At 70.4% G+C, this 57,671-nt stretch carries 46 protein-coding genes and 2 pseudogenes (2 of these 48 only partly in view); 18 read left to right on the top strand and 30 right to left on the bottom strand.

Translation table 11 applies throughout. The features are described from left to right. The 9 genes from ACQPWZ_RS19845 to ACQPWZ_RS19805 all read right to left on the bottom strand — a co-directional run. A protein-coding gene (locus ACQPWZ_RS19845) for a DNA polymerase III subunit delta' (protein WP_340474438.1) crosses the window boundary here: on the bottom strand, window positions 1-102 show its start. Its footprint begins 1,104 nt before the window's first position; only the first 102 of its 1,206 coding nucleotides appear in the window; the start codon lies at window positions 100-102; its stop codon lies beyond the left edge, outside the window. A 199-nt stretch (window positions 103-301) separates the two neighbouring features. Further along, complete coding sequence (gene tmk / locus ACQPWZ_RS19840) at window positions 302-3,361, bottom strand: dTMP kinase (protein WP_433572023.1); 3,060 nt, start codon at window positions 3,359-3,361, stop codon at window positions 302-304. Window positions 3,362-3,549: 188 nt separating this feature from the next. After that, window positions 3,550-6,387 carry a type I DNA topoisomerase gene (gene topA / locus ACQPWZ_RS19835; RefSeq protein WP_433572022.1) on the bottom strand — a complete coding sequence of 946 codons (2,838 nt, stop codon included), beginning with the start codon at window positions 6,385-6,387 and terminating at the stop codon, window positions 3,550-3,552. Between the two features lie 212 nt (window positions 6,388-6,599). After that, window positions 6,600-6,797 carry a hypothetical protein gene (locus ACQPWZ_RS19830; protein ID WP_340474435.1) on the bottom strand — a complete coding sequence of 66 codons (198 nt, stop codon included), beginning with the start codon at window positions 6,795-6,797 and terminating at the stop codon, window positions 6,600-6,602. Between the two features lie 312 nt (window positions 6,798-7,109). Next, window positions 7,110-8,642 carry a DUF7059 domain-containing protein gene (locus ACQPWZ_RS19825; RefSeq protein WP_433572021.1) on the bottom strand — a complete coding sequence of 511 codons (1,533 nt, stop codon included), beginning with the start codon at window positions 8,640-8,642 and terminating at the stop codon, window positions 7,110-7,112. A gap of 102 nt (window positions 8,643-8,744) precedes the next feature. Next, the gene (locus tag ACQPWZ_RS19820) at window positions 8,745-9,323 is read right to left on the bottom strand and encodes a small secreted protein (protein ID WP_340474432.1); all 579 of its coding nucleotides are present in this window, start codon (window positions 9,321-9,323) and stop codon (window positions 8,745-8,747) included. Between the two features lie 196 nt (window positions 9,324-9,519). After that, complete coding sequence (locus tag ACQPWZ_RS19815) at window positions 9,520-11,925, bottom strand: sodium-translocating pyrophosphatase (protein WP_340474431.1); 2,406 nt, start codon at window positions 11,923-11,925, stop codon at window positions 9,520-9,522. Between the two features lie 283 nt (window positions 11,926-12,208). Further along, a complete protein-coding gene (locus ACQPWZ_RS19810) occupies window positions 12,209-12,655 on the bottom strand; it encodes an ATP-binding protein (RefSeq protein WP_340474430.1) in 447 nt (148 codons plus the stop codon). A 91-nt stretch (window positions 12,656-12,746) separates the two neighbouring features. Beyond that, window positions 12,747-13,100 carry an STAS domain-containing protein gene (locus tag ACQPWZ_RS19805; protein WP_215097290.1) on the bottom strand — a complete coding sequence of 118 codons (354 nt, stop codon included), beginning with the start codon at window positions 13,098-13,100 and terminating at the stop codon, window positions 12,747-12,749. A gap of 78 nt (window positions 13,101-13,178) precedes the next feature. Between ACQPWZ_RS19805 and ACQPWZ_RS19800 the strand changes: the two genes are divergently transcribed. Next, the gene (locus tag ACQPWZ_RS19800) at window positions 13,179-15,851 is read left to right on the top strand and encodes a DEAD/DEAH box helicase (protein ID WP_433572020.1); all 2,673 of its coding nucleotides are present in this window, start codon (window positions 13,179-13,181) and stop codon (window positions 15,849-15,851) included. 43 nt (window positions 15,852-15,894) lie between these two features. Here the strand turns inward: ACQPWZ_RS19800 and ACQPWZ_RS19795 are convergent. The 7 genes and pseudogenes from ACQPWZ_RS19795 to ssd all read right to left on the bottom strand — a co-directional run. Further along, window positions 15,895-16,113 (bottom strand): annotated as a pseudogene (locus ACQPWZ_RS19795) (Rv3654c family TadE-like protein); the annotation flags it as partial. A gap of 41 nt (window positions 16,114-16,154) precedes the next feature. Next, window positions 16,155-16,868 carry a TadE family type IV pilus minor pilin gene (locus tag ACQPWZ_RS19790; RefSeq protein WP_433572019.1) on the bottom strand — a complete coding sequence of 238 codons (714 nt, stop codon included), beginning with the start codon at window positions 16,866-16,868 and terminating at the stop codon, window positions 16,155-16,157. Beyond that, a complete protein-coding gene (locus ACQPWZ_RS19785; RefSeq protein ID WP_352209747.1) occupies window positions 16,855-17,055 on the bottom strand; it encodes a DUF4244 domain-containing protein in 201 nt (66 codons plus the stop codon). Before ACQPWZ_RS19785 ends, ACQPWZ_RS19790 begins: the two co-directional genes overlap by 14 nt. A gap of 46 nt (window positions 17,056-17,101) precedes the next feature. Further along, the gene (locus ACQPWZ_RS19780; RefSeq protein WP_433572018.1) at window positions 17,102-17,881 is read right to left on the bottom strand and encodes a type II secretion system F family protein; all 780 of its coding nucleotides are present in this window, start codon (window positions 17,879-17,881) and stop codon (window positions 17,102-17,104) included. Then, window positions 17,878-18,708, bottom strand: coding sequence for a type II secretion system F family protein (locus tag ACQPWZ_RS19775; RefSeq protein WP_433573841.1), 831 nt, complete (start codon window positions 18,706-18,708; stop codon window positions 17,878-17,880). The genes ACQPWZ_RS19780 and ACQPWZ_RS19775 overlap by 4 nt, the downstream gene beginning before the upstream one ends. Before the next feature lie 14 nt (window positions 18,709-18,722). After that, window positions 18,723-19,871 carry a TadA family conjugal transfer-associated ATPase gene (locus ACQPWZ_RS19770; protein WP_433572017.1) on the bottom strand — a complete coding sequence of 383 codons (1,149 nt, stop codon included), beginning with the start codon at window positions 19,869-19,871 and terminating at the stop codon, window positions 18,723-18,725. After that, window positions 19,868-20,965: a septum site-determining protein Ssd gene (gene ssd / locus ACQPWZ_RS19765; RefSeq protein WP_313945005.1), complete on the bottom strand. Its 1,098-nt coding sequence runs from the start codon at window positions 20,963-20,965 to the stop codon at window positions 19,868-19,870. Before ssd ends, ACQPWZ_RS19770 begins: the two co-directional genes overlap by 4 nt. Window positions 20,966-21,431: 466 nt before the next feature. Between ssd and ACQPWZ_RS19760 the strand changes: the two genes are divergently transcribed. Beyond that, entirely contained in the window at window positions 21,432-22,352 is a 921-nt protein-coding gene (locus ACQPWZ_RS19760; RefSeq protein WP_433572016.1) for an HAD family hydrolase, read from the top strand. A 366-nt stretch (window positions 22,353-22,718) separates the two neighbouring features. Here the strand turns inward: ACQPWZ_RS19760 and ACQPWZ_RS19755 are convergent, their stop codons facing one another. Then, the gene (locus ACQPWZ_RS19755; RefSeq protein WP_356703713.1) at window positions 22,719-23,549 is read right to left on the bottom strand and encodes an oxidoreductase; all 831 of its coding nucleotides are present in this window, start codon (window positions 23,547-23,549) and stop codon (window positions 22,719-22,721) included. 103 nt (window positions 23,550-23,652) lie between these two features. Between ACQPWZ_RS19755 and ACQPWZ_RS19750 the strand changes: the two genes are divergently transcribed. Next, a complete protein-coding gene (locus ACQPWZ_RS19750; RefSeq protein WP_340474422.1) occupies window positions 23,653-24,648 on the top strand; it encodes an ATP-binding protein in 996 nt (331 codons plus the stop codon). Here the strand turns inward: ACQPWZ_RS19750 and ACQPWZ_RS19745 are convergent. Beyond that, complete coding sequence (locus ACQPWZ_RS19745) at window positions 24,626-25,894, bottom strand: hypothetical protein (RefSeq protein ID WP_433572015.1); 1,269 nt, start codon at window positions 25,892-25,894, stop codon at window positions 24,626-24,628. The genes ACQPWZ_RS19750 and ACQPWZ_RS19745 overlap by 23 nt on opposite strands. Window positions 25,895-26,180: 286 nt before the next feature. Here ACQPWZ_RS19745 and ACQPWZ_RS19740 point away from each other — a divergent pair, with 286 nt between their 5' ends. The 6 genes from ACQPWZ_RS19740 to ACQPWZ_RS19715 all read left to right on the top strand — a co-directional run bounded on the left by ACQPWZ_RS19740 (window position 26,181) and on the right by ACQPWZ_RS19715 (window position 34,250). Beyond that, window positions 26,181-28,616 (top strand): SulP family inorganic anion transporter, encoded by a 2,436-nt coding sequence (locus ACQPWZ_RS19740; protein ID WP_433572014.1) that lies wholly within the window; start codon window positions 26,181-26,183, stop codon window positions 28,614-28,616. A gap of 198 nt (window positions 28,617-28,814) precedes the next feature. Then, on the top strand, window positions 28,815-30,770 hold the full coding sequence (gene acs / locus ACQPWZ_RS19735) for an acetate--CoA ligase (protein ID WP_340474420.1): 1,956 nt from the start codon (window positions 28,815-28,817) through the stop codon (window positions 30,768-30,770). Window positions 30,771-31,029: 259 nt separating this feature from the next. Beyond that, entirely contained in the window at window positions 31,030-32,421 is a 1,392-nt protein-coding gene (gene nhaA / locus ACQPWZ_RS19730) for a Na+/H+ antiporter NhaA (protein ID WP_433572013.1), read from the top strand. Between the two features lie 33 nt (window positions 32,422-32,454). Further along, window positions 32,455-32,886, top strand: a complete 432-nt coding sequence (locus ACQPWZ_RS19725; RefSeq protein WP_340474418.1) for a phage holin family protein — start codon at window positions 32,455-32,457, stop codon at window positions 32,884-32,886. Between the two features lie 118 nt (window positions 32,887-33,004). Then, entirely contained in the window at window positions 33,005-33,934 is a 930-nt protein-coding gene (locus ACQPWZ_RS19720) for an alpha/beta fold hydrolase (protein ID WP_340474417.1), read from the top strand. Window positions 33,935-34,061: 127 nt separating this feature from the next. Then, entirely contained in the window at window positions 34,062-34,250 is a 189-nt protein-coding gene (locus ACQPWZ_RS19715) for a hypothetical protein (RefSeq protein WP_313945014.1), read from the top strand. A 132-nt stretch (window positions 34,251-34,382) separates the two neighbouring features. Here ACQPWZ_RS19715 and ACQPWZ_RS19710 read toward each other — a convergent pair whose 3' ends face one another. The 3 genes from ACQPWZ_RS19710 to nth form a co-directional block, all read right to left on the bottom strand. Then, on the bottom strand, window positions 34,383-35,582 hold the full coding sequence (locus tag ACQPWZ_RS19710; RefSeq protein WP_340474416.1) for a MarP family serine protease: 1,200 nt from the start codon (window positions 35,580-35,582) through the stop codon (window positions 34,383-34,385). A 67-nt stretch (window positions 35,583-35,649) separates the two neighbouring features. Beyond that, on the bottom strand, window positions 35,650-36,387 hold the full coding sequence (locus tag ACQPWZ_RS19705) for an NUDIX hydrolase (RefSeq protein WP_383231846.1): 738 nt from the start codon (window positions 36,385-36,387) through the stop codon (window positions 35,650-35,652). Between the two features lie 82 nt (window positions 36,388-36,469). After that, the gene (gene nth / locus ACQPWZ_RS19700) at window positions 36,470-37,288 is read right to left on the bottom strand and encodes an endonuclease III (protein WP_340474414.1); all 819 of its coding nucleotides are present in this window, start codon (window positions 37,286-37,288) and stop codon (window positions 36,470-36,472) included. Window positions 37,289-37,602: 314 nt separating this feature from the next. Between nth and ACQPWZ_RS19695 the strand changes: the two genes are divergently transcribed. Next, a complete protein-coding gene (locus ACQPWZ_RS19695) occupies window positions 37,603-38,277 on the top strand; it encodes a Crp/Fnr family transcriptional regulator (RefSeq protein ID WP_313945018.1) in 675 nt (224 codons plus the stop codon). A gap of 242 nt (window positions 38,278-38,519) precedes the next feature. Here ACQPWZ_RS19695 and ACQPWZ_RS19690 read toward each other — a convergent pair whose 3' ends face one another. The 6 genes from ACQPWZ_RS19690 to ACQPWZ_RS19665 all read right to left on the bottom strand — a co-directional run bounded on the left by ACQPWZ_RS19690 (window position 38,520) and on the right by ACQPWZ_RS19665 (window position 45,299). After that, window positions 38,520-39,404, bottom strand: a complete 885-nt coding sequence (locus ACQPWZ_RS19690) for a prohibitin family protein (protein WP_383246808.1) — start codon at window positions 39,402-39,404, stop codon at window positions 38,520-38,522. Between the two features lie 119 nt (window positions 39,405-39,523). After that, complete coding sequence (locus tag ACQPWZ_RS19685) at window positions 39,524-40,354, bottom strand: MBL fold metallo-hydrolase (protein WP_340474412.1); 831 nt, start codon at window positions 40,352-40,354, stop codon at window positions 39,524-39,526. Then, complete coding sequence (locus ACQPWZ_RS19680; RefSeq protein WP_433572012.1) at window positions 40,351-41,214, bottom strand: NUDIX hydrolase; 864 nt, start codon at window positions 41,212-41,214, stop codon at window positions 40,351-40,353. Before ACQPWZ_RS19680 ends, ACQPWZ_RS19685 begins: the two co-directional genes overlap by 4 nt. Before the next feature lie 93 nt (window positions 41,215-41,307). After that, complete coding sequence (locus ACQPWZ_RS19675) at window positions 41,308-44,226, bottom strand: PQQ-dependent sugar dehydrogenase (protein WP_433572011.1); 2,919 nt, start codon at window positions 44,224-44,226, stop codon at window positions 41,308-41,310. A gap of 444 nt (window positions 44,227-44,670) precedes the next feature. Then, window positions 44,671-45,141: a RidA family protein gene (locus ACQPWZ_RS19670; RefSeq protein WP_340474409.1), complete on the bottom strand. Its 471-nt coding sequence runs from the start codon at window positions 45,139-45,141 to the stop codon at window positions 44,671-44,673. Continuing rightward, the gene (locus tag ACQPWZ_RS19665) at window positions 45,138-45,299 is read right to left on the bottom strand and encodes a DUF4177 domain-containing protein (RefSeq protein WP_005314434.1); all 162 of its coding nucleotides are present in this window, start codon (window positions 45,297-45,299) and stop codon (window positions 45,138-45,140) included. The genes ACQPWZ_RS19670 and ACQPWZ_RS19665 overlap by 4 nt, the downstream gene beginning before the upstream one ends. A gap of 95 nt (window positions 45,300-45,394) precedes the next feature. Here ACQPWZ_RS19665 and ACQPWZ_RS19660 point away from each other — a divergent pair, with 95 nt between their 5' ends. Both ACQPWZ_RS19660 and ACQPWZ_RS19655 read left to right on the top strand, forming a co-directional pair. After that, window positions 45,395-46,357 carry an ArsA family ATPase gene (locus ACQPWZ_RS19660; RefSeq protein WP_340474408.1) on the top strand — a complete coding sequence of 321 codons (963 nt, stop codon included), beginning with the start codon at window positions 45,395-45,397 and terminating at the stop codon, window positions 46,355-46,357. Continuing rightward, window positions 46,354-47,721, top strand: coding sequence for an ArsA family ATPase (locus tag ACQPWZ_RS19655; RefSeq protein ID WP_433572010.1), 1,368 nt, complete (start codon window positions 46,354-46,356; stop codon window positions 47,719-47,721). Before ACQPWZ_RS19660 ends, ACQPWZ_RS19655 begins: the two co-directional genes overlap by 4 nt. A gap of 117 nt (window positions 47,722-47,838) precedes the next feature. On the opposite strand, the gene ACQPWZ_RS19650 is transcribed toward ACQPWZ_RS19655, so the two are convergent. Beyond that, entirely contained in the window at window positions 47,839-48,183 is a 345-nt protein-coding gene (locus tag ACQPWZ_RS19650) for a WhiB family transcriptional regulator (RefSeq protein WP_327681873.1), read from the bottom strand. Between the two features lie 621 nt (window positions 48,184-48,804). On the opposite strand from ACQPWZ_RS19650, the gene ACQPWZ_RS19645 reads away from it, so the two are divergent. Beyond that, window positions 48,805-51,066 carry a transglycosylase domain-containing protein gene (locus ACQPWZ_RS19645; RefSeq protein ID WP_433572009.1) on the top strand — a complete coding sequence of 754 codons (2,262 nt, stop codon included), beginning with the start codon at window positions 48,805-48,807 and terminating at the stop codon, window positions 51,064-51,066. An 80-nt stretch (window positions 51,067-51,146) separates the two neighbouring features. Here ACQPWZ_RS19645 and ACQPWZ_RS19640 read toward each other — a convergent pair whose 3' ends face one another. Together ACQPWZ_RS19640 and ACQPWZ_RS19635 are read right to left on the bottom strand one after the other, a co-directional pair. Continuing rightward, window positions 51,147-51,611 (bottom strand): GatB/YqeY domain-containing protein, encoded by a 465-nt coding sequence (locus ACQPWZ_RS19640; protein WP_356703704.1) that lies wholly within the window; start codon window positions 51,609-51,611, stop codon window positions 51,147-51,149. A gap of 312 nt (window positions 51,612-51,923) precedes the next feature. After that, window positions 51,924-52,874: an NADP-dependent oxidoreductase gene (locus ACQPWZ_RS19635; protein ID WP_433572008.1), complete on the bottom strand. Its 951-nt coding sequence runs from the start codon at window positions 52,872-52,874 to the stop codon at window positions 51,924-51,926. A 70-nt stretch (window positions 52,875-52,944) separates the two neighbouring features. Between ACQPWZ_RS19635 and ACQPWZ_RS19630 the strand changes: the two are divergent. The 5 genes and pseudogenes from ACQPWZ_RS19630 to ACQPWZ_RS19610 all read left to right on the top strand — a co-directional run. After that, window positions 52,945-53,918, top strand: a pseudogene (locus ACQPWZ_RS19630) (GlxA family transcriptional regulator). 17 nt (window positions 53,919-53,935) lie between these two features. Continuing rightward, the gene (locus ACQPWZ_RS19625; RefSeq protein ID WP_433572007.1) at window positions 53,936-54,337 is read left to right on the top strand and encodes a thiol-disulfide oxidoreductase DCC family protein; all 402 of its coding nucleotides are present in this window, start codon (window positions 53,936-53,938) and stop codon (window positions 54,335-54,337) included. Window positions 54,338-54,416: 79 nt separating this feature from the next. Next, a complete protein-coding gene (locus tag ACQPWZ_RS19620) occupies window positions 54,417-54,959 on the top strand; it encodes a hypothetical protein (RefSeq protein ID WP_433572006.1) in 543 nt (180 codons plus the stop codon). A gap of 254 nt (window positions 54,960-55,213) precedes the next feature. Beyond that, on the top strand, window positions 55,214-56,773 hold the full coding sequence (mptB, locus tag ACQPWZ_RS19615) for a polyprenol phosphomannose-dependent alpha 1,6 mannosyltransferase MptB (protein WP_433572005.1): 1,560 nt from the start codon (window positions 55,214-55,216) through the stop codon (window positions 56,771-56,773). Then, window positions 56,770-57,671, top strand: partial view of a glycosyltransferase 87 family protein gene (locus tag ACQPWZ_RS19610; RefSeq protein WP_433572004.1) — the 5' portion only. 376 nt of this gene lie beyond the right edge of the window; 902 of the gene's 1,278 nt are visible here — the first part of the coding sequence; it begins with the start codon at window positions 56,770-56,772; its stop codon lies off the right edge, out of view. Before mptB ends, ACQPWZ_RS19610 begins: the two co-directional genes overlap by 4 nt.

Raw genomic sequence — 57,671 nt, 5'->3', positions numbered from 1 at the left:
ACCACGGGACTCGGCGCTGACCAGGGTGTCGGCGTCCTGCGCGGCGGCACCGAGCTGCACCTGCACCCGGTCCTGTCCGACCAGTTCGTCCCACACGGTCATGCGCCGTCACCTGCCTTTGTCCTGGGGCTCCCATTGTGGGGCAGGGGTCTGACACTCAGCGCACGCGCTCGATTGCCGAGCGGCAAGAGCGGGGCGCAAGAGGGGGCGCGCAACCGGGCCCGAAGGCACCGCGCTGTCCGGGAGCCGGGCCGTCCGGGAGCCGAGCCCGGCCCCCGGACGGAGATGGCGACAACACGCCTCAGCGGCCGCCGCGCCCCCGGCGCCCGTTGTCGTCCTCGTCGTGCGGACCCAGCAGTTCGTCCGCCAGCGTCGGCAGATCGTCCAGCGGGGTCTCCTCCGCCCAGTCAGAGCGCCGCCGCGGGCGCCCCGTCGCCGGGTCGACCTGCGGGAGCTCACGCGTACGGTCCGAGCCGCCCTCCTGCGCGGGCCCTCGATCCTGCACCGGCTCCTGGTCCCGCACCGGCGGAAGAACGGCCGTCTCGTCCGCCTCCCGCACCTGCGGAATCACCGCGGTCTCCTCCGCGTCCCGCACCGGCCGCAGCACAGCCGTCTCGTCGTTGTCCCGCACCGGCGGAAGGACCGCCGTCTCGTCCGCCGCGGCCGCCGGAGGCTGCGGCACCTCCTGCGTCACCTCTTCCGGCCGCACCACGGGCGTGGGAGCAGTCACCTCGGCGGCAGGCACAGCAGCCGCTGCCGCCGCCTCCGCCAGCCGGCGCGCCTCCTCCGCCCGCAGCAGGGCTTCCTCGGCCTTGCGCTGCTTCTCCAGACGACGCTCGTCGGCCTCGGCCCGCAGCCGGGCCTCCTCCTCCGCCTGCTTGCGCCGGCGCTCTTCCTCCTCGCGGCGGGTCTTCTCCTCTGCCTCGCGGCGTCGGCGTTCCTCCTCCGCGAGGCGTCGCGCCTCCTCGGCCCGCTGCCGGGCCTCCTCCGCCTGCCGTTCGGCCTCGCGCTGCCGCGCCTCCTCCAGCTCGCGGCGCTTGCGCTCCTCCTCCTCGGCACGGAGCTTGGCCAGCTGTTCCTGGCGCTCGCGCTCGAGCCGCTCCTCCTCCGCCTTGCGCGCGGCCTCTTCCTCGGCCTTGCGGCGGGCTTCCTCCTCGGCCGCCTTGCGGGCCTCCTCCTGCGCCTTGATCTCGGCGTCGGACAGGGGCAGCAGCTGGTCGAGGCGGTGGCGTACGACAGTGGTGACGGCCTCCGGCTCCTGGCCGGCGTCCACCACCAGATAGCGGCCCGGGTCGGCGGCGGCGAGCGTCAGGAAGCCCGACCGCACCCGCTGGTGGAACTCCGCCGGCTCGGACTCCAGCCGGTCCGGCGCCTCCGTGAAGCGTTCCCGCGCGGCCTCCGGCGAGACGTCGAGCAGCACCGTCAGATGCGGTACGAGCCCGTCCGTGGCCCAGCGCGAGATCCGTGCGATCTCGGTGGGCGACAGATCGCGACCGGCGCCCTGGTAGGCGACGGAGGAGTCGATGTAGCGGTCGGAGATGACGATGGCGCCACGTTCCAGCGCGGGCCGGACGACCGATCCGACGTGTTCGGCGCGGTCCGCGGCGTACAGCAGTGCCTCGGCGCGGTTCGACAGACCGGCGGACGAGACGTCGAGCAGGATGGACCGCAGCCGCTTGCCGACCGGCGTCGCCCCCGGCTCGCGAGTGACGACGACCTCGTGGCCCTTGGCGCGGATCCACTGGGCGAGGGCCTCGACCTGGGTGGACTTCCCGGCTCCGTCACCGCCCTCTATCGCGAGGAAGAACCCGGTGCCGGCGGGTGCCACGGCCGGGTCGGCGCCGCCGCGCAGCGCGTCACGCAGATCGCGGCGCAGCGGAACGCCGGAGCGGTCGTCGGTCTTCGCGAGGACGATCGCGGCGACGGGCAGCAGGAGCGCGCCCACCAGCATCAGGGTGAATCCGGCACCGCCGTGGGCGAAGACGAAGTCTCCGCTCGCCAGCCGGTGCGGCCCGATGGCCGCGGCGAGCAGGGGGGCCGCGACCGCGCCGACGGCGATGGCGACCCGGACGACGGCCTGGAGGTGCTCGGTGATCCGGGCCCTTCGGAAGTCCTCCGCCTCCTGGTCGATGAGCGTGTGGCCGATGTTCGCGGCGACTCCGGCCGAGAAGCCCGCGAGCAGCGCGAGCAGCAGCACGGTCGCCGTGTCCGGCACGAGCCCCATCGCGAGCAGTGCCACTCCGGTGACCGTGAGGGCCAGGACGAGGAGGCGCCGGCGCGAGAGCGACGGCAGGACCGACGCGGCACCCCGGATGCCGAGCCCCGTGCCGCCGGTCAGCACGAGGACCAGCAGGGCGAACGCGGCGGGTCCGCCGCCGAGGTCGACGGCGTGCAGGACGGCGACGGCGACGGCCGACGAGATCGCCGCGGCGACCGCGGCACAGGCGAGGACGAACAGCGGTATGGCTCCGGTGCGCCCCTTGTCGAGGGTGCCCCCGGTGGACGGCCGTCGCAGCCCTTCGAGCGGCGAACGCGGCCTCGGCGTCGAGGAGCCGGGAAGCTCGATGAAGTACAGCGTCGACACGGAGGCGGCGAAGAGTCCGGCGGCGACGTACGACCCGAGGGCCGCCTGGTGCAGCGAGAACCATTCCAGGCCGGTGGCCAGGAGGTTGCCGATCAGGGTGGCGACCAGCAGCACCGCGGCGCCGAGGGGAATGACGGCGAAACCGGTGCGCAGCCAGAGCCGGCGCAGCGCGTCGAGGTGGTCGGGCAGCGGGCGTACCGCCGCACCCTCCGGCGGCGGGGCGGGCAGCAGCGCGGGCGCGGCACCGTCGCGGGCGACGGTCCAGAAGCGCTCGGCAACTCCCGCGACGAACACGGTGATCAGCAGGATCGCCGCCGCGTTGTCGAGGGTCCAGTCCACCCACAGCGGGGCGACGATCAGCAGAACGGCCCGCAGTCCGTCCGCCCCGATCATGGTCCAGCGGCGGTCGAGCGGGCCCTTGGGCGAGGTGAGGGTCGTCAGCGGACCCAGCAGAACGGCTCCGAAGAGGAGCGTGGCGAGGACGCGGGCGCCGAGAACGGCGGCGACGGCGAACGCCGCGCCGCGGTAACCGTCGCCGAACGTGCCCGCCAGCACCGCCGCCTGAAGGGTCAGCAGCAGAAGGACGAACACGGAAAGGGCGTCGCCGATACCGCCGACGATCTGCGCGTTCCAGAGTCTCCTCAACGGAGGGAAGCGCAGGAGAGCGCGCACAGCGCGCTCACGGGAGTCTGCGGCAAGGGTGTCGGAGTCTGAGGCAGTCTCTGAGGCGGTGCTCACGACCGCCTGCTGCTCGGCTGGCTGCTCGGCTCGCGTCATCCGCCCAGCCTATCCGGAGCGTACGACTCCCCGGAGGCCCGTCCGAACAAACGGGCGCTTTGTACGGAGGGGTCGGCATCCACCTGCCGCACCCCCGCACAAAGCGCCCCTGTGAATCCGTACGGAATGCGCACGAAGCCGAGCGAACCGGACCGGCCGTCGATCCGCGGACCGACGGCCCAGTCGTCCTACTCGTCCGAGGACGAGGCCGGCGCGGACGTGGTCCTCGCCGTCGCCGCCGACTTCTTGGCGACCGTCTTCTTCGCCGCCGTCTTCTTCGCGGTGGTCGTCTTCTTGGCCGCGGTCTTCTTCGCGGCCGCCTTCTTCGCCGGCGCCTTCTTGGCCGGGGCCTTCTTCGCCGTCTTCTTGGCGGGACCCTTGGCACGCTTCTCCGCGAGGAGCTCGTAACCGCGCTCCGGCGTGATCTCCTCGACGCTGTCGTCGGTCCGCAGGGTCGCGTTCGTCTCGCCGTCGGTGACGTACGGGCCGAAGCGGCCGTCCTTGACCACCACGGGACGCTCGCTCACCGGGTCGGTGCCCAGCTCCTTGAGCGGCGGCTTGGCGGCGGCGCGGCCACGCTGCTTCGGCTGCGCGTAGATCGCGAGAGCCTCTTCCAGCGTGATGTTGAAGAGCTGGTCCTCGGTCTCCAGGGAGCGCGAGTCCGTGCCCTTCTTCAGATACGGGCCGTACCGGCCGTTCTGCGCGGTGATCTCCACGCCCTCGGTGTCGGCGCCGACGATCCTCGGCAACGACATCAGCTTCAGCGCGTCCTCGAGGGTCACGGTGTCCAGCGACATCGACTTGAAGAGCGAGGCGGTACGCGGCTTGACCGCGTTCTTGCCGGTCTTCGGGGTGCCCTCGGGCAGGACCTCCGTCACGTACGGGCCGTAGCGCCCGTCCTTCGCGACGATCTCGTGGCCCGTCGACGGGTCGGTGCCGAGCGCGAAGTCACCGCTCGGCTTGGCCAGCAGCTCCTCCGCGTACTCGACCGTGAGCTCGTCCGGCGCCAGGTCGTCGGGGACGTCGGCGCGCTGGTGACCCTCGGAGTCCTTCTCGCCGCGCTCGATGTACGGGCCGTAGCGGCCGACACGCAGCACGATCGCGCTGCCGACCGGGAAGCTGGAGATCTCCCGGGCGTCGATGGCGCCGAGGTCGGTCACCAGTTCCTTGAGGCCGCCGAGGTGATCGCCGTCGCCGTTGCCGGCGGCGGACGCGGCACCCTTGTCGTCGCCCTCACCGAAGTAGAAGCGCCGCAGCCACGGCACGGCCTGGGCCTCGCCCCGCGCGATGCGGTCGAGGTCGTCCTCCATGCGCGCGGTGAAGTCGTAGTCGACGAGCCGGCCGAAGTGCTTCTCCAGCAGGTTGACCACGGCGAAGCTCAGGAACGACGGCACGAGCGCCGTCCCCTTCTTGAACACATAGCCGCGGTCGAGGATGGTGCCGATGATCGAGGCGTACGTCGACGGGCGGCCGATCTCGCGCTCTTCCAGCTCCTTGACCAGCGAGGCCTCGGTGTAGCGGGCGGGCGGCTTGGTGGCGTGGCCGTCGACCGAGATCTCCTCGGACGTGAGCGCGTCACCCTCGGTGACCTGCGGCAGCCTGCGCTCGCGGTCGTCGAGCTCGGCGTTCGGGTCGTCGGCGCCTTCCACGTAGGCCTTCATGAAGCCGTGGAAGGTGATCGTCTTACCGGACGCGGTGAACTCGGCGTCCCGGCCGTCGCCGGCGACCCCGCCGATCTTCACGGTGACGGAGTTACCGGTCGCGTCCTTCATCTGGGAGGCGACGGTCCGCTTCCAGATCAGCTCGTAGAGCTTGAACTGGTCGCCCGTCAGACCGGTCTCGGCCGGGGTGCGGAAACGGTCACCCGAAGGGCGAATCGCCTCGTGCGCCTCCTGCGCGTTCTTGACCTTGCCGGCGTACACCCGCGGCTTGTCGGGCAGGTAGTTGGCGCCGTACAGCTGCGTGACCTGCGCCCGGGCCGCCGAGACGGCGGTGTCCGAGAGCGTGGTGGAGTCCGTACGCATATAGGTGATGAAGCCGTTCTCGTACAGCTTCTGCGCGACCTGCATGGTGGCCTTGGCCCCGAAGCCGAGCTTGCGGGACGCCTCCTGCTGCAGCGTCGTCGTACGGAACGGGGCGTACGGAGACCGGCGGTACGGCTTGGACTCGACCGAGCGGACCGCGAACGTGGCGTTCTCGAGGGCGGCGGCCAGCGAGCGGGCGTTCGCCTCGTCGAGGTGGAGCACCTGCGCCGACTTGATCTGACCGTCCGAACCGAAGTCGCGGCCCTGGGCGACGCGCTGCCCGTCGACCGTGTTCAGGCGGGCGGTGAGCGTCGAGGGGTCGGAGGCGTCACCGGCGCGGCCGGTGGAGAACGTACCCGTCAGATCCCAGTACTCGGCGGAACGGAAGGCGATGCGCTCGCGCTCCCGCTCGACGACGAGGCGGGTGGCGACGGACTGCACACGGCCGGCGGACAGCCGGGGCATGACCTTCTTCCACAGGACCGGCGAGACCTCGTAGCCGTAGAGACGGTCGAGGATGCGGCGGGTCTCCTGGGCGTCGACCATGCGCGTGTTGAGCTCGCGCGGGTTCTCGACGGCCTCGCGGATCGCGTCCTTGGTGATCTCGTGGAAGACCATCCGGTGGACGGGGACCTTGGGCTTGAGGACCTCGAGCAGGTGCCAGGCGATCGCCTCGCCCTCGCGGTCCTCATCGGTGGCGAGGAAGAGTTCGTCGGATTCGGCGAGCTGCTCCTTGAGCTTCCTGACCTGGGCCTTCTTGTCGGCGTTGACGACATAGATCGGCTGGAAGTCATTGTCGACGTCGACACCGAGGCGGCGCACCTCGCCGGTGTACTTCTCCGGCACCTCGGCGGCGCCGTTCGGGAGGTCGCGGATGTGCCCGACACTCGCCTCGACGACATAGCCGGGGCCGAGATAGCCCTTGATCGTCTTCGCCTTGGCAGGCGACTCGACGATCACGAGTCGGCGGCCGCCCTGTGCGGTCTCGCTGGTCGGGGACAACTTCGCTCTTCTCTCCGGTCGACGCTCGATGGGCGCTCACGGCGGTACGGCACGGTCGGCGCACTGCGGTGGCGCTGCTGTCGCTGCGGAGTGTGACGGTACAACCCGCCCCCGTGTCAAACGGCAAAAGCCCGCAACGGCCACTCGAACGGTAACCCGACTCCGGCCATTCCTGCCGCCCGGACCGGCACGAGGTCGCCAGGGGCCCCCGGTCAGACGCGGCCGAAGCACCAGACCCCGAGGGCCAGGGAGAGGGCCCCGAAGAGTGTTGCGAGGGTGACTGCCGTGGCGGGACTCACTCCGTGTGCGACCGGTGCGCGGTGCATCACACGCATTCCCGTCCACACCAGGAGTCCGGCTCCGAACAGCGTGAACGCTGCTCCGGCGAAGATCGCCGGCCCATTCTCCATATCCGTGCCCCGCCCTTCCCTGACGCCGAACCGGTGCGGCGTCGCTCCCGAAGGCCGAGGCTGGCACCTCCGGGAGTCAGTGGGGCGAATTCCGGGTGAACGCGGCGTGGGTTCACCCGGCCGGTGGCATTGGCCGATTTCACCTCATGGTGCGGCCGGGAAGTCCGCCTTCCCACGGCCGCCGGGCGTGGCGGCCGTGGGCTCAAGCCCGCACTCGGCCGCCCGGGGGCACGGGCTCGTGTCGGGCTGCAGCGGCACGGGCTCGTATCGGGCGGCCGGGCAGCACGCGCTCCCGTGGGGCACCGGCTCCCGTCAGGCGACCGGCGGCACGGGCTCGTGGGGCACCGGCTCCAGGAAGCCCTCCTCCACCAGCGACCGCAGTGCCTGCGGTGTGCGGTCGCGCAGCAGCACCGGGTCCTCCTCGATCAGCTGGGCGATCGCGTCGAGGATCCGCCCGGCGCTCAGCGTGCCGTCGCAGGCCCCGGCGAATCCGGCTCCGACGGTGTCGACCTTGGTGGCCCGCCGCATCCCTCGGTGCTGGCGCAGCACCACATGCTCGGGGTCCTCCGCTCCCGGCAGACCCACCTGCTCCTGGACGACTTCCTGAGCGAGCGTGAAGTGGTCGGCGAGGAGGCCGGCGTCGTCGTGTGTCCGCAGGTAGTCCTGGCGGTCGAAGTGCGCCCGCACCGTCGCGCCGAGCGGCTGCTCCACAGGGTGCGGCCACTCCTCGGTGACGATCGAGGGCGCGGCGGACCCGGACTTGTGCAGCGTGATCCAGCCGAAGCCGATCGCCTGCGTCTTCCGCGCCTCGAACTCATCCAGCCATGCCTCGTACAGCTCGGCGTACTTCTCGGGGTCGCCGCGGTGGTCACCGCTGTCGCGCAGCCACAGCTCGGCGTACTGCGTGACGTCCTGCACCTCGCGCTGCACGATCCAGGCGTCGCACCCGCGCGGCACCCAGGAACGCAGCCGCTGCTGCCACTCCTCGCCCTCCACGTGCTGCCAGTTGGCGAGGAAGTGGGCGTAACCCCCCTGGTTCAGCCTCTCCCCCGCCTGCTGAACCAGCGAGCGGCACAGATCGTCCCCGCCCATCCCACCGTCGCGGTAGGTCAGCCGCGCACCGGGAGAGATGACGAAAGGTGGGTTCGACACGATCAGGTCGTACGTGTCGTCACCCACCGGCTCGAAGAGCGATCCCTCCCGCAGATCGGCCTCCGGAGCCGCGGAGAGGGCGAGCGTGAGCCGCGTGAAGTGCAGGGCGCGCGGATTCAGATCGGTGGCCGTGACCCGGGTGGCGTGCTGCGCCGCGTGCAGCGCCTGGATGCCGGAGCCGGTGCCGAGGTCGAGCGCGGAGGCCACCGGCGTACGGACCGTGATGCCCGCCAGCGTGGTGGACGCGCCACCGACACCGAGGACGACTTCCTCGGCCCGGCCGGCCGCTCCGCCCGCGCCACCGACGGCGCACCCGAGGTCGGAGACGACGAACCAGTCCTGTCCATCGGGCCCGCCGTAGGGCCGTACGTCGACCGTGGCACGGACGTCGTCGCCCTCACGCACCACCCAGCCGTCGGCGAGGCACTCCTCCAGCGGCAGGGCGGCCAGGGCCCGTTCGTACGCCACGGGCCGCTGCAGCAGGAACAGCCGCACCAGCGCGGCCAGATCGCCGTCCCCGCGGGTGGCTCGGAGCGCGGGGACGGTCTCGCTGCGGGCGAGCGCGGCATAGGCGGACGCACCGAGGAGGTCGAGCAGCCCGTCGACGGTGAAGGCGCGGGCCAGCAGCGCCTCGCGCAGCGGGAGCGCACGGTCGGGCGAGGGGAGGCCTGGGGCAACGCTGGTCGTACTCACCCGTCCATTGTGGCGGCCGCCACTGACAACCGCCGCTCCCGGCCCGTACGGGCGAGGCGCGGCGGCTCGGTCAGGAGCTGCCGGGAGGGACGGGGCCGCGGCTCAGGCGGCCGAACCGCCGGACGGGGCCGGTGCCTTCAGCGGCTTGCAGCCCGGCTGCTTCGCCATGGCGTTGCCCGTCTCCGCCTTCCGCAGCTTGTTCCGCGCGGACTGGTTCTTCTCGATCTTCTCCAGGCCGGCGGCGACGGGCTGGAGGCCGTCCGCGAACTTCTGCTGGTCCTTGGCGTTCAGCGCGTCGATCTGCTTCTTCAGATCGAGGTAGGACTTGGAGTTGGCGTCGAGTTCGGCGGCGGCGTCCTTGACGAGCTGCTCACCGGTGTCGACGGGCGGCGTCCCGGCGCCTCTGAACGCCGTCGCCAGTGCCTTGTTCACGTCCGCGAGATCCTGGAAAGCCTTCGAGTCGGCGGCCTGGATGTCGGCGGGCTTGCCGTCCGAGGCGGTCGAGCGGATGAGCTGTTCCGCGTCGAACTGCTTCTTGATCTGCGGCTGCGCCTGGTCGCAGTACTTCTTGGCCCAGTCGTCGACCGAGAATTTGTCCGCGTCGCCTTCGCCGGAGCATCCCGACAGCGCGAGTACGAGCACCGCACCGCCGGACAGTGCGGCCGCAAGCTTCTTGTTCACCGGTTTGGTCCCTTCCAAGGCTTCTCGGCCCCGGAACATACACGGCGCGTGGTCGACATTCGCGAGCCTTGTGTCCTGTTCATATGCTTTTGTCACTATTTATACAAGAGAGAGAAGGCTCACGGCAGACGTCACGACAGACGAACGGGCAGGCAGCACGCCACTGCGCGCCGCCCGCCCGTCGATGTGACCGGTACTACGAAACCACCGCGGGGTCGGGTGACTTCGAACTCCGCTCCGCCGTCCCCGGGTCGTCCCCGACGGCGATGCCTCGCCGCTTGGAGATGTACACGGCGCCGACGATGACGAGGATCGCGAGGACCGCGATCACCGCCCGGATCCCGGCGCTCGCGTCGTCCCCGTAGCTGAACTGGACCACCGCGGGTGCGATGAGCAGTGCCACCAGGTTCATGACCTTCAGCAGCGGGTTGATGGCAGGACCGGCGGTGTCCTTGAACGGGTCGCCGACGGTGTCGCCGATAACGGTCGCGGCATGGGCCTCACTGCCCTTGCCGCCGTGATGACCGTCCTCGACGAGCTTCTTGGCGTTGTCCCACGCACCACCGGAGTTGGCGAGGAAGACCGCCATCAGCGTGCCGGTGCCGATCGCACCCGCGAGGAACGAGCCGAGAGCACCGACACCGAGCGAGAACCCGACCGCGATCGGGGTCAGCACCGCGAGCAGGCCCGGGGTGGTGAGCTCACGCAGCGCGTCCTTGGTGCAGATGTCGACGACGCGCCCGTACTCCGGCTTCTCGGTGTAGTCCATGATCCCGGGGTGCTCGCGGAACTGCCGCCGCACCTCGTAGACCACCGCTCCCGCCGACCGGGAGACCGCGTTGATCGCGAGCCCCGAGAAGAGGAAGACGACCGCCGCGCCGAGGATGAGGCCCACCAGATTGTTGGGCTGGGAGATGTCCATCACGAGGTTCATCGGAGCGCCGTCGCCGAGTTTCGCGCCGACCTCCCCGGCCGCGGTCGCGATGGCGTCGCGATACGAGCCGAAGAGCGCGGCCGCCGCGAGTACGGCGGTGGCGATGGCGATGCCCTTGGTGATGGCCTTGGTGGTGTTGCCCACGGCGTCCAGGTCGGTGAGCACCTGCGCGCCCGCGCCCGTGACGTCGCCGGACATCTCGGCGATGCCCTGGGCGTTGTCGGAGACGGGACCGAAGGTGTCCATGGCGACGATGACGCCGACGGTCGTGAGCAGGCCGGTGCCGGCCAGCGCGACCGCGAAGAGGGCGAGCATGATCGACGTACCGCCGAGCAGGAACGCCCCGTACACGCCCAGACCGATCAGCAGCGCCGTGTAGACGGCGGACTCCAGACCGATGGAGATGCCGGCCAGCACGACGGTCGCGGGCCCGGTCAGCGAGGACTTGCCGATGTCCCTCACAGGACGCCGGGTGGTCTCGGTGAAGTACCCGGTCAGCTGCTGGATCAGAGCCGCCAGCACGATGCCGATGGCGACGGCCACGACCGCGAGGACCCGGGGGTCCCCTCCGTGCGACCGGATCGCCGCATCGGTGACGCCGTCCAACTTGGCGTAGGACGACGGCAGATAGACGTAGACCGCGACGGCCACGAGCGCGAGCGAGATCAGCGCGGAGATGAAGAATCCGCGGTTGATGGCAGTCATCCCGCTGCGATCGGCGCGCCGCGGGGCGACCGCGAAGATACCGATCATCGCGGTGACCACGCCGATCGCCGGAACGATCAGCGGAAAGGCGAGTCCGGCGTCGCCGAATGCCGCCTTGCCGAGGATGAGCGCCGCGACGAGCGTGACCGCGTACGACTCGAAGAGGTCGGCGGCCATGCCGGCGCAGTCGCCGACGTTGTCGCCCACGTTGTCGGCGATGGTCGCGGCATTGCGCGGGTCATCCTCCGGGATGCCCTGCTCGACCTTGCCGACGAGGTCGGCGCCGACGTCGGCCGCCTTGGTGAAGATGCCGCCGCCGACACGCATGAACATGGCGATCAGTGCGGCGCCGAGTCCGAAGCCCTCCAGGACCTTGGGGGCGTCGGCGGCGTAGACGAGTACGACGCAGGAGGCACCGAGCAGGCCGAGGCCCACCGTGAACATGCCGACCACGCCTCCCGTCCGGAAAGCGATCTTCATGGCCTTGTGCGAGACGGCCGTCAGATCCTTTTCGGGCTCGCCCTCGGCCGGTGTCGCTTCACGCGCGGCCGCCGCCACGCGCACATTGGCCCGTACGGCAAGACGCATACCGATGTATCCGGTGGCTGCCGAGAAAAGCGCACCCACCAGGAAGAACACCGAGCGTCCTGCTCGCTGTGACCAGTCGTCGGCCGGAAGAAGCAACAGCAGGAAGAACACCACGACGGCGAAGATGCCGAGGGTGCGCAACTGCCGGGCCAGGTAGGCATTCGCGCCTTCCTGGACCGCTGCCGCGATCTCCTTCATGGAATCGGTGCCCTCGCCGGCGGCCAGTACCTGGCGCACCAGCAGCTGGGCGACGACGAGTGCTGCCAGCGCCACGACGGCGATGACAATAACGATCACCCGGTTGTCGTCTGTCAGTACTGCGGCTGCAAGGGAAGTGGGGTGGTTGGACAGTTCTGGGTTGACGAGCCCCGCCATTCGTCCTCCTTGACGCTCAGAGCTCAAGATGTGGACGGATTGTAGGGAGCGGAACCTGATCAAAACAGAGCGCGACAACTGGATTTGACCTTCAGTTGCTACTCAGCAAATGATCCGGTTCCGAAAATCCCACCGAAAGAGGTAATGGGGCAAAACCATTGACTCTTGATCAATGATCTAGAAAAAAGAAAAGAGGCCCTGCTCAGCAGGACCTCTTTTCACGATCATGACCGGCTGGCGATCAACGGACCGGCGGACCGGAACCCGTGATCGTCGTACCGCGTCAGGGCAGGACGGAGACCGGCGCCGACGGCCAACTCATCCGGATCACGCCCCCCTGATCGGTGGAACTGACCTCCACGTCGTCCACGAGGCCGCTGATGACGGCGAGACCCATCTCGTCCTCGCCGTCGGCGTCCGCGTCCTCGTCGGAGCCGCCTCGCGCGCCGGGAACGGCATGTGCGCCGTTCGCCCCCGCGCTCGGAACCTCGTCGATGACCTCGATGGAGAAAGTCTTCTCCTCCTCGGCGAGCACCACGGTGACAGGCTCGGTGATGCCATGACTGCGATGCAGTCCGACAGCACGACTGCATGCCTCGCCGACCGCGAGCCGGACCTCGTCCAGCACGGCCTCGTCGACCCCCGCCCTGCGCGCCACGGCAGCGGCCACCAACCGGGCGGTCCTGACATGCTCGGGCTGGGCACTGAATCGAAGCTCGACGGTGGCCATGTGCTCCCCCTCGGACGTACGGGCGTGCATCTCAGAGGCCCGGGCTGGATGCCCGGTACCCCTCACTTCTTCCGGCGTGTCCGGCCGACCGTCAGTCGGTCGCCGCAACCGCTTCCTCGACCGTGGTGTGGATGGGGAACACCTTGGTCAGTCCTGTGATCCGGAAGATCTTGAGAATGCGCTCCTGGTTGCAGACCAGGCGCAGCGACCCTTCATGCGCGCGCACGCGCTTCAGGCCGCCCACCAGCACTCCGAGCCCGGTGGAGTCGAGAAAGTCCACGCCCTCCATGTCGACAACCAGGTGGTAGTTGCCGTCGTTCACCAACTCGACCAACTGCTCGCGCAGCTTGGGCGCGGTATACACATCAATCTCGCCACCGACCTCGACGACCGTACGGTCGCCACCAGGGCCGGACACATTGCGAGTCGACAGGGACAGGTCCACGGATCCTCCAGCACCTTGCTATCGAGCGGCCGCCCAGCAGGTCTCCCCGGCGGAGCCGGAGGACGGTCGCCAGCCGCGATGGCATTCAATCACTTACCAGCAGCCATGCACGACGCCTTGAGACCATTGTCCGCCACGCCGGTGACACACTCGGTGCCGATGGCCAAGAATCTCCGTCCCAGACGACCTCCCGAGAGCGGGGACACCCGCCCCTCCCCCGGTACGGTCCTCGACCGGCTCACCGCAGGGGCGAACCGGGCTGCGCGCATCACTCATACGGAGCACTTGCCCCCCAGGCCGGGCCGCCATGCCGTCTGGCCCGACCGCATCCGGTCGGAAGTGATCAACGCCATTCAGCAGGCCGGCATCGAGCATCCCTGGGCCCATCAGGCAGCCGCCGCCGAGTACGCCCTCGACGGTGAGTCGGTGGTGATCGCCACGGGCACCGCCTCGGGAAAGTCGCTGGCCTATCTCGCGCCGGTGCTGAGCGCCCAGCTCGACGGGTCCGAGGCCCCGAACGGCCGCGGCGCCACGGCCCTGTATCTCGCCCCAACCAAGGCCCTCGCCGCCGACCAGTGCCGCGCCGTGAAAGAACTCGCGGCGCCATTGGGCCATCGGGTGCGCCCAGCCGTCTACGACGGCGACACCCCCGTCGAGGAACGCGAGTGGGTCCGGCAGTACGCGACGTACGTGCTGACCAACCCGGACATGCTTCACCGCGGGATACTTCCCTCCCACCCCCGCTGGGCCTCCTTCCTGCGCTCCCTGCGCTATGTCGTGATCGATGAGTGCCACACCTACCGGGGAGTCTTCGGCTCCCATGTCGCCCAGGTGCTGCGCCGCCTTCGCCGGCTGTGCGCCCGCTACGGTGCGAATCCGGTCTTCCTCCTCGCCTCCGCCACCGCGGCGGAACCGTCCGTGGCCGCCGGCCGGCTCACCGGCCTGCCCGTCCAGGAGGTCTCCGACGACGCCTCCCCGCGCGGCGAGCTCGTCTTCGCCCTCTGGGAGCCTCCGCTCACCGAGCTACACGGCGAGAAGGGCGCACCCGTCCGCCGTACCGCCACCGCCGAGACCGCCGACCTCCTCACCGATCTGACCGTGCAGGGCGTCCGCACGGTCGCCTTCGTACGCTCACGCCGCGGCGCCGAGCTGATCTCCGTGATCACCAAGGAACGCCTGGCCGAGGTGGACCGCTCCCTGCCCCAGCGGGTCGCCGCCTACCGCGGCGGCTACCTCCCTGAGGAGCGCCGAGCCCTGGAGCGGGCCCTGCACTCCGGCGAGTTGCTGGGACTCGCCGCCACCACTGCCCTGGAGCTGGGTGTCGACGTGTCCGGTCTGGACGCCGTCGTCATCGCCGGCTACCCGGGCACCCGGGCGTCGCTGTGGCAGCAGGCGGGCCGGGCCGGGCGGTCCGGCCAGGGCGCCCTGGCCGTCCTCGTCGCGCGCGACGATCCGCTGGACACGTTCCTCGTCCACCATCCCGAGGCGCTGTTCCACCAGCCGGTGGAGTCCACCGTCCTCGACCCCGACAATCCCTACGTCCTCGCCCCCCATCTGTGCGCGGCAGCCGCCGAGCTGCCCCTCACGGAGGCCGACCTGGAACTGTTCGGCCCTGCGACCGGCGAACTGATGCCCCAGCTGGAGTCCGCGCGGCTGCTGCGCCGCAGGTCCTCCGGCTGGCACTGGACCCGACGGGAGCGGGCTGCCGACCTCACCGACATCCGGGGCGAGGGCGGCCGCCCGGTCCAGATCGTCGAGGCGGCCACCGGACGGCTGCTGGGCACGGTCGACGAGTCCGCCGCGCACTCCGCCGTCCACGACGGAGCTGTCCACCTCCACCAGGGCCGTACGTACCTGGTGAAGCACCTGGACCTGGAGGACTCCGCCGCTCTCGTGGAGGAGGCGAACCCGCCGTATTCCACGACCGCCCGCGACACCACCGCCGTCTCCGTGCTGGAGACCGACATCGAGATCCCGTGGGGCGACGGCCGCCTCTGCTACGGCTCCGTCGAGGTCACCAATCAGGTCGTCTCCTTCCTGCGCCGCAAACTGATCACCGGTGAGGTGCTCGGCGAGACCAAACTCGACCTGCCACCGCGCACCCTGCGCACCCGGGCCGTCTGGTGGACGGTCACCGAGGACCAGCTGGACGCGGCGCGGGTGAACCCGGAGCAGCTGGGCGGGGCACTCCACGCAGCGGAACACGCCTCCATCGGGATGCTGCCGCTGTTCGCCACCTGCGACCGCTGGGACATCGGCGGGGTCTCCGTACCGCTGCATCCGGACACCCTGCTGCCGACGGTCTTCGTGTACGACGGCCACCCAGGAGGCGCCGGCTTCGCCGAGCGCGCCTTCCACACCGCCCGCGAGTGGCTGACCGCCACGCGTGAGGCGATCGCCTCCTGCGAGTGCGAGGCGGGCTGCCCGTCCTGCATCCAGTCCCCCAAGTGCGGCAACGGCAACGACCCGCTCCACAAGCGCGGCGCGGTCCGCCTGCTCACGGAACTTCTCAGGGAGGCGCCGGCGGGTGCGGCGGCGACGGGGGCGGCGTCGGAGGGGGCGGCGTCTGGCCGGGAGAGGGCCCAGCGGCCCGGGGAGGGGCCGGACCAGCGCTCCCGGCCCCAAGGGCCTCAGAAGGCCGCCTCTGCCCCGCGTCGGGCAGCTGAGGCGCCCGCACCGGATGGGCCTCCCGAGGCGGCTGAGGCGCCTGCCCTGGAGCGGCCGCTTCCGGAGGACCGGCCCTCGACCTGACCGTCGGGCCGTACGGTCCGAAGCGCACCTGCGCGGTCACGTCCGCGATCTCGCCCTGAACGGCGCACCGCACCACGGCCGCGCCCTGTGCCCGGGCCACGGTCGCAGCCTTCTCGCAGGCGTGGCCGGCCCCTTGGAGGGCATGGTCAGCCGCGGCCAGCGCCGCCAGATCGGCCGCCGAGCCTGCCCGATGCCGAGCCACGACGGCCTGCCCCATGGCGAGCACGGCGGCGAACACGACGCACAGCACCGTGGCTGCCATGGCGACCCAGACGGTGGCCGAGCCACGGTCACGAGCCGCCCTCATGAAACGACCTCCTCGGGACCGCCGAGCGGGGCCGGGCCCGGGGCGGCCGGAACGAAAGCCGGGCCCTCGCGAGCGGCCCGGTCCGGGGCCGGAGGCCCGACCGAGCCGGCGCTGACTTGGGCTTGGGCTTGGGCACCCGAGGCCAAGGCCACCGCCGCGGCCGGAGTCACGGCAGGGCCTGAGGCAGCAACCGGTTCCTCGCGAGCGGCCCCGTCCGTCGCCGGAGCCCCGCCCGGCGCGGCGGCTGCCGCCGGGCTGGAGCCCGAGCCACCACCCGTGCCCCAACCGGCAGCCGGCTCCGAGTCCCCGCCCGGCGTCGAATCGGAGCCGGGAGCGTCACCCACCGCGTCCTCCGCGAACGCCGCCGCCTCCGCGCTGAGCGTCAACCCCAGCGCGCCCGGCCCCGGTGCCGCCGCCTCCACGCGCACCCGCCACAGATCCCCGGTCCGTCCCACCGTGACCCGGGCGCCGTCCGGAGCCGCCGAGCGGGCGGCGGCCACCGCCGCCGCAGGCGGTTCGGACCGGGCCGCCGCCCGTGCCCCCGCCCGTGCGGCGTCCACGCACTGGATCTGGGCCGAGGCCGCCATCAGCGCCCAGACCAGGGCCATCGCGAAGACCACCAGAGCCGGTACGGCGACGGCGGCCTCCGCCGTCACCGATCCGCGGTCACCCTCACCGCACTTCCCGCGCCGGATCTCAGAACTGCGCATTGAGCGCTTTTCCGATCACTGCTTCGAGCGCGCCCGAGACCGTCCCGCTCGTGACGACCTTGTAGAGCACCGCCGCAAACGCACACGCGGCGATCGTCCCCATCGCGTACTCGGATGTCGTCATTCCCGAGTCCTTGCGCATCCTGCGCGCCATTCCGCGCAGCCATGCCCGCATCGGATTCCACATACCAAACCCCCATTGATCGACCCACAAGGGATCTCGTTCAGTTCGTTCAGTTGCTGTTGAGCAGTCCGTCGGCGAGCCCGATCACGACCGGCGCCACCCCGACGGCGAGGAACGCGGGCAGGAAGCACAGCCCCACGGGGGCCGTGATCATGACCTGAGCCCTGCGGCCCTCCGCCGCGGCCTTGCGTGACCGGTCGGCCCTCAGGCGTCCGGCCAGACGGGACACCGGCTCCGCTGCGGGAGCGCCGGTGGAGTCGGCCCGCTCCAGACAGCGGGCCAGCTCCTCCGCACCCGGTATCTGCGCGAAGGCCCGCCACGCACGCGCCGGTTCACCGCCGAGCCGCAGCTCGGCCGCCGCGCGGACCAACCGCTCGCCTACTGGCCCGCCGAGTGATTCGCCGACCGCCTCGGCCGCTTCACGTGGCCCCGCTCCGGCCGAGATGCACGCGGCCAGCAAGTCGGCCGCCAGCGGCAGTTGCCGCCCGTCGCGCAGGTCCGCGGCATCCCCGGCATCAGGGCCCGGCGTGCGGTTCAGCTGTATGCGCCGTACGCCGTACGCGGCTGCCAACCCGACGGCGCCGCAGAGCCATCCGCCGACGAGGACGTATCCGGTGATCAGCGCACCCAGGGGAGCCGCCCAACGTCTCGCCCACAGCATGTCCTTCGGCCACCGGCGCCGACGTTCGCGTTCCAGAGCCAGCAGCCCTTCGATCCGCCGGCGCATCCTGCGCTCGTGGCGTCGGCCGGCCACCGTGAATCCGAGGAACGCGGCTGCGGAGAGAACGCACAACACTGCCCCCAGCCTGTGGACAACGTCCGCGGTCATGCACCCTTCCCCTTCCGCACGATCCTCGCGGCCCACCAGAGCCCGGCCGCCTCCAGCAGCCCGCCGACGAGCAGGCACATCAGACCGGCCGGAGTGTGGAGCAGCACCCGCAGCGGATCGGCACCGAGAGCCCAGCCCATGGCCAAGCCCACGACGGGAAGCAGTGCCAGCAGTCCGATGGTCGACCGAGCGCCCGCCAACTGAGTGCGCACGTCCTCCCGTTGGTCCCGCTCCGCCCGCAGGGCCGCCTCCAGCCGGTCGAGGCCCGCCGCAAGGCCGGCACCGCTGTCCACAGCCACCCGCCAGCAGGCCGAGACCCCTGCCAGCCCATCCGCTCCGGGCTCACGCGCGGCTTCCCGCAAGGCCTGCGGCACATCACCGCCGAACCGCGCCGCCGCCACCACCGCGCCCTCGGAAGCGCCCAAGGCATCCGTGGACCTCGTACCGAACAGCAGCGCCTGCCCCGGCTGCATACCGGCGCGCAGCTCCCCTGCCACGGCGCCACACAGCGTGATCACCCCCTCGGCCCGTAGCTCCCGCGCCCGCACCCGCTCTCTGGCCGCCAGTTGCCTCTTCACCAGCGGCACGGCTGCCGCGCCCGCCATCAGCGGCAGCACCGACTCCCCCAGCACGGCCAGCAGCATCGCCACCGGCAGACACAGCCACTCGCGTCGCAACCTCAGGACAGGCAGCAGTCGTTGCCATGTCCACCACGAAGGCTCCGGCGCACCGCCACCGGCGAAGAGCAGCCGTGCTCGTGTCAGACCCCGCTCCCGGCCCGCCGTGAGCCAGGCCGCCGCCCCGACGCACATCGCTGCCGCGTACATCGGCTCGCCCGCGATCACACCGCACCCCCGATCAGCGGCCGCAGCCGCTCCCAGCCCCGGCCGTACGCGAACGCCTCGGCGCCCCACCGCAACGCCGGCACCGTCCTCACCAGACCCGCGGCGTCCCGCTCCAGCACGTGCACCTCGGCGATCCGCCGGAGGCCGCCGCGGTCCCGCACGAGATGGATCACCACCGAGAGCGCGGCGGCCAACTGGCTGTGCAGCGCGGCCCGGTCGAGCCCCGCAGCCGTGCCGAGCGCCTCCAGCCGGGCCGGCACATCCGATGCCGCATTCGCATGGACGGTCCCGCAGCCGCCCTCGTGTCCCGTGTTCAAGGCCGCCAGCAGCTCGGTGACCTCCGCCCCGCGGACCTCACCCACGACCAGCCGGTCCGGCCGCATGCGCAGGGCCTGGCGCACCAGGTCCCGCAACGTGACCAGGCCCGCTCCCTCCTGGTTCGCCGTACGGGATTCGAGCCGCACGACGTGCGGATGGTCGGGCCGCAGCTCGGCCGAGTCCTCGGCCAGCACAATCCGTTCACGCTCCCCCACCAGCCCGAGAAGGCTGGACAGCAGCGTGGTCTTTCCTGTGCCCGTACCGCCGCTGATCAGGAACGACAGTCGGGCGTCGATCAGGGCCCGCAGCAACCGGTCACCTCCCGGGGGGACGGTCCCCGCGGCAACCAGTTCTTCCACCGAGAATGCCCGCGGACGTACCACCCGCAGAGCCAGACACGTCGAACCGACCGCCACCGGCGGGATCACCGCATGCATTCGCGTTCCGTCGGGAAGTCGGGCGTCGACCCATGGCCGGGCGTCGTCCAGCCGCCGCTCCGCCACCGCCGCGAGCCGCTGGGCCAGCCGGCGCACCGACGCAGCGTCCGCGAACGTCACCTCGGTGAGTTCGAGACCGCATCCCCGGTCCACCCACACCCGGTCCGGGGCGGACACCAGAACATCCGTCACGGCCGGGTCCGCCAGCAAGGGCTCCAAGGGCCCGGTCCCCACCAGCTCGCAGCGCAATGTCTCGGTGCCGCCGAGCACTTCGGTGTCTCCCAGCAGCCGTCCCTGCGCCCGCAGCGCAGCCGCGACCCTGGCAGGGGTGGGCTCGGCGCCGCTCTCCGCGAGCCGCTGTCGTACGGCGTCCAGCAGTCCGGTGCTCATGAGACACCACCCGCCAGCGCCCGGTCCCAGAAGGCCGCGCAGAACCGCGACAGCGGGCCACGCCCACCGCCGGGCGGTGCGCCCTGGTCCTGAGCAGCGAACAGTCCTGCGTCCAGCGGCAGTTCACCCGCGAGAGGCAGCCCCAGCGCGTCGGCCACCCACTGGTCGTCCAGTCCCGAGGCGTACGGCCCGCGCACCACGACCCTCAGGTCCTGGAGCACCATGCCCACCGCCGACGCCACGCGGTTCGCCGCGGCGACCGCCCGCAGCTCGCCCGGGACCACCAACAGCCCGAGATCCAGCTGGGCCAGGGCCTCCGCAACGGCTTCGTCCACCCGGCGCGGGAGATCCACGACCACCACACCGCCCCGTCTCCGGGCCGCGGCGAGAACGGACCGCATCGCCTCCGGCGGTACCACCACGGAGTCGCCGCGATCCCAGCTCAGAACACGAAGCTGGTGGAGCTCCGGGAGGGACTCCTCCAGGGCGCCACCCGCGACCCGTCCCTTTGATGCGGCGAAATCAGGCCACCTTCTCCCTTCTGCCTGCTCCCCGCCGAGCAGCACGTCGACGCCCCCTCCGAGCGGATCGCCGTCGACGAGCATGGTCCGCCGGCCCGTCCTGGCCGCGGACACCGCCAGCGCACAGGCCAGCGTGGATGCCCCCGCGCCTCCCCGGCCGCCCATGACGCCGACGGTCAGCGCCTGCTCCCCGACGCCCTCGACGACGTCCGCGATCCGGTCCAGGAGCCAGCTCTCGGCGTCCGGCAGCCGCAGCACGCAGTCGGCTCCGATCTCCACCGCCCGCCGCCAGACGTCCGGGTCGTCCTGGTCACGCCCGACGAGCAGCACACCCTGCCGTCGAGTGGCGCCCCGACAGCGCGCCGCCGCGTCGTCGCCGACGAGGACCAGCGGGGCGCCTTCCCAGCCACCCCCGCGCTCCGGCACCGAGTGGTGGACGTCGGGCTCGGCCCCTGCGGCGGCGCACAGCCGCAGCAGATCGTCGAGCAGTTCGAGGTCCTCGGTGACGATCAGAGGCCCGTCCCGCCGGCCTTCGGCGCCGGGCGTCCTCTGCGATGTGATGGATCCAGCCACGATCTCCAACCCCTTCTTACTTCGATCTCGCTTGCTTACGAGATCTGTGATTCCGGCCACCCGCGAAGAGCGCGGGTGGAATCACAGTGGAGCGCGCTGGAAAAACGTGTGGATCTCGCTGAAAAACTGTGGACAACTAGCCACTTGTGAATATCCCCGTCGCTCATACCGGTGACTCCCGGGAGCAGCTCTTCCGCTACGCACAGTGACGGTTCAGGGTGGTGTGAAGCCGCCGCCTACGAAGCCGTCAGGAAGGGAGAAGGATCATCATGAGCTCTGTCCGAGAGCCGAAAATGCGTCCGGACATGCGACGACCCCCGCCGGGGGGGAGAGCGGGGGTCGTCTCTCCGGCCGACTCGGGGGGGGAGGAGCCGGACCGGGTTAGCACGGTCGCGAACGATCCGTGACTTCCATGGTGTACCCGAGAGCCTTCTCAGGCAAACCCACACGCCCGAGCGTACGCCGAATGGCGGGCACCTATGCTCTGCTCGTGGAAAACCACTCCTTGCCTCGCGCAGCTGCCTTCTTTGATCTGGACAAGACGGTCATTGCGAAGTCGTCGACGCTGACCTTCAGCAAGTCCTTCTACCAAGGCGGCCTGATCAACCGACGGGCCGTACTGCGGACCGCCTATGCCCAGTTCGTTTTTCTCGCCGGCGGCGCCGACCACGACCAGATGGAGCGGATGCGGCAGTACCTGTCCGCGCTCTGCAAGGGGTGGAACGTGCAGCTGGTGAAGGAGATCGTCGCGGAGACCCTCCATGACCTGATCGACCCGATCATCTACGACGAAGCGGCGTCCCTCATCGAGGAACACCACACCGCCGGCCGTGACGTCGTGATCGTGTCCACTTCGGGCGCGGAGGTGGTCGAACCGATCGGCGAGCTGCTCGGTGCGGACCGGGTGGTGGCCACCCGCATGGTGGTCGGCGACGACGGCTGCTTCACCGGTGAAGTTGAGTACTACGCCTATGGGCCGACCAAGGCGGAGGCGGTCAAGGAGCTCGCCGCCTCCGAGGGCTACGACCTCGACCGTTGCTACGCCTACAGCGACTCGATCACCGATGTACCGATGCTGTCGTCCGTCGGCCATCCGTACGCCGTGAACCCGGACCGGGCGTTGCGGCGTGAAGCCGTCAGCCGCGGCTGGCCTGTTCTTGTCTTCAACCGGCCGGTCCGGCTGAAGCAGCGGATCCCCGCCTTCTCGCTGCCGCCGCGTCCCGCGCTCGTCGCCGCGGCGGCGGTGGGTGCGGCGGCCGCGACCGCCGGCCTCGTCTGGTACGCCAGTCGGCGCCGCAGTGCGGCAGCCGCAGCTGCCGAGTCGGCAGCGGCCGGTGTGGTGGAACGGGTCATCGACCGCGCCGCGGAGCGCTTCGCCCGTATTTGAACCCAAAAGTAAAGAACCGCAGCTGGGGGTTCCGCTTCTTTGCGGGCAGGAGTAGAAAGGAGTCAACGGCCCGCGAGACCTAGGACATCCGAGAGGATCACCTAACAACGCATAAAGGCCCCACGGACCGAGCATGAAAACTGAGCACCCACGCGACGTCGACCCGTCGATTACGGGCCAGCCGCACCAGGTGACGGGCAAAAGTTCCCGACCTGATGGGCACTATTTCGAGGACGCTTGGTAACTCGGTGGACGTGCCAGCGGCGGTACCAATTCCGGTACCGCCGCAACCCTGTTCAGGGTCTTTCGAGCCCGCACCCACGGACGCCGTAGCGTCCGGGATCGCTCAAGCCCCGCCCTGCTCCATCAGGCCGCGCCTCGCTGAAGCGCCTCGCACACCGCAGTGGACTCCCTGACGCCCAGCTCCACGGAGCGCCCGCAGTGGGCGATCCATGCCGCCATGCCCTCCGGCGTACCGGAGCGGTAGCCGTCGAAGGCCGCGACATAGGCCGCGCGCCCCTGTTCGGCATGCCCGACCTCCGCCGGGCAGATCGACTTGGGGTCAAGGCCGCTGCCGATCAGCACGATCCGTTCGGCGGTGCGAGCCACGAGACCGTTGAAGGAGCCGAAGGGGCGCAGCGCCAGGAGCTCGCCATGCACGACGGCGGCGGTCACCAGAGCCGGCGCCGAACTGCCCGCGATGATCAGTTCGGCAAGGCCGTCCAGCCGGCCGTTCACCTCGTCCGCGTCCGGCAGCGGCGCCTCGATCAGCGGCTCGTCCACCGGTTCGCCGGCCAGCCGGGGCCGCCCCACGGTCTCGTCGTCACCGGCGCCACTCGCCGCGACCAGATGCAGCCGGGCCAGCACCCGGAGCGGCGACTGCCGCCATACAGAAAGGAGTTGGCCCGCCTCGGCGGTGAGCCGCAGCGCCGCGCCGACCGTGCGCGCCTCGGGCTCGACACCGAAGTCGGTGCGCCTGCGGACCTCTTCGAGCGCCCAGTCGGCGCCGGAGAGCGCCGCCGAAGCACGCGCGCCACGCAGCGCCGCCTCCGAGGTGACCTCGGTACTGCGCCGCCGCATGACCCGGTGACCGTAGACCCGGTCGACCGCCTTGCGCACGGAATCAACGGCGTCGGGGACACCCGGCAGGGAGCCGAGAGCGGCAAGGGGGTCGACCGACGAGGCATTCGTACTCATAAGTAGCGAGGCTACGCGCCATCGGCGTACGCCCCCACCTTGGAGTGGTCTTCTTCACGCACTTCGACCACAGTGCGCGATGAACCCACTACGGTAGGTGAACATGAAGATCGCTTTCGTAGGGAAGGGCGGCAGTGGAAAGACCACGCTGTCCTCGCTGTTCATCCGCCATCTGGCCGCCAACGAGGCTCATGTGGTGGCCGTCGACGCCGATATCAATCAGCATCTGGGGGCCGCGCTCGGTCTCGACGAGGCGGAGGCGGCCACCCTGCCCGCCATGGGCGCGCACCTCCCCTTGATCAAGGAATACCTGAGGGGCTCCAACCCCCGCATCGCCTCCGCGGAGACGATGATCAAGACCACGCCCCCGGGAGAGGGCTCGCGTCTGCTGCGCGTGGACGAGGACAACCCCGTCTACGACGCCTGTGCGCGGGTCGTGCATCTCGACGACGGGGACATCCGGCTGATGGCGACCGGGCCGTTCACGGAGTCGGACCTCGGGGTGTCCTGCTACCACTCCAAGGTCGGCGCGGTGGAGCTGTGCCTCAATCACCTCGTCGACGGCCGCGACGACTACATGGTGGTCGACATGACGGCCGGGTCGGACTCCTTCGCGTCCGGGATGTTCACCCGTTTCGACATGACGTTCCTGGTGGCCGAGCCCACCCGCAAGGGGGTGTCCGTCTATCGCCAGTACAAGGAGTACGCACGGGACTTCGGCATCGAGCTGAAGGTCGTGGGCAACAAGGTGCAGGGCCCGGACGATGTGGACTTCCTGCGGGACGAGGTGGGCGACGACCTGCTGATCACCGTCGGCCACTCCAACTGGGTGCGCGGGATGGAGAAGGGCCGGCAGTCTCCCTTCGAGCTGCTCGAGGCGGACAACCGCATGTCCCTGCAAGCCCTGCAGAACGCCGCGGAGGACACGTACGACAACCGCGACTGGGAGCGCTACACGCGCCAGATGGTGCACTTCCATCTCAAGAACGCGGAGAGCTGGGGGAACGCGAAGACAGGGGCCGACCTGGCGGCGCAGGTCGACCCCGCCTTCGTGCTCCATGAGCATGCAGCTGACGTCAGTGCTGCCCTGCCTGCTTGACCTTGACGACGGGTGAGGCCTGGGCGGATGGCTGGGTGGCCAGGAAGGCCGCCCAGCCGTTCTTCGGCTTCTGGCCGACCCGGAGGGTGCGCATCTTCTGCAGGACCTCGGGGTCCTGGACATCCAGCCAGTCCGCGAGCTGGCGGAAGGACACGCACCTCACGTTCTTCTTCACACAGACCGTGGCGATCGTGTCCTCGACGGCGCGCATATAGGTGCCGCCGTTCCAGGACTCGAAGTGGTTGCCGATGATCAACGGGGCGCGGTTGCCCTCATAGGCGCGGTCGAAGGCCTTGACCAGGCCGTCACGCATCTGCTTGCCCCAGTACGCGTGCATGGAGGGGTCGCCCTTGGATGTCGTCCCCGACTGGTTGACCATGAAGTTGTAGTCCATGGCCAGCGTCTCGAAGGCGCGGCCCGGGACCGGGACCATCTGGAGCGAGAGGTCCCACAGACCGAGTTCCTTCTTGGGCCAGATCTGGTCGTTGATCCCGCTGGTGTCGTAGCGCATGCCCAACTGGCTGGCGGCGCGGACGAAGTTCTTCCGGCCCTCCAGGCAGGGGGTGCGGGCGCCGATGAGCTCCTTGTCGTAGTCGAAGGGCAGCGGCGGCTCGTTCTTCAGGCCCGCGTTGGTCTTCCAGTTCTTCACAAACGACTTGGCCTGGCTGAGTTCGCTCTTCCACTCGGCGACGGACCAGTTGCCCACGCCGCCGTCCTTGCCGCAGAAGTGGCCGTTGAAGTGGGTGCCCACCTCGTTGCCCTCCTGCCAGGCGCCGCGCAGTTCGCGCACGGTGTCCTTGATGCCCTTGATGTCATTGAAGCCGATGTCGGAGCGCCCGGCCGCGTGCTGCGGCGGGTCGTACATCGTCGACTTCTCCTCCGGCAGGAGGTACACGCCGCTGAGGAAGTAGGTCATCGTGGCGTCGTACTTCTTGGCGACACGGCGGAAGTGGGAGAACAGTTTCTGACTGTCCTCCCCCGCCCCGTCCCACGAGAACACCACGAACTGCGGTGGCTTCTCGCCGGGCTTCATCCGCTCCGGCTCGAGGAGACCGGACTGGGTTCCGGTGAAGGCTGTGGAGCCGTCGCCGATCAGGCGCACCGCGTTGCCCGGGGCAGGGGCGGCCTTCTGGGCAGCGGGCGCGCCATGGTGCGCGCTCTCGTCGGAGCCGGAGCAGCCCGCGAGTCCCGCGATCAGCGCCGTGACGGCTGCGCCGACGGCGACCCGCTGTGTGGCGGCCTTCATCCGTCCACCCTCTTTCGTATGACTTTGTGTTTTTACGACCGGCGTCGATGGCGCCGACAAAGTCGCATCGGGGTGGCGATGGGAAGCATGCGACGAGCCGCATTCAAAGGATTAATCACCAGCACGGGTGAAAGATTGCCCTATTTGCCCCGGAAATAATGCCGCAGTCTTTACTCTCCATTACGATCCATTTACCGAGAGTTGAGAATCCCGCCACTGCACGCCGTGACCCACGGCCGCGTCCCCACATTCCGCGACCGCGCTGCCCCGGAGGAGACGGGAAACCATGTCTGCCTGCGTCCCCACTCGCATCGACGACCCTTCTCGCAAGAAGCCGAAGTACCGGAAGAACAGGAAGTCCCGCACCACACGGGAGAAGCCCGTGCCCCACGAATCCGTCCAGGGCGGCGGGTCCGCGCCCATCGGTCCCGACAGTCCGCACAGCCTGCCCCCGCCGGGTGACGGCGGCCGCCGCCGCTTCCGCATCGCGGGTGCCGATCTGTCCGCCTCGGTCTCCGTGTTCCTGATCGCGCTGCCGCTCTCCCTCGGCATCGCACTCGCCACCGGCGCACCTCTCCAGGCCGGGCTTGTGGCGGCCGCCGTCGGCGGCATCGTGGCGGGACGGCTGGGCGGGTCTCCGCTCCAGGTCAGCGGACCCGCCGCAGGCCTGACCGTCGTCACCGCCGATCTGATCCATCAGTACGGCTGGCGTGTCACCTGCGCCATCACCGTCGTCGCCGGCTTCGTCCAAGTCGGCCTGGCCGCTCTGCGCGTGGCCCGTTCGGCGCTCGCCGTCAGCCCGGCGATCGTGCACGGAATGCTCGCCGGCATCGGTGTCACGATCGCCCTGGCACAACTCCATATCGTGCTCGGCGGCACCCCGCAGAGTTCCGCCATCGCCAATGTCACTGCGCTGCCGGCCCAGTTGGCCGACCTCCATCCGGCCGCGCTCTGCGTGAGCGTCATGACCGTGGTCCTCCTGCTCGCATGGCCACGGATCCCCGGACGGACGGGCCGGATCGTCCGGAAGATCCCGGCCGCCCTCGCCGCCGTCGCAGCGGCGACCACCCTCGCCGTGGTCGCGGGGCTGCGCCTGCCGCTGGTGGACCTGCCGTCCTGGAGCAGTCATGCCCTGCCCGCGCTGCCGGACGGGCCCGTGCTGGGCCTCATCGCCGCGGTCCTGACCATCACCCTGGTCGGCAGCGTGGAGTCACTGCTCTCCGCAGTGGCGGTGGACAAACTGGTGGCGGCCCGCAAGCACCCCACCGTCCGCATTCCGCGCGCCGACCTCGACCGGGAGCTGGCCGGTCAGGGCGCTGCCAATGTCCTGTCCGGGGCGCTCGGCGGGCTGCCGATCACCGGAGTCGCGGTGCGCAGTTCGGCGAATGTGTCCGCCGGCGCCGTCAGCCGCAACTCCACGATGCTGCACGGTCTGTGGATCGTGCTCGCGGCGCTGCTGCTCGTGCCCGTGCTCGACCTGATTCCCCTGGCCGCTCTCGCCGCCCTGGTGATGGTCGTGGGCGTCCAGATGGTCAAGGTCACCCATCTGCGCAGCGTGCGGCAGAACCGCGAAATGCTGGTGTACGCGGCGACGTCGATCGCGGTCGTCCTCACCGGAGTGCTGGAGGGTGTCGCGATCGGGATCGCCGTGGCGGTCGCGGTCGCGCTGCACCGGCTGACCAGGACCCGTATCACCGTCGAGGAGCAGGGCGAGGAGCATGCGCGCGTGCACCGGGTGCGCGTACGCGGGCAGTTGACCTTCCTCGCCGTGCCCCGGCTGAGCCGGATGCTGAGCCAGGTGCCGCACGGGGCGCCCTGCGAGGTGGAGCTGGACGGGTCCTACATGGACCATGCCGCGTACGAGGCACTGCATGACTGGCAGGCCTCCCATGTCGCGCAGGGCGGCTCGGTGGAGTTCACCGGCCGGGCCGGGGGCCGGATCAGCGAGGCCGCCTCCCAGACCCACGGCTGCTGCCGGCCCTGGACACCGTGGCGCAATCACCACTGCGACACCCGCACCCGGCGCGCCTCGATGCACCAACTGGCCCACGGCCTGAGCTCGTTCCAGCGCAACACGGCTCCGCTGGTGCGCGACGAGCTGGCCCGGCTGGCCCGCGAGGGCCAGCAGCCCTCGCAGCTCTTCCTGACCTGCGCGGACTCCCGTCTGGTGACCAGCATGATCACGGCCAGCGGGCCGGGCGATCTGTTCACCGTGCGCAATGTCGGGAACCTGGTGCCGCTGCCCGGCGAGGGGAGCGGCGACGACTCGGTGGCGGCTGCCATCGAGTACGCCGTGGACGTGCTGAAGGTCAGCTCGATCACGGTCTGCGGGCACTCGGGCTGCGGCGCGATGCAGGCCCTGCTGAGCGCTACGGCCGAAGGGGGACGCACACCGCTGCGGCGGTGGCTGCGGCACGGTCAGCCGAGTCTGGAGCGGATGCGCAGCCGGCACCGCACCTGGGCGCGCATCTCAGGGCGACTGCCCGCGGATGCGGTGGAGCAGCTCTGTCTGACCAATGTGGTGCAGCAGTTGGAGCATCTGAAGGCCCACGAGGGCGTGGCGCGGCGCATCGCCGAAGGTTCGCTGGAACTGCACGGCATGTACTTCCATGTCGGCGAGGCCCAGGCGTATCTGCTCGCCAGCAGTGACGACCACGAGGTCGAGGCGGTCTTCGACCGGGTCGCCCCCACTCCGTCCTCGCTGACCGAGACGCGCGCCTGAACCAATCCCCCACCCCGTCCGTGAGAACGTATGGCCCCTCCTTCCCGCCGCCCGGGGAGGAGGGGCCGCTCAATAGGCGCCCCAGGCCCAATAGGTCTAAACCAATTTCCGGAAGGCCCTTGTCACCCGGCCATCTGGCTGATGAGCTATGGCCTGGGACACATAGGCACATAGGACGCCCTGGGAAAGGGAGATGTCGTGAGCAACGAAAGCCTGGCCAACCTGCTCAAGGAAGAGCGGCGGTTCGCGCCGCCGGCCGAGCTGGCCGCGCACGCCAACGTGACGGCGGAGGCGTACGAGCAGGCCGAGGCGGACAGGCTTGGCTTCTGGGCCGAGCAGGCACGGAGGCTGACTTGGGCCACCGAGCCGACCGAGACCCTCGACTGGAGCAACCCGCCCTTCGCGAAGTGGTTCGCGGACGGCAAGCTCAACGTCGCGTACAACTGCGTGGACCGTCATGTCGAAGCCGGCAACGGCGACCGTGTCGCGCTCCACTTCGAGGGCGAGCCCGGCGACAGCCGTTCCGTCACCTACGCGGAGCTCAAGGACGAGGTCTCGCGCGCCGCGAACGCGCTCACCGAGCTGGGGGTGCAGAAGGGCGACCGCGTCGCCGTCTACCTCCCGATGATCCCCGAGGCCGTCGTGGCCATGCTGGCCTGTGCCCGCATCGGCGCCGCGCACTCGGTGGTCTTCGGCGGTTTCTCCGCCGACGCCGTCGCCTCCCGCATCCAGGACGCGGACGCGAAGCTGGTCATCACCTCCGACGGCGGCTACCGCCGGGGCAAGCCGAGCGCGCTCAAGCCCGCCATCGACGACGCCGTCGCCAGGTGCCCGCAGGTCGAGCATGTGCTGGTGGTGCGACGTACCGGCCAGGACACCGACTTCACCGAGGGCCGGGACGTGTGGTGGCACGACATCGTCGGCCGTCAGTCCGCCGAGCACACCCCGGAGGCGTTCGACGCGGAGCACCCGCTCTTCATCCTCTACACCTCCGGCACGACCGGTAAGCCGAAGGGCATCCTGCACACCTCCGGCGGCTACCTCACCCAGGCCGCGTACACCCACAACGCCGTCTTCGACCTCAAGCCGGAGTCGGACGTCTACTGGTGCACCGCGGACATCGGGTGGGTGACCGGCCACTCGTACATCGTGTACGGGCCGCTGGCCAACGGCGCCACCCAGGTGATGTACGAGGGCACGCCCGACACCCCGCACCAGGGCCGGTTCTGGGAGATCGTGCAGAAGTACGGCGTCACGATCCTCTACACCGCGCCGACCGCGATCCGGACCTTCATGAAGTGGGGCGAGGACATCCCCGCGAAGTTCGACCTGTCCAGCCTGCGTGTCCTCGGATCGGTCGGCGAGCCGATCAACCCGGAGGCATGGATCTGGTACCGGGAGAACATCGGCGCCGGCAAGACCCCCATCGTCGACACCTGGTGGCAGACCGAGACCGGCGCGATGATGATCTCGCCGCTGCCGGGCGTCACCGAGACCAAGCCCGGATCGGCGCAGCGCGCGCTGCCCGGCATCTCCGCGACCGTCGTCGACGACGACGCCAACGAGGTGCCGAACGGCGGTGGCGGCTATCTCGTCCTCACCGAGCCGTGGCCGTCGATGCTGCGCACCATCTGGGGCGACGACCAGCGGTTCATCGACACGTACTGGTCGCGCTTCGAGGGCAAGTACTTCGCCGGTGACGGTGCCAAGAAGGACGACGACGGCGACATCTGGCTGCTCGGCCGGGTGGACGACGTGATGCTGGTGTCCGGCCACAACATCTCGACGACCGAGGTGGAGTCGGCTCTGGTCTCGCACCCGAAGGTCGCCGAGGCGGCGGTCGTGGGCGCGAAGGACGAGACGACCGGGCAGGCGATCGCGGCGTTCGTGATCCTGCGCGGCACGGCGAGTGTGGACGAGGGCCTGGTCAACGAGCTGCGCAACCACGTCGCCTCGGTGCTCGGCCCGATCGCCAAGCCGAAGCGGATCCTGCCGGTGGCGGAGCTGCCGAAGACCCGTTCGGGCAAGATCATGCGCCGGCTGCTGCGCGATGTCGCCGAGAACCGTCAGCTCGGCGATGTCACGACGCTGACCGACTCGTCGGTCATGGATCTGATCCAGACGCAGCTGCCGAGCGCGCCCTCCGAGGACTGATCCACGCACATCCCCTGGCCGCCACGCGCGCCACCGCGCCACACACCACTGAGCGGCGCGGACCGCACCACGACGGGCACCCGGCAACAACACGCCGGGTGCCCGTTCTGCACCTAAAGTGCACTTCACCGGATATCACCCCGGAGCCATATGGGTAAGGTGTTGGGCGCGTCAACGACGCGACAAGAAAGACCCAGGTGCGCCGGGAAGTCTGGTCGGCAAGTGATGAGTCCTGCCCGCCCGACCGGAGGTCCCCCACGTGTCCGCGCCCCGCTCCCGCAAGTTTCTCGGTGTGCTCCCCCTGCCCGAGCGCACCTATGTGGCGGACGCGCTGCGAGCCGAGACCGTCGGCGGCGTGCTGCTCCTGGTCGCCGCCGTCGCCGCGCTGATCTGGGCCAACACACCCATCGGCGACAGCTACGAAGCCGTACGGGACTACCATCTGGGCCCCGCCTCGCTCGGCCTCGATCTCTCCGTCCAGCACTGGGCCGCCGACGGACTTCTCGCGATCTTCTTCTTCGTCGCCGGTATCGAGCTCAAGCGTGAACTCGTGGCCGGCGAACTGCGCGATCCCCGCGCCGCCGCCCTGCCGGTCATCGCCGCGCTGTGCGGAATGGCGGCCCCCGCCGCCGTGTACCTGATCGTGACCACGTCCGCCGGCGGATCCACCGACGGCTGGGCGGTCCCCACCGCCACCGACATCGCGTTCGCGCTCGCCGTCCTCGCGGTCATCGGCACCTCTCTGCCCTCCGCGCTGCGCGCCTTCCTGCTCACACTCGCCGTCGTCGACGACCTGTTCGCCATCCTCATCATCGCGATCTTCTTCACCAGCGATCTCGACTTCGCCGCGCTCGGCGGCGCGGTGCTGGGACTGGCCGTCTTCTGGCTGCTGCTGAAGAAGGGCGTACGGGGCTGGTACGTGTACGTGCCGCTGGCCCTGGTCATCTGGGGGCTGATGTACAACAGCGGCGTCCACGCCACCATCGCCGGTGTGGCGATGGGCCTGATGCTCCGCTGCACCCGGCGCGAGGGGGAGGAGTACTCCCCCGGCGAGCACATCGAGCACATCGTGCGCCCTCTGTCGGCGGGACTCGCCGTGCCGCTGTTCGCGCTGTTCGCCGCCGGCGTGTCGGTCTCCGGCGGCTCCCTCACGGAGGTCTTCACTCGGCCCGAGACCCTCGGTGTCGTGCTCGGACTGGTGGTCGGCAAGTCGCTCGGCATTTTCGGCGGCACCTGGCTCGCGGCCCGTTTCACCCGGGCCGAACTCAACGACGACCTCGCCTGGCCGGACGTCTTCGCGGTGGCCGCACTCGCGGGAATCGGTTTCACCGTCTCGCTGCTGATCGGTGAACTCGCCTTCGCCGATGACCCGGTGCTCGCCGACGAGGTCAAGGCCGCGGTGCTGGTCGGCTCCCTGATCGCCGCCGTCCTGGCCGGAGTACTGCTCAAACTGCGGGTACGCAGATACCAGGAGCTGTGCGAGGAGGAGGAGCGTGACGAGGACCACGACGGCATCCCCGACATCTACGAACAGGACAATCCGGCATACCACTTGCGCATGGCCGAGATCTACGAGAAGAAGGCCGCCGAACACCGTCGTCGCGCCGAAGCGGCGGGGGTGTCGCGCGGTGACGGCGACAGTCCGGCATGATCTGTGTCGGACCACAGGAGAGAGGGAGCAGCGATGAGCGACCCCGGCAGCAGTGCCGAGCGCAGTCTCGGCCAGCTGGTCGCCTCGGCGACCGCCGAGATGTCCGCGCTGGTGCACGACGAGATCGCCCTGGCCAAGGCGGAACTGAGGCAGGACGTCAAGCGAGGTGCGGTCGGCGGCGCGGCCATCAGTGTGGCGGGCGTCTTCGCCCTCTTCTCGCTGCCGGTCTTCAGCTTCGCGGCCGCGTACGGGATCCACAACTGGGGTCTCGGCCTTGCCTGGTGCTTCCTGATCGTGGGCGGAGCGTTCCTGCTGCTCGCGGGGATTTTGGCGCTCCTGGCCGTCACCAAGTTCAAGAAGGTCAAGCCGCCGGAGAAGTCGATCGCCTCGGCCAAGCAGACGGCGGCCGTACTCCAGAGCGTCAAGCCGCATCCGCGCGTGTCGCGGGACCAGATCTCCGCCTGATCCGGGCCGTCGCGGGACCGCTCAGCACGGGTCCCGCGGCGGAGCGCGCCGTCGCGGGCGCCGCTCCCGGGGAGGGCATGGCGAACGGGCCGTACCCGGGTATGGGACGCTCGTCTGCATGACGGCCCCTGACACCGGTACGGGCAGCCCCGTACGCATCGACGGTCCCTGGACCCATCGCGACGTGGCAGCCAATGGTGCGCGCTTCCACATCGCCGAGGTCGGCGACGGGCCGCTGGTGATGTTCCTGCACGGCTTTCCGCAGTTCTGGTGGACGTGGCGGCACCAGATGACGGCGCTCGCGGACGCGGGGTACCGGGCCGTGGCCATGGATCTTCGGGGCGTGGGAGGCAGCGACCGTACGCCGCGGGGTTACGACCCCGCGAACCTCGCGCTCGACATCACCGGGGTGGTGCGTTCCCTCGGCGAGCCGGACGCGGCACTGGTCGGGCACGATCTCGGCGGGTACCTCGCGTGGACCGCCGCGGTGATGCGGCCCAAGCTGGTGCGCAGGCTCGCCGTCTCCTCGATGCCCCATCCGCGCCGGTGGCGTTCGGCCATGCTCTCCGACTTCTCGCAGAGCCGGGCCGGCTCCTATGTCTGGGGGTTCCAGCGGCCGTGGCTGCCGGAGCGTCAGCTCGTCGCGGACGACGCGGCCTTGGTGGGCAAGCTGATCCAGGAGTGGTCCGGCCCGCAGCCTCCCGACGCGGACACGCTCGACGTGTACCGGCGGGCGATGAGCATTCCGTCGACGGCGCACTGCGCGGTCGAGCCGTACCGGTGGATGGTGCGCTCGCTCGCACGGCCCGACGGGATCCAGTTCAACCGCCGGATGAAGCGGCCGGTCCGGGTGCCGACCCTGCATCTGCACGGCTCCCTGGACCCGGTGATGCGCACACGCAGCGCGGCGGGCTCGGGTCAGTACGTCGAAGCTCCGTACCGCTGGCGGCTGTTCGACGGCCTCGGCCACTTTCCTCACGAGGAGGACCCGGTGGCCTTCTCCTCCGAACTCATCAACTGGCTGAAGGACCCCGAGCCCGACCGGTAGCCCGCCGGCGCCCAACCTCGCGCTTGCCGGAACGCTTGTCTGACGAACAGCCAAATGCCTGGCGCATAGGCCAATTGGCCGCTCCTGACACGGTTACCGACCATGGGGCACGGGCAGACGTCCCGGTATGGGCTGGACGCACGACTACGGTGACGCAGCACGCAACCGTCGCTCGGCCAATGGGCCGAACATTCATGACAGGGGTGGCCTGCAAGCTCAGGGCCATGATCACGCGGTACAAGGGATCGGGATTCCCCGCATCCTCAGGCGCCGCGCACGCTGGATGTCCGCCCGGCTGCGGCATACCCGCGGCTGACGCCGGCTCCACCGACATCGCACCACCAACACCGCTCCGCCGGCACCGCCCGCGGCTACGGGCGCTTGCGGCTCTCAGCCACAGCGCCCCGCTGCGACAGGTGCTCGCAGCTCGCTGCCATACCGCCTGCCGCTACAGCGCGCAGTTCTGGCTGTCGACCTGCTGGTTGGCGGCCAGGCCGGCCCTGACGTCCGCGGCGATCTCGTCCACGGTCAGGGCGTATCCGGTGTTCGGGTCGTCCAGCGACCTGGCGAAGATGACGCCGGACACCTTGCCCTCGGGCGTGAGCAGCGGTCCGCCCGAGTTGCCCTGGCGGACGGTGGTGAACAGCGAGTACACATCGCGGTGCACCGTGCCGCGCCGGTAGATGTCGGGGCCGTTGGCGTTGATCCGGCCGCGGACACGGGCCGAGCGGACGTCGTACGCACCGTTCTCGGGGAAGCCGGCGACGATCGCACTGTCCCCGCTGCGCGCGTCGGCATCGGCGAACTGCAGCGGCTTGGCCTTCAGATCGGGCACGTCCAGGACCGCGATGTCGCGCTCCCAGTCGTAGAGCACGACGCGCGCGTCGTAGAGCCGGCCCTCGCCGCCTATCTGCACGGTCGGCTCGTCCACGCCGCCGACGACATGGGCGTTGGTCATGACCCGCCGCTGGCCGAAGACGAAGCCCGTGCCTTCGAGCACCTTGCCGCAGCTCTGTGCCGTACCGACGACCTTGACGATGGAGCGCTGGGCGCGTGCGGCGACCGGGCTGCCCGCGAGCGCCGGGTCCGGCGGACGGACCTCGGTGATGGGCTCGTTGGCGAACGGGCTGAAGACCTGCGGGAAGCCGTTCTGAGCGAGGACGGAGGAGAAGTCCGTGAACCAGGTGGAGGCCTGCGTCGGCATCACGCGGGACACGCCGAGCAGCACCTTGGAGCTGCGGACTTCCTTGCCGAGTGTGGGCAGGGAGGTCCCGGCGAGCGCGGAACCGATCAGCCAGGCGACCAGCAGCATCGCGACCACGTTGACCAGCGCGCCGCCGGTGGCGTCCAGGGCCCGGGCGGGCGACCAGGTGATGTACCGGCGCAGCTTGTTGCCGAGGTGGGTGGTGAAGGCCTGACCGACCGAGGCGCAGACGATCACGATGATGATCGCGACGATCGCGGCGGTGGTGGACACCTCGGAGTCGTTCGTCAGCTCACCCCAGATCACGGGCAGCAGATACACCGCCACGAGTCCGCCTCCGAGGAAGCCGATCACGGACAGGATGCCGACGACGAAGCCCTGGCGATACCCGACGATTGCGAACCATACGGCGGCGACCAGCAACAAGATGTCGAGCACGTTCACCGTCATTAGCCTCGCATTTTCGTCGCCGGGTGGTCCGTCCCGGCACTGATGTCCCAGGGTCAGCCTGTCATGAGCGCCAGTCCAGAGGGACCTGCTTCCCGCGGTCCCACGGTCGTTCCCAGCCCGCGAAGTGCAGGATGCGGTCGATCACGCCGGCCGTGAAACCCCAGACCAGGGCCCCTTCGACCAGGAATGCCGGACCTCGGTGCCCGCTGGGGTGCATCGTCGTCACGCGGTTGGCCGGATCCGTGAGATCCGCCACCGGCACGGTGAAGACGCGGGCCGTCTCCGCGGGGTCGACCGCGCCGACGGGGCTCGGGGTGCGCCACCAGCCCAGTACGGGTGTGACGACGAAACTGCTCACCGGGATGTAGAGCCTCGGCAGCACGCCGAAGATCTGGACACCCGACGGGTCGAGCCCGGTCTCCTCCTCGGCCTCGCGCAGGGCCGCCCACAGCGGGCCGGTGGTCGCCGGGTCGCCGTCCGCCGGATCCAGGGCGCCGCCCGGGAAGGAGGGCTGTCCCGCGTGCGAGCGCAGGCTGCCCGCCCGCTCCATCAGCAGCAGCTCGGGGCCCGCCGGGCCCTCGCCGAAGAGGATGAGGACGGCGGACTGCCGCCCGCTGCCGCTCTCGGGCGGCAGAAACCTGCTGAGCTGCTCGGGCTGGACGGTCTCGGCGGCGCGCACGACGGGGTCCAGCCACTCCGGCAGGCCGTCGCTGGTGACGGTCACATCGCCGCCGGACACATCGCTCTCGTACACGTCCTGGCCCCGGGTCCTGTCGTACGTCTCTTCTCCTGTGCGCATCCGCCGCACCCCCTCGCTCACAACGCGCCGGGGCGCTCGGATCGTTCCGCCGGGTGCCCGGCGCAGCGGACGGGCGGTGGCGTCACCCGCTCGCCCCCAGCGGCGGGGCCGGCTTGCCCGGGTAGTCGGGCGGCGGGCTCAGCCGCTGGCCGGGCTGACCGCCCATCTCGTACTTCAGAAGCTTCTTCGCCTTCTCCGGATCGGTCTCACCCTCCCCGTACGACGGGCACAGATGGGCGATCGGGCAGGCACCGCAGGCCGGCTTGCGGGAGTGGCAGATACGGCGGCCGTGGAAGATCACCCGGTGCGAGAGCATGGTCCACTCGGACTTCGGGAAGATCTCGGCGATCTCCGCCTCGACCTTCTCCGGGTCCTCCTGCTCGGTCCACTTCCAGCGGCGCACGAGCCGGCCGAAATGGGTGTCGACGGTGATGCCGGGGACGCCGAAGGCATTGCCCAGGACCACGAACGCGGTCTTGCGGCCGACGCCGGGGAGGCTGACCAGATCCTTGAGGTTGCCCGGGACCTCTCCGCCGAAGTTGTCCCGGAGCGCCACGGACAGGCCCAGCAGGGCCTTGGTCTTGGCCCGGAAGAAGCCGGTGGGACGGAGGATCTCCTCCAGCGCCTCCGGCTCGGCCGCCGCCACGTCCTCGGGGGTCGGGTACTTCGCGAAGAGCGCGGGCGTCGTCTGGTTCACCCGCAGGTCCGTCGTCTGCGCGGACAGGACCGTGGCGACCAGCAGTTCGAAGGGATTGCGGAAGTCCAGCTCCGGATGGGCGTACGGATAGACGTCGGCCAGCTCACGGTTGATCCGGCGCGCGCGGCGGACCATGGCCAGCCGCGATTCCGGTTTGGGCGGCTTTACGGCTTTCCGGGTGCCGCCCGGCGACTGTTCGCCCACAGCGGAATTTTGCTTTCCGGACACTCTTCAAGCCCCCTTGGCCTGCGCTCTCACCGGCGAATTGGACACCCGGCCAGCCTACGGGCCGCCACTGACATCCGCCCCGCTCCCCGGTAATCAGACCCAATCGGGCCCCTGCCGCACGAACAGACGCTCCAGTGCGTCAAACTTGTTGTGACTGATCGCACGAATATTTACTTGCCAGGGGCCGGTCGCGACGACGCCGTCGTACGCGGGTGTCCCCCGGGTAGGTGGAGTGCGGTCCGGCATCATGGGGGCCACGGTCCCTGAGCAGGTCGACAAGGAGAGAACTCGTGGACGACGTTCTGCGGCGCGCCCCGCTCTTCGCGGCGCTCGATGACGAGCAGGCCGCGGAGCTCCGCGCCTCGATGAGTGAGGTGACGCTCGCCCGGAGCGACGCCCTCTTCCACGAGGGCGACCCCGGCGACCGCCTGTACGTGGTCACCGAGGGAAAGGTCAAGCTCCACCGCACATCCCCCGACGGCCGCGAGAACATGCTCGCCGTCCTCGGCCCGGGCGAGCTCATCGGCGAGCTGTCGCTGTTCGACCCGGGACCGCGCACCGCGACCGCCAGCGCGCTGACCGAGGTGAAGCTCCTCGGCCTCGGCCACGGCGATCTCCAGCCCTGGCTGAACGTCCGGCCGGAGGTGGCCACCGCGCTGCTGCGCGCCGTGGCCCGCCGGCTGCGCAAGACCAACGACCAGATGTCCGACCTCGTCTTCTCCGACGTGCCCGGTCGCGTGGCCCGCGCGCTCCTCGACCTGTCGCGCCGCTTCGGTGTGCAGTCGGAGGAGGGCATCCACGTCGTCCACGACCTGACCCAGGAAGAGCTGGCCCAGCTGGTCGGCGCCTCCCGCGAGACGGTGAACAAGGCGCTGGCCGACTTCGCGCAGCGCGGCTGGCTGCGCCTCGAGGCCCGCGCGGTGATCCTGCTGGATGTGGAGCGGCTCGCCAAGCGCTCGCGCTGACGCCGGCGGGAACGCGAAGACGCGAACACGCGGATTCGCAGCACAGGCACACAGCAGTCGAAGGGCCGCCCCCGCACGATGCGGGGGCGGCCCTTCGCGTACGTCGGTCGTGAACGCTGCGGTTCGTCGCTCCGAAGACGATGCGGTTCGACGGCTCCGCGCGCACAGGGTGGCGGCCCTGCGCGTACGCCGCCCGCCGACGAACCGGGGGCGGCCCTGCATGTCCGCCGCCCCCGCACTCGTCAGTTCTTCGTGCCGTCCACGATCAGCGGGTTGCCCGTCCCACCGCCGCACGGCACGGCGTACACCGGGTGCTTGGCCGCCGCGTCCTTGAACGCGTCGATGCACTGGTTCATCAGGACCTTGTCGCTGAGCGAGTTGTTGAGGATCTTGTTGGCCCGGGCGATGCCCTCGGCCTCGATCCTGCGGCGCTCGGACTCCGCCTTCGCCGTACGGGCCGCCTCGGTGGCCCGCTCGGTGGCCTGCTGCTGCTGGATCTTGCGGTCGATCTGGTCCTGAAGCCGGTCGGACGGCTTCACATTGCGCAGATTGACCGTGGTGACGTCGATGCCGCGCGGGGCAAGTCGCTCCTTGATCAGGTCGCCGATCTCGGTGTTGATCTGCTCGCGGGCCGAGGTGTAGCCCTCCTCGCTGGTGTGCCGGGCGAAGACATTGCGGATGATCTCCCGGCTGTCCGGGAAGACCAGCCGCTGCTGGATGGCGTCCTCGCTGCCGGCCAGCCGGTACAGCTCGACGGCCTTGGCCGGGGTCACCGCCCACTTCACGGTGAGCTCCACGTACATGACGCCGCCCTGCGAGGACCGCACCTCAACGACGTCCTTGTCGGAGAGATTGAGGTCGACGGGACGGGTCGAGAACGTGGTGACGTTGGTGAACGGCGAGGTGATGTTCACTCCCGGTGTCATCGGCGAACCGACCTTGCCGAAGGTGACCGGGACGCCCACCTCGTAGGCGCTGACGATGTGCACGCAGCTCGCTGTGCCGGCGAACAGGCCGGCCAGCAGCGCACCCAGCGCGCCGAGCCGGAGCCCGGTGCGGTCCTGGCTGCGGCCGACGAAGAACAGGACGGCGGCAGCGATGACGAGCAGCACGAAGAGCACGAACACGTCGGTTCCCCCCAGGAACGGATGTCAGAAGTAGGCGGAGCGTAAGACACAGGTCAACGCCTCCGACGCCTGGGGGCACGTCGGCGGTTTCCGTTCAGGGGCGCGAGTGCCCCGGGCCGTCAGATCAGGCCGTGTTCGCGCAGGTACTCCATCTGCGCGCGCACCGACAGCTCGGCCGCCGGCCACAGGGACCGGTCGACGTCCGCGTACACATGCGCCACCACCTCGGCGGGGGTGCGGTGGCCGTTCTCGACCGCCGTCTCCACCTGGGCGAGCCGGTTGGCGCGGTGGGCGAGATAGAACTCGACCACGCCCTGGGCGTCCTCCAACACCGGACCGTGGCCCGGCAGGACGGTGTGCACCCCGTCGTCGACGGTCAGCGAACGCAGCCGGCGCAGCGAGTCGAGATAGTCGCCGAGCCGTCCGTCGGGGTGGGCCACCACCGTCGTGCCCCGCCCGAGGACCGTGTCCCCGGTCAGCACGGCCTGGTCGGCCGGCAGATGGAAGCAGAGCGAGTCCGCGGTGTGCCCGGGGGCGGCGACGACCAGCATCTCCAGGCCGCCGACGCGGATGACGTTCCCCGGCGTCAGGCCCTCGTCGCCGAGCCGCAGCGCCGGGTCGAGCGCCCGCACCTTCGTGCCCGTGAGCTCGGCGAAGCGCCCGGCCCCCTCGGCGTGGTCGGGGTGGCCATGGGTGAGGAGAGTCAGTGCGATCCGCTTGCCGGCCTTCTCCGCGGTGTCGACGACATGCCTCAGGTGGCTGTCGTCGAGCGGCCCGGGGTCGATGACGACCGCGAGTTCGGAGTCCGGCTCGGAGACGATCCAGGTGTTGGTGCCGTCGAGCGTCATCGCGGAGGCGTTGGGCGCGAGGACGTTGACGGCCCGTGCGGTGGCGGGCCCGGAGAGCACACCGCCGCGGGGCTGCCCGGGCAGCGCGGCAGCGTCGGTCATCGAGGGCCCCCGGGGGTGATGCGCTTGGTGAACTCGCCGTGGCCGGGCCAGCTCAGCACCAGCTCGCCGTCCACCAGCTCGGCCGTCGCGAGGACGGGCGTCATGTCCTGCTGCCGGGCCGCCGCGAGGGCCTCGGCGGCGCTGCCGCACGGCTCCAGGGCACGCAGGGTCGACACGGTCGGCGGCATCATCAGCAGCTCGCCGCGGTCGTAGCCCGCGGCTGCCTCGGCGGGCCGGATCCACACCGTGCGGTCCGCCTCCGTCGACGCGTTCCGGGTCCGCTGCCCCTCGGGAAGGGCGGCCACGAAGAACCAGGTGTCGTAGCGGCGCGGCTCGAACTCCGGAGTGATCCAGCGCGCCCACGCGGCCAGCAGGTCGGAGCGCAGCACCAGGCCGCGCCGGTCCAGGAAGTCCGCGAAGGACAGCTCACGGTCGACCAGCGCCTGCCGGTCGGCCTCCCAGTCGTCGCCCGTGGTGTCGCTGACGACGGTGTCCGGGGTGGGGCCGGCGAGCAGCACGCCCGCCTCCTCGTACGTCTCCCTGACCGCCGCGCACACGACGGCCTGCGCGGACGCCTCGTCGAGTCCGAGCCGGTCGGCCCAGTCCCGCAGCGAGGGCCCCGTCCAGCGGACCGGCCGGGAGTCGCGTGCGTCGACACCGCCACCCGGATAGGCGTACGCGCCGCCGGCGAAGGCCATGGAGACGCGCCGGCGCAACATGTGCACGGCAGGGCCCTCCGCCCCGTCGCGCAGCAGCATGACGGTCGCGGCCCGCTTCGGCGGCACGACGGTGAGCTCACCGCTCGCGAGCGCGCGAATGCGGTCCGGCCACTCCGGCGGGTACCACTGACCATTGGACATGGGCGGATGCTATGCGTTCGCGCGCGGATGTTCGAGGGGCGGCCGGTGATCACCGGCCGCCCCTCGCCCCCCGTCCGCCGGTGTCCGGGTTGTCTAGGTTCCGGCGTTCGAGTTGCCGCGCAGCTTCACGTTCGCCGTGCCGGCGTTCTTGATCGCCGTTTCGATCTGGGCCATCGACGAGCCGGAGGTGAGTCCCGGCACGGTCACCGTGTTCACCGCGTACAGCGTGAAGGTGTACGGATGGGTGGAGCCGCCGGGGCAGGGGCCGAAGTACTTCTGCGCGTTGGCGCCGCTGCCCATGGCTTTCTGTTTCGCGCCGTCCTGGCCGGGAACGGTGAAGCCCGATCCCAGCCCTTCGGGCAGGGACAGCTTCGCCGCCGGGATGTCCCAGATCGCCCAGTGCAGCTTGTTGCCGCTGTTCGCGACGTCCGCGAACACGACGGCATAGCTTCTGGCCGCGGTCGCGCCCGCGCCCCAGGCCAGCGGCGGCGACGGGTCCTGGCCCGCCGCTCCGTCACCGGCGCAGGTGAATCTGGCCGGAATGGTCGCGTTGTCGTTGAACGCGCCGCTGGTCAGCTTGAACTCACCGGGCTGCGGCCCGCCCGAGTACACGATGTCGATCAGCAGGATCCGGTCGTTGTTGCTCGTGCCGTCCTTGTCGGTCGACGTGGTGAGCCAGATGTCGCCGTCGTGGTCGACCTCGACCGTGCGCAGCCGGTTGTAGGTGCTCTGGAAGTACGTCTTCTGCTCGACCAGGTTGGACGAGGCGTCGATCCGCAGCCGGTAGACGCGCTGCCCGACGGTCGTGGCGACGAAGACGTGGTCGTTGATGATCGTCAGCCCGCTGGGAGACGCCTGGTTGGTCGGCCAGGTCTTCTTGGGGGCGATGAAGCCGGAGCAGCTGCCGCTCGTGCCCTCGCAGTTGGGCCAGCCGTAGTTGCCGCCCCGCTGGATGAGGTTGACCTCGTCCATGACGCTGTTGCCGAACTCGGCCTGCCACAGACGGCCCTGGGAGTCGAAGTCCAGGCCCTGCGGGTTGCGGTGGCCCATAGACCAGACGGCGTTGCCGAAGGGGTTGTCCGACGGGATGCTGCCGTCCTGATTGATGCGCAGGATCTTGCCGTTGAGCGAGTTCTTGTCCTGCGCCCGGCTGCTGCTCTGGGCGTCGCCCATGGACGCGTAGAGCTTGCCGTCGGGGCCGAAACGCAGCCGACCGCCGTTGTGGAAACGGCTCTCCTCCATGCCGTCGAGCAGCACGGTGTAGCCGCTGAGCGCGTTGTTCTCGAGCTTCATGCGCGCGATGCGGTTGCCGTCCGTCGAGGTGTGCAGGAAGTACACGAAGTGGTCGGTCGCGAAGGTCGGGCTGACCTCGACGCCCATCAGGCCGCCCTCGCCGCCCGTGGTCTGCGAGTTGGGGACCTTGCCGAGCAGGGTCTTCTGGCCCGACTTGGTGAGCCGGTGGACGTTGAAGGTGTTGCGCTCGGTGAAGATGCCCGCGCCGTCCGGCAGGAACGCGACGCCCCAGGCCACGTCCACGCCCGAGGCGAGGGTGGAGACGGCGCCCGGGTCGGGGGTGCCGCCGGGCTGGTTGCCGGAGGTGGTGACGGTGATCTCGGGACCGAACGCGGACTTGTTGCCCTTGAGGTCGAAGGCCCTGACCTTGAACCGGTACGCGGTATTGGCGGCCAGGCCGGCGACGGTGGTCGAGGTGGAGTCGGCGGTGCCGGCGAGCGCGCCGTCGCGGTGGATCTCGTACCCGGTGACCTTCACATTGTCCGTGGAGGCGTTCCAGGCGAGGTCGACGCTGGTCGCTGTCCTGCCGGTGGAGCGCAGGTTGCCGGGGACGCTGGGTGCCTCGTCGTCCGGGGGTGCGGGCAGTGTGGCGATGGTGACGGCGTTGCTGGCGACCGAGACGTTCGCGGCGGCGTCCCGGGCGAAGACGGTCCAGTCGTACGTGGTCTCCGGGTCGAGACCGTCCACGGTGGCGGCCAGGGTGTTCCCGTCCACCTGCTTCATCAGCTGGCCGTGCTGGTAGATGTCGTAGCCCACGACGCCGACGTTGTCGGTGGCCGCGTTCCAGGCGAGCGAGACGGTGGAGGCCGTGGGCTCCTTGTCCTTGCGCAGATCACCGGGCGCACTCGGCTTCTCGGTGTCGGCGGGGCCGCTCGCGGTGACGGTGAGCTTGTCCAGGTTGGGCCCGTCGCCGGCGGCGGTGGTGGCGCGGATCGTGTTGCTGCCCGCCTTGAGGTTCGCGGTGGCGGTCGCCGTCTTCCAGGTGGTCCAGGCGCCGGTGCCGGGGAAGGCGAGGTTGTCGGCGACCGAGGTGCCGTTGACCGTGATGTCGAGGGGCCGGTCGGCCGCGGTGCCGTTGGCGTAGCGGAAGTCGAGGCGGGTGGCGGATGCCTGCGCCGAGGCGACGGTGAACTCGACGTACGCGCCCGTCACGGCCTGGTAGTTGACGAAGCCGGTGCCGGAATGGCCGGCGTGGTTGGACTCGACGGCACCCTGGGAGATCGTCCCGGCCTCCGCCTCGTAGTCCGTGCCGGCGGGGCCGTCGGCCGGTGTGACGTCGATGTAGTCGAGGTTCGGGCCGCCCTCGGGCGCGGTGGCCGTGGCCCGGAGGGTGTTGACGCCCGCCTTCAGGGTCACCGTGGTGGTCACGGCGGACCAGGTGGTCCACGCGCCGGTGGGCTGGAAGGCGAGGCCGGTGGGGGCGGCGCCGTTGACGGAGACGTCCAGCGGGCGGTTGCCGGTCGTGCCGTTCGCGAAGCCGAGTGCCAGGGTGGCGTTCCCGGCGGCGGGGGCGTTCACCCTGAACTCCACATAGCCGCCGGCGACGTTGGTGTAGTTGACGAAGCCGGTGCCGGAGTGCCCGGCGTGGTTGGACTCGGCCAGGCCCTGCGAGACGGTCGCGGACTCGGCCTCGTACCGGACGGGGTCGGCCTTGACGGTCCCTGGCCGCGCCGCGGAGCCGGTCACGGGCTGGGCGGTGCTCGGGGTCGGCAGGGCCACGGTTAACGCTGCTGTGGCCGCGGCCACGAGGACGCCGATCGCTCTGCGCGAGCGGCGGCGGGGGGTTGGTGCCACGGATCCCTCCCACGTTCAGATCGTTAGGAAACGTTCCTAACCGTGGACAGATCACACCCGTCGACGCGTTCACGTCAAGAGCAGTGCAAGCGTTTACCACGCATGAGTCAGGCCCCGGCCCGCCGACGGATCGGCAGGCGCGGGGCCATCTGCGCGCTGACCGGCGGTTCAGTCCCCGAGGGGGCCGCCGGTACGCGGGGGACGTACGGGAAGAGGAGGCGTACGGAAACGGGAGGCGCGCGCCGGAGCGTGCAGCCTGCGGGAGCGTGAAGCGCCCGGGACTTCACCCGGGCGGCAGGTGCCGGCTCCCCGGCCTCAGCTCCCGGACCTCGGCTGCCGGCGTCAGCTCCCGGACCTCGGCTGCCGGCGTCAGCTCTGGAGAAGCTCCACCTGGAGCTCGACCTCGACCGGCGCGTCCAGCGGCAGCACCGCGACACCCACCGCGCTGCGCGCGTGCACGCCCTTGTCGCCGAACACCTCGCCCAGCAGCTCGCTCGCGCCGTTCAGCACGGCGGGCTGGCCGGTGAAGTCCGCGGCGGAGGCCACGAAGCCAACCACCTTCACCACGCGGGCGACCCGGTCCAGATCGCCGACGACGGACTTCACGGCCGCCAGGGCGTTCAGGGCACAGGTGCGGGCGAGCTGCTTGGCCTCCTCGGGGGTGACCTCACCGCCCACCTTGCCGGTGACCGGGAGCTTGCCCTCGACCATCGGCAGCTGGCCGGCGGTGTAGACGTACGCACCCGTGATCACCGCCGGCTGGTAGGCGGCCAGCGGCGGCACGACGTCCGGGAGCGTCAGGCCGAGCTCCGCCAGGCGCGCCTCGACGACGCCCGTCATGAGCTCTTCTCCCGCTTCAGGTACGCCACGAGCTGCTCGGGGTTGTTCGGCCCGGGAACGACCTGGACGAGCTCCCACCCGTCCTCGCCCCAGGTGTCCAGAATCTGCTTGGTCGCGTGCACGAGAAGGGGCACGGTCGCGTATTCCCACTTGGTCATGGGCCGACTGTAGCCGCACCCGCCCCTCGTCCCGTGACGCAGGCCGCACACCGCCTCGTGCGTAGCCCGGGGCCTTACTGGTTAGGCTCGAATACGTGAGCAGGCTCCAGGTCGTCAGCGGCAAGGGCGGTACCGGTAAGACGACGGTCGCCGCCGCCCTCGCGCTCGCCCTCGCGACGGAGGGGAAGCGGACCCTCCTCGTCGAGGTGGAGGGCAGGCAGGGCATCGCGCAACTTTTCGAGACGGAGGCGCTTCCGTACGAGGAACGGAAGATCGCCGTCGCATCCGGCGGCGGGGAGGTGTACGCCCTGGCCATCGATGCCGAGCGCGCCCTCCTCGACTACCTCCAGATGTTCTACAAACTCGGCAGCGCCGGCCGCGCCCTCAAAAAGCTCGGCGCGATCGACTTCGCGACCACCATCGCGCCCGGCGTGCGGGACGTCCTGCTGACCGGCAAGGCCTGCGAGGCCGTGCGCCGCAGGACGAAGCAGGGTGACTACACCTATGACTACGTAGTGATGGACGCCCCGCCCACCGGACGCATCACCCGCTTCCTCAATGTGAACGACGAGGTGGCCGGCCTGGCGAAGTTCGGCCCGATACACAATCAGGCCCAGGCCGTCATGCGGGTGCTGAAGTCCCCCGAGACGGCGGTCCACCTGGTGACCCTGCTCGAGGAGATGCCCGTCCAGGAGACCGCGGACGGTGTCGCCGAGCTGCGCGCCGCCGAGCTCCCCGTCGGCCGGGTGATCGTGAACATGGTGCGCCCGCACCTCCTCGACGAGGAAGCGGTCCGCCACGCGGCGGACGACCGTCGCGCGGAGATCGCCAGGACCCTCACGGCGGCCGGCGTGAGCGGCGGTACGAAGCTCGTCACCCCCCTGCTGGAACAGGCGGCCGACCACGCGCAGCGTGTCGAGCTGGAGCGCGAACAGCGGTCCCTGCTGAGCGGCCTGGGGCTGCCCTCGTACGAACTGCCCCTGCTCAGCGAGGGGGTCGACCTCGCCGGGCTCTACCGACTGTCGAAGGAACTGCGGAAGCAAGGGACCGGCTCATGACCCTGGACGCGTCGGCGCCTCTCGAAGTCGACCCGCTCATCGACGATCCGGCCACCCGCATCATCGTGTGCTGCGGCTCGGGCGGTGTCGGCAAGACGACCACCGCAGCGGCCCTCGGCGTACGCGCCGCGGAGCGCGGCCGCCGGGTCGTCGTCCTCACCATCGACCCTGCGCGCAGGCTCGCCCAGTCCATGGGCATCGACTCCCTGGACAACGTGCCGCGCCGGGTGAAGGGCATCGACGACAGCGCCGGCGGCGAACTGCACGCCATGATGCTCGACATGAAGCGGACCTTCGACGAGATCGTCGAGGCACACGCGGACTCCGAGCGCGCCCGGGCCATCCTGGAGAACCCCTTCTACCAGTCCCTGTCGGCCGGTTTCGCCGGTACGCAGGAGTACATGGCGATGGAGAAGCTGGGGCAGCTGCGCGCCCGCGAGGACTGGGACCTCATCGTCGTCGACACCCCGCCCTCCCGCTCGGCGCTCGACTTCCTGGACGCGCCGAAGCGGCTCGGGTCGTTCCTGGACGGCAAGTTCATCAAGCTGCTGATGGCTCCGGCGAAGATGGGCGGCCGGGCGGGGATGAAGTTCCTCAATGTCGGCATGTCGATGATGACCGGGACGCTGGGCAAGCTGCTGGGGGGTCAGCTGCTGCGCGACGTCCAGACGTTCGTGGCCGCGATGGACACGATGTTCGGCGGTTTCCGCACCCGGGCCGATGCCACCTACCGGCTCCTCCAGGCGCCCGGGACCGCCTTCCTCGTGGTGGCCGCGCCCGAGCGCGACGCCCTGCGTGAGGCCGCGTATTTCGTGGAGCGGCTGGCCGCGGAGGAGATGCCACTGGCCGGTCTGGTCCTCAACCGGGTCCACGAGAGCGGCGCCGCCCGGCTGTCGGCCGAGCGGGCGCTTGCCGCCGCAGAAAATCTTGACGAGGGCCGCATTGTGGATCAAACGTCCGGGAAGACTGGTGTTCGTGACGCCACGGGCGCCTCTCCCGAATCCCCGTCCGTGGACCACTCTCCCGAGAATCGCGACCCTGCGGAGCACACCGAACCGACGGATCACGCCGGCGCCACGGACGGTGCCGACCCCGCAGAACAGTCCGGATCCGCGGACCGCACCGGCTCCACCGGTTCAACCGAGCACACCACCGAACAACTGACAGCCGGACTGCTGCGCCTGCATGCCGAACGCATGCAGGTCCTCGCGCGTGAACAGCGAACGCGCGACCGCTTCACAGCACTCCACCCCGAGGTGGCGGTGACCCAGGTCGCCGCCCTGCCCGGCGATGTCCACGACCTCGCAGGACTGCGGGCCATCGGCGACCGGCTCGCGACCGGAGGTACGGCCGGAGCTCGGTGAACGGCAGCGGGCGTCCCGCCGCCGCGGTGGCTGTCCCACCTCGGCTGTCTCCGCGGTGGCTGTCCCACCTCGGCACATCCGACTGCGGCTGTCCCGCCGCGGTCATCCCACCGGCGGTTATCCCGCCGCCGCGTACGTCTCGTACGTCTCGTCGTCGTCGAGGCCCACGGGCAGAATGCCCGCGCTGCGCTCGTACTCGGTGCGAGCGGTCTCGAGCAGTCTGCGCCAGGACGTGACCGTTGGTCGTCGGCGCAGCAGTGCACGCCGCTCCCGTTCGGTCATTCCGCCCCACACACCGAACTCCACGCGGTTGTCGAGCGCATCGGCCAGGCACTCGGTCCGCACCGGACATCCGGTGCACACCGCCTTGGCCCTGTTCTGCGCTGCCCCTTGTACAAACAGTTCATCCGGATCGGTAGTGCGGCAGGCTGCCTGCGCACTCCAGTCGGTTACCCAGCCCATGCCGGCGCCGTCCTCTCCCGAATCGAGGCTCCCCCACGGCGGCAGCGGCATATTCACCGCTGCCAGTTGAGGACGTTACGGAAGGTGGGCACAGCGCAACACCCCCTTCGGGCCCAATCTTGAATGGCCCGAACGGACTATGCGTACGCGGCAGATCACCCAGGGGAGTGAGCTGGGGGCATACGTGATCATCCCGGGCAAACCGGGGTATTCCGGGGGAGTCACAACGGGCGCCGAATGACGCATGAGGTGGAATCGGACACGGACTAACAGATTCCGGTACTGCGGGATTCCGAGGAGGACTTGATGCGAAACCACACTGCTGTGACAGTTGAGAGCAGCTTAGGCCAAGGCCTGTCCGCGTGTCCGGCGAATGACGACGTAGGCAGCGCCGGTGGCTGTGCCGTCACGTTCCCCGGGGTCCCTGCGTTCACCACGCGGTCGTAGAGCCGGCCGTGATGAGCCCGGCAGCGGTCGAGCCGGACGATCATGCGGTCGACGAGGCTGCGCCGGGGCGGCCGCGTGCCGTTCCCTTACGTGGATGTCACGGTCTGGTACGCGTACGCCCCGGGAACCCCCTGCTCCTACGGAACACCCGTACCAACGGATTAGGCTGCCCTCATGCCAAAGAAGCGCTCGGGCGGAGGTCTGACCGGGACCCAGCAGGCCGCCAAGTTCCTCGGTGTCAGTGTGCTCGCGGGAGCCGTGCTGGCGGGCATCGCCCTGCCCGCCGCCGGAGCGCTGGGACTTGCGGCCAAGGGAACGGTCAAGGGATTCGACGAGATCCCCGCCAATCTGAAGACGCCCCCGCTCAGCCAGCGCACCACGATCCTGGACGCGAAGGGCGGCCAGATCGCCACGGTGTACTCGCGCGACCGCACGGTCGTGTCGCTCAAGGACATCTCGCCGTACATGCAGAAGGCGATCGTCGCCATCGAGGACTCGCGCTTCTACGAGCACGGCGCGGTCGACCTCAAGGGTGTCCTGCGCGCGCTCAACCGCAACGCCCAGTCCGGCGGGGTCGCCCAGGGCGCTTCGACGCTGACCCAGCAGTACGTGAAGAACGTCTTCGTGGAGGAGGCCGGTGACGACCCCGACAAGGTCGCCCAGGCCACCCAGCAGACGATCGGCCGCAAGATCCAGGAACTGAAGTACGCGATCCAGGTCGAGGAAGAGCTCGGCAAGAAGAAGATCCTGGAGAACTACCTCAACATCACCTTCTTCGGTCAGCAGGCGTACGGCATCGAGGCCGCCTCGCAGCGCTACTTCTCCAAGCAGGCCAAGGACCTGAAGCTGGAGGAGGCGGCGATGCTCGCGGGCATCGTGCAGTCCCCCAGCCGCTACGACCCGGTCAACGACACGGAAGAGGCGACGAAGCGCCGCAACACCGTGCTCCAGCGCATGGCCGAGGTGCGCGACATCTCGCAGACCGAGGCGGACCGGGCGAAGGCCGCCCCCGTCAAGCTCAAGGTCAGCAAGCCGAAGAACGGCTGCATCACCGCGGTCAGCGGCGCCGGCTTCTTCTGCGACTACGTGCGCGAGGTCTTCCTGTCCGACCCGGTCTTCGGCAAGACCAAGGAAGCACGCGCCAAGGTCTGGAACCAGGGCGGCCTCACCATCAGGACGACCCTGGACCCGCGCGCCCAGGAGTCGACGCAGGAGTCGATCAAGGACCACGTCTACCAGACGGACGACGTCGCCACCGCGGTGACGCTGGTCCAGCCGGGGACGGGCAAGATCCAGGCGATGGGCCAGTCGCGGCCGTACGGCTTCGGCAAGCACGAGACGCAGATCAACTACTCGGTCAACCAGAAGATGGGCGGCTCGAACTTCGGCTTCCCGGTCGGTTCGACCTTCAAGCCGTTCGTGGCGGCCGCGGCCATAGAGCAGGGCAAGCCGCCGACGCAGTCGTACCCGGCGCCGTACAAGATGCCGTACCCCGACTCCATCCCCACGTGCACCGACAAGCCGTGGCGGAACCAGGGCTTCAACCTGGAGAACGAGAACGAGTCCGAGGTCGGCCCGTACGCCCTCAAGGACGCGATGGCGAAGTCGGTCAACACCTACTTCGTGCAGATGATCGGGGACATCGGGCTCTGCCCCGTCGTGGAGATGACCGACAAGCTCGGTGTCGTCCAGGGCAACGGAGCGAAACTGCCGGTCTCGCCGTCGCCGCTCACCCTGGGCTCGACCGGTATCTCCCCGCTGGTGATGGCGAGCGCGTACGCGACCTTCGCCAACCGCGGCACGTACTGCACACCGACCGCGATCGAGTCGATCCGCACGGCCGACAACAAGAGCCTGGAGGTGCCCAAGAGCACCTGTGAGAAGGCGATGACCGAGCGGACGGCCGACACGATCAACGAGCTGCTGCGCGGTGTGATCGACTCCGGTACGGGCCAGGAGGCCGGCCTGCAGAGCCGCGACAACGCGGGCAAGACCGGTACGACGGACGAGCGGCGGAACGCCTGGTTCGTCGGCTACACGCCGAACCTCTCGGGAGCCGTCTGGGTCGGCAGCCCCAGCCAGCAGGTGAAGATGGAGAACATCCGCATCGGCGGCACCAGGTACGGCAAGGTCTTCGGCGGTCAGGTCCCCGGACCGATCTGGCGGGACGCGATGACGGGTGCGCTGGACGGGCAGGAAGCACCGCCGTTCAACAGAGTGCCGATCCCGGACGCTCCGAAGGCGCCGGAGAAGCCGGGCAAGCCGAACGACAACAAGCCCGGCGACCACCGCGGCCAGGGGAACGGCGGCAACGGGAACGGCGGCCAGGAAGATCCCTTCCCCGGTATCTCCATCCCGCCGGACCTGATCGGCGGCGGCAACAACCGCGGTCAGAGCAACGGCGGCAACGGGAACGGCGGCGGCGGCTTCCCGTAGAGGTCGCCCGCATCACCGCACGATGGGAGAGGGGCCCGGCGCATGCGCCGGGCCCCTCCTCCTTGTCCGCCTCCGGTGCCTCAGCCCGCGAGCAGCTGCTTCACCACGGCGGCGACCCGGCCGCCCTCGGCGCGGCCCGCCACCTTCGGGTTCACGATCTTCATGACGGCGCCCATCGCACGAGGCCCCTCGGCCCCTGCGGCCTTCGCCTCGTCGACGGCCTGCGACACGATCTGCGCGAGCTCGTCGTCGCTCAGCTGCTTCGGCAGGTAGGCGTCGAGAAGAACACCCTCCGCCTTCTCCCGCTCGGCCTGCTCGGCACGGCCACCCTGCGCGAAGGCGTCGGCGGCCTCGCGGCGCTTCTTCGCCTCCTTGGCGATCACCTTCTGCACCTCGTCGTCGGAGAGTTCACGGGCGGTCTTGCCCGAAACCTCCTCCTTGGTGATGGCGGAGAGGGTCAGCCGGAGAGTGGAGGAGCGCAGTTCGTCGCGCGCCCGGATCGCCGCGGTGAGGTCTTCCTTCAGCTTGGACTTGAGCGTGGTCATAACGTCTTCATAGCCTTTTCTCATGGACCCGGTCAACGCAGATTCGCAGGTCAGCACTGACTCGGAACGGCTCCGCAGGCTGGCCCGAAGCGCCGGGGGCACAGCGGTACAAGCGCAGTCGTACCGACTGAACACGGCCATCATCCCCCGGGGGACCCGGGACGAGGCCCGCAAGCGGCGGGGCCACCGCCCGGCGTCGGGCCGAGGCCGGTTCGCGCCCCACCCGTCCGCCGACGGCCGGCCGAACTCCCGGCCGCTGTACCGAGCGCGTTGCGAGGCGAAACGACCAGTCGGCTGAGACGACACGACCGGCTAGGACCGCACCGTCAGCACCAGCTTTCCCGTGACCCGGCCCGTCTCGCCCTCCGCGTGCGCCTTCGCTGCCTCGGCCAGCGGGTACGTGGTGGCGACGTGCGGGCGCAGCTGCCCGGACTCCACCAGCGCCGCGACGCCCGTCATGCCCGTGTGGTCGTATTCGACCTGCATGGCCGTGGCGCGCACCCCCAACTCGGCCGCGCGCACCTCCACCTGCGCGAACTCCAGGGGCAGGATCGAGACCAGCAGGCCGCCCGGCCTCAGGGTCTCGAGCGAGCGCAGCCGGTCCTCGCCGAGGAACGGGTCGAGGACCACGTCCATGTCGCGCGCCTTGGCCACGAAGTCCTGGGTGCGGTAGTCGATGACCTCATCGGCACCCAGGCTCGACACCAGGTCGTGCTTGGCGGCGGACGCCGTGCCGATGACGTACGCACCGCGTGCCTTGGCGATCTGCACGGCGAGATGCCCCACGCCGCCGGCCGCCGCGTGCACCAGTACCCGCTGCCCCGGCCGCACGTCGGCCGTGTCGACGAGCACCTGCCAGGCGGTCATCGACGCCAACGGCAGCGCGGCCGCCTCGACATGGCTCAGCGTGGACGGCTTGGGGACGAAGGCACGGGCCGGAGCGGTCACGTACTCGGCGTGCGCGCCGTGCCCGTTCGGGTAGGGCAGCATCCCGAACACCTCGTCGCCCGGCTGATGCAGCGTGACGCCTGCGCCGATCGCCTCGACCACGCCGGACACGTCCCAGCCCAGCGTGAACGGCGGCTCGCCGAAGCGCATCATTCCCGCGCGGTGCTTCCAGTCGGTGGGGTTCAGCCCCGCGGCGTGGACGGCGACGAGGATCTCGTTGCCTATGGGCTCGGGCCGCTCGACCTCTCGTTCCTCGAGGACCTCAGGTCCGCCGTAGGTGTTCTGGCCGAGGGCACGCATCGTGTTCTTGTTCATGGCACCAGCCTGTGGCCCCGCCCCAGACCTCACCATCGGCAGAAACGTCAATAGGCGATAGAATTCTGCCATGGTCCATCCACAGCCGCACAGAGTCGCCGTCCTCGCGCTGGACGGCGCCTATCCCTTCGAACTGGGGATTCCTGCACGCGTCCTGGGCGCAGCCGACGACCGGTACGAGGTCGTCGTGTGTTCCTGCGACGGCGGCCCGGTCGAGACCAACGCCGGCTTCTCCGTCGTCCCGCAGCACGGTCCTGAGGCCCTCGCATCGGCAGACACGGTGATCATCGCCCCGCTCGAGAAGGCACGGCTCACCCGCGAGCTGCCCGCAGCCGTTGCCGCCGCCCTCGCCCGGATCCGCCCCGGCACCCGGATCGCCTCCATCTGCAGCGGAGGCTTCATCCTGGCCGCGGCCGGCCTGCTCGACGGGCGGGTGGCCACCAACCACTGGGAGAGCGCGGAGCTGTTCCGCCGCTGGTATCCGCACATCCGCCTCGACGAAGGCGTGCTCTTCGTCGACGACGGCGACGTGCTCACCTCCGCCGGCGCCGCGTCCGGGGTGGACCTGTGCCTCCACCTGATCCGCAACGACCACGGCTCGCACCTGGCCAACCACGCCGCACGGCGTTGCGTGGTGGCGCCCTTCCGCGAGGGCGGACAGGCCCAGTACATCGAACGCCCCATCCCCGACGATCCGGCCGAGTCCACCTCCGCCACCCGCCAGTGGGCCCTTGAGCAGCTCGGCGACAAGCTCACCGTGGAACAGATGGCCGAGCGCTCCCACATGAGCGTGCGTACGTTCGTCCGCCGCTTCCGTGCCGAGACGGGCATGCCCCCGGCCAGTGGCTGACCAAACAGCGCCTCGCACGCGCCAGGAGCCTGCTGGAATCGACCGATCTGACCGTTGATCAGGTCGCGTTCGAGATCGGCTTCGCCACCGCCGCCTCACTGCGCCAGCACCTGAACGCCGAGCTGGGCGTCTCCCCCCTGGCCTATCGCCGCACCTTCCGGGCCGCCGATTCCCCTGCGGGCGTGGCGCTGTGACGGGGCAGGACGGAGCCATGCGGACAGGGCCTGTACTGGTCTACGACGGCGACTGCGCCTTCTGTACAAGCTCCGTGGCCTTCATCGAACGCCGTGTGCGGCCCCGCTGCACGATCACCCCGTGGCAGTTCGCGGATCTGCGCTCCCTCGGCACCACGCAGCGGCGCGCCGAGCACGAGCTGCTGTGGATCACGCCGACCGGCGCCGCGTACGGCGGCAGTCAGGCTGTGGCCAAGCTCCTGCTGAGAGCAGGCAAGGGGTGGGCCGTCCTGGGTGCCCTCCTCACCCTGCCCCCTCTGCGCTGGATCGCTCGCGGCGTCTACCGGGCCGTTGCCGACAACCGCGACCGCATGCCGGGCGGAACACCGGCCTGCGCCCTTCCGGCGAACCGCCGGCCGGGGCAGCAGCCTTCCGACTGACAGGCGCCGCCCCGCCTTGCACCTACCGCACGTACTCGGTCCTCTCTCCTCATGAGCGGCCCTCCGATAGCGTTTCGCCATGTCCGCGTTCATACAGCAACTCCCCGCCCTGATCGGCGTGGTGGTCGGTGCCCTGGGCTCGTACCTGGCCATCACACGGGGGGATCAGGCCCGCTTCCGTCGCGAGCAGGAGGCCCGCTGGGAGGAACGGCGGCTGGAGACCTACGCCGAGTACGCCAGGTCGCTGAAGAAGTCGGTGACCCTGACGTACCGGATCGCCGCCCACCTCGGGAACGATCCCCACCCGCACCCCCTGTCACCCGATGAAGCGGCGCCCCACCTGGCAGCGGCGAACGACGGCCGGGACCCGGCCGGGGAGGCCCTGCTGATGCTCGGCACCCGGGACGTGGTGGACAGGGCGCGGGTGTGGGTCGTCACCGTTTTGGAGATGGAGCAGTTCCTGCGCGAGCGGACCCATGACCCGCAGGCGTGGTCGGTCCTGCTGGAGAAGCAGCGGACGGCGCGCGAGGGGTACTACGCGGCGGTCCGGCGGGATCTCGCGCTTCCGCCGGGTCACTCGGGGCAGTGGCAGCTGGCGCCGCCGCCGCGGTCGTCGTCGTAGCGGGTTCGTCGTGGGACGGGTGCGCCGCAGTGCGGGTTCTTCGCCGCCGATGTCTTGGCGGGCCGCCGTACCGGGGTGCAGCCGCCGATGTCCTGGCGGGCCGCCGTGCCGGGTGCGCGGTCGTACGGGGCGTACCGCGACGCCGTCTCCCGTTCGCCCTCTCCCGTTCGCCGTCATTCGGCCGACACACTGCGGCCGCTCCTCGGCGAGGACACCGTCGCTTCTCGGACACCGCCCGTTGACACTCTGATCGAATGCCGCGCGTCCCCGCCCCCCTCGACACCCGCCGCTGCCAACTCCTCGGACTGGTGGGCTCGGCGGCGCTCGCCGCGGGAGGGGTGACCGCGGGCGCGCTGCCCGTACGCGACGCCCTCGCACCGGAGTCGGGCCGCGCCGCGATCGGGCTTGTCGGGGCGTACTTCGGGCTCGTCCTGCTGGTCGCGGCCTGGGCGATGCTGGGGCAGTCGGTGCGCGGGCCGAAGCCGCCCGACCGCCGGACCCTGCTGCTCACCCTCGGACTGTGGGCCGCGCCGCTCCTGCTCGCGCCACCGCTGTTCAGCCGTGACGTCTACAGCTATCTCGCCCAGGGCGCGATGGTCGACGCCCAGATAGACGTGTACACGCACGGGCCCTCGCGCCTCGGCGGTCCGCTGAACGACGAGGTGGCGCCGCTGTGGCAGCACACGCCGACTCCGTACGGTCCGCTGTTCCTGGCCTGCGCGACGGTGATCAACGACCTGTCGCACACCGAGGTGTCCGCCGGCGTGATCGGTATGCGCCTCGTCGCGCTGCTGGGGGTGGCGGGGATGGTCTTCTGTCTGCCGGTCCTGGCCCGGCACTGCGGCGCCGACCCCGCCACCGCGATCTGGCTCGGCGCGCTCAACCCGCTCGTCCTCCTCCACCTCGTCGGCGGCGCCCACAACGACGCGATAATGCTGGGCCTGCTGGGCGCCGGCCTCGTGGCCGCCCTGGGCAGATGGCCCGTACTCGCCGTCGTCCTGGTCACGCTGGCCGCCCTGGTCAAAGCACCCGCGGCGATGGGGCTGCTCGCGGTGGCGCTCCTGTGGGCGAGACAGCTCGGCAGCACTGCGCCACCGGCTCGTACGTCACCGGTTCGTACATCACCGGCTCGTCTGCGATCGCTGCTTGCGCCACCCATTCCTCGGCCGGTCCGTACGCCACCCGCCGGCACGCCACACGCTCGCCGGCCGGTCCGTGCGCCACGGCTCACCGCCGCGCTCGCCGTGCTCGGGATCAGCGCCGCCACCACGGCCGCGACGACCGCCGTCACCGGCACCGGCTACGGATGGATCGGCGCGCTCGACACCCCGGTCTCCCCGCAGAACTGGTCGATCACCTCCTCGCTGGGCCGGATGACCGGCGCCCTGCTGGAGAGCGCGGGCAGCGGACTCGCGCAATTCGCCACTCCCGCCTGGCATTTGGCGGGCCTCGCCGCCACGGCTCTCGCGATACTGCTCGCCTGGCGCCGCCACCACCTGCGCCGGCCGGTCTACGCCCTCGGCCTCAGCCTGACCGCCGTGGCCGTGCTCGGACCGGCGATCCGGCCCTGGTACGTGCTGTGGGGGCTGTTCCTGATAGCCGCCGCCGGCCCCGGCCGGTCCGTACGCCGAGCGGTCGCCGCCGCGAGCGCGGTCCTCGCCCTCGCCGTACTGCCCAACGGGTTCGCACCGCAGGGCCCGCAGGTGGCGCTCGCGACCTTCGGCGGCGTGCTCGCCGTGCTGGCGCTGTGGTGCGCCCACCGCGTCGCGCAGCGCACCGCCTCCCGTACCGACGCCCTGGGGAGCACCGCATGACACTGGTCCAGCAGAGAACCAGCGGCATCAAGTGGCCCACGAGCACCCGCGGCCGGGTGCTGCTGGTGGCCGGTCTGGCCGCGGCCGTGGCGCTGTTCCTCGCCACCGTGCCCCTGCACCGCGACTGGTTCGACCTCGGCGTCTACTACGGCACGGTCGAGCACTGGAGAGACAGCGGCCGCATCTACGACTACCTGGTGCCGGGGACGCACTACGGCTTCACCTATCCCCCGTTCGCCGCCGTGTGCATGCTGCCGATGACCCTGGTCGCCTGGCCCGGGGCGGTCGCGCTCAGCGTGCTCGGCAACATCGCGGCCGGGCTCGTCGTCCTGTACTGGTGCGCCGGCGCGCTCGTACGCCGCCAGGGCTGGAGCCGCTGGTACACCTTCGCCGTCGCGTTCTGCCTGTTCGCGCTGCTGGAACCGGTCCGCGACACCTTCAGCTTCGGTCAGGTCAATCTGCTGCTGCTGGCGCTCGTCCTCACCGACGCCTGGCTGCTCTCGACGGGCCGCGCCCGCTGGGCGGGCCTCGGCATCGGGCTCGCCGCCGCGATCAAACTCACCCCCGCCGTCTTCATCGGCTACCTCCTCATCACCCGCCGCTGGCGCGCGGCCACCACCGCGACCGGCGTCGCCGCCGCCGCCACGCTCCTCGCCCTGTGGGTCGCGCCCGACGCCTCCCGCGTCTACTGGACCGAGGCGATGTGGAACACCGACCGCGTCGGCTCGCTCGCGTATGTCTCCAACCAGTCCTGGCAGGGCGTCCTCGCCCGGCTCTCGGCACCGGACGACCCCAGCCGGGCGGTGTGGGCGATCGGTGTCGTGGTGATCCTCGCGGTCTGGGCCCGCCGGTCCACCCGCGCGGCCGCCGCCGGGAACGAACTCGCCGGCTTCGCCCT

The organism is Streptomyces sp. CA-251247 (assembly GCF_050952975.1).
GTDB classification, from domain to species: domain Bacteria; phylum Actinomycetota; class Actinomycetes; order Streptomycetales; family Streptomycetaceae; genus Streptomyces; species Streptomyces achmelvichensis.
The sequence above is the reverse complement of the archived record's forward strand: the minus strand, read 5'-3'. Positions and strand labels throughout refer to the sequence as shown.

Coding starts and splice junctions, on each gene's coding strand:
- ACQPWZ_RS19650 (WP_327681873.1), bottom strand. CDS start 48,183: ATGGGCTGGGTAACCGACTGGAGTGCGCAGGCAGCCTGCCGCACTACC.
- ACQPWZ_RS19635 (WP_433572008.1), bottom strand. CDS start 52,874: ATGAACAAGAACACGATGCGTGCCCTCGGCCAGAACACCTACGGCGGA.
- ACQPWZ_RS19790 (WP_433572019.1), bottom strand. CDS start 16,868: ATGCGCAGTTCTGAGATCCGGCGCGGGAAGTGCGGTGAGGGTGACCGC.
- ACQPWZ_RS19715 (WP_313945014.1), top strand. CDS start 34,062: ATGGGCTGGACGCACGACTACGGTGACGCAGCACGCAACCGTCGCTCG.
- ACQPWZ_RS19800 (WP_433572020.1), top strand. CDS start 13,179: ATGGCATTCAATCACTTACCAGCAGCCATGCACGACGCCTTGAGACCA.
- ACQPWZ_RS19640 (WP_356703704.1), bottom strand. CDS start 51,611: ATGACCACGCTCAAGTCCAAGCTGAAGGAAGACCTCACCGCGGCGATC.
- ACQPWZ_RS19620 (WP_433572006.1), top strand. CDS start 54,417: ATGTCCGCGTTCATACAGCAACTCCCCGCCCTGATCGGCGTGGTGGTC.
- ACQPWZ_RS19670 (WP_340474409.1), bottom strand. CDS start 45,141: ATGACGGGCGTCGTCGAGGCGCGCCTGGCGGAGCTCGGCCTGACGCTC.
- ACQPWZ_RS19755 (WP_356703713.1), bottom strand. CDS start 23,549: ATGAGTACGAATGCCTCGTCGGTCGACCCCCTTGCCGCTCTCGGCTCC.
- ACQPWZ_RS19720 (WP_340474417.1), top strand. CDS start 33,005: ATGACGGCCCCTGACACCGGTACGGGCAGCCCCGTACGCATCGACGGT.
- ACQPWZ_RS19685 (WP_340474412.1), bottom strand. CDS start 40,354: ATGACCGACGCTGCCGCGCTGCCCGGGCAGCCCCGCGGCGGTGTGCTC.
- ACQPWZ_RS19770 (WP_433572017.1), bottom strand. CDS start 19,871: ATGAGCACCGGACTGCTGGACGCCGTACGACAGCGGCTCGCGGAGAGC.
- ACQPWZ_RS19760 (WP_433572016.1), top strand. CDS start 21,432: ATGGCGGGCACCTATGCTCTGCTCGTGGAAAACCACTCCTTGCCTCGC.
- ACQPWZ_RS19655 (WP_433572010.1), top strand. CDS start 46,354: ATGACCCTGGACGCGTCGGCGCCTCTCGAAGTCGACCCGCTCATCGAC.
- ACQPWZ_RS19680 (WP_433572012.1), bottom strand. CDS start 41,214: ATGTCCAATGGTCAGTGGTACCCGCCGGAGTGGCCGGACCGCATTCGC.
- tmk (WP_433572023.1), bottom strand. CDS start 3,361: ATGACGCGAGCCGAGCAGCCAGCCGAGCAGCAGGCGGTCGTGAGCACC.
- mptB (WP_433572005.1), top strand. CDS start 55,214: ATGCCGCGCGTCCCCGCCCCCCTCGACACCCGCCGCTGCCAACTCCTC.
- ACQPWZ_RS19750 (WP_340474422.1), top strand. CDS start 23,653: ATGAAGATCGCTTTCGTAGGGAAGGGCGGCAGTGGAAAGACCACGCTG.
- ACQPWZ_RS19810 (WP_340474430.1), bottom strand. CDS start 12,655: ATGGCCACCGTCGAGCTTCGATTCAGTGCCCAGCCCGAGCATGTCAGG.
- ACQPWZ_RS19725 (WP_340474418.1), top strand. CDS start 32,455: ATGAGCGACCCCGGCAGCAGTGCCGAGCGCAGTCTCGGCCAGCTGGTC.
- ACQPWZ_RS19645 (WP_433572009.1), top strand. CDS start 48,805: ATGCCAAAGAAGCGCTCGGGCGGAGGTCTGACCGGGACCCAGCAGGCC.
- ACQPWZ_RS19830 (WP_340474435.1), bottom strand. CDS start 6,797: ATGGAGAATGGGCCGGCGATCTTCGCCGGAGCAGCGTTCACGCTGTTC.
- ACQPWZ_RS19775 (WP_433573841.1), bottom strand. CDS start 18,708: ATGTACGCGGCAGCGATGTGCGTCGGGGCGGCGGCCTGGCTCACGGCG.
- ACQPWZ_RS19705 (WP_383231846.1), bottom strand. CDS start 36,387: ATGCGCACAGGAGAAGAGACGTACGACAGGACCCGGGGCCAGGACGTG.
- ACQPWZ_RS19815 (WP_340474431.1), bottom strand. CDS start 11,925: ATGGCGGGGCTCGTCAACCCAGAACTGTCCAACCACCCCACTTCCCTT.
- ACQPWZ_RS19740 (WP_433572014.1), top strand. CDS start 26,181: ATGTCTGCCTGCGTCCCCACTCGCATCGACGACCCTTCTCGCAAGAAG.
- ACQPWZ_RS19625 (WP_433572007.1), top strand. CDS start 53,936: ATGCGGACAGGGCCTGTACTGGTCTACGACGGCGACTGCGCCTTCTGT.
- ACQPWZ_RS19665 (WP_005314434.1), bottom strand. CDS start 45,299: ATGACCAAGTGGGAATACGCGACCGTGCCCCTTCTCGTGCACGCGACC.
- ACQPWZ_RS19745 (WP_433572015.1), bottom strand. CDS start 25,894: ATGAAGGCCGCCACACAGCGGGTCGCCGTCGGCGCAGCCGTCACGGCG.
- ACQPWZ_RS19780 (WP_433572018.1), bottom strand. CDS start 17,881: ATGACCGCGGACGTTGTCCACAGGCTGGGGGCAGTGTTGTGCGTTCTC.
- ACQPWZ_RS19785 (WP_352209747.1), bottom strand. CDS start 17,055: ATGTGGAATCCGATGCGGGCATGGCTGCGCGGAATGGCGCGCAGGATG.